We start from the raw sequence: 57,671 nt of genomic DNA on the forward strand, positions 1-57,671 counted from the left end.
GCAGGGCAACGCTCTGCCAGAAGCAGGCAAATGGGTTGATCTGCAACCTCTGGGAACAGAAGGACAAAAATCTACGCTCCAGGAAGGTGATGCCAATTATGGTATTAAGCCTTACAAAAGAATTCAACCCTCTATACCATTTGGGATCGGTGCACGTTTTAGATTAAATGAAGTACTTGATCTTTCAGCAGAAATTGGATTTAGATATTTGTTTACGGATTATATTGATGACGTAAGTCAAAGCTATGTAGACCTTGGAGTATTTCAAGGCAATCGATTGGCGCAGTCAATGTCATATAGAACCGGAGAAATATTGCCGGGCGATCATTCTTATGTTGCCAGAGATGGTCAATCCTATAGTGTGGTATCCGGATATGGAGAAGAATATACAGATGCTAACGGAAATACAAACCTGCGAGGAAGTAAAGACGACAAAGATATCTTTATGGTGACAACGATAAAAATGACCTATATACTGGGTAAATCTTTTCATAGGGCTAAATTCAGATGATGATTTTTTCCAAGCGATTGTCTTTAGTTATCGGAATAATCTTAGCAAGTGCCATCTCGGCATTTGCACAGCGCTCGGAAGTTGGTTTTGGCATCGGTACATTTAATTATACCGGTGACCTTGTCAGAACCTATAATTTTAAATATTCGAAACCGGCTGCTACAGTTTTTTATCGTTCCAACCTGAGCAGTGTTGTGAGCTTTCGGGCTGCTATAACCGCAGGAAAAATTGGTGCTTCAGAAAAACCAATCGATGCCTTTGCTTCCAAAAGAGATGCTTCATTTGATTTATTCCTGATGGAAGCATCCACCGTGATGGAATATCATTTCTTAAACTGGCGTGAGACAAAACGCTTCGTAAGATTCACACCTTATTTATTCGGAGGCTTGGGTTTGTTTGGAATATCCGGTAATGCAGAAAAGACAGCAGAATATAGTAACGTTCAGGCCGTTATTCCTTTTGGCGTGGGTGTTAAATATGTATATACTCCCAAGTGGTATTTCGGATTAGAGCTTGGTATCAGGAAAACTTTTTTTGATTATTTGGACAATGTTTCAGCCGGAGATCAGCGATATAAAAACTTTAAGTATGGCAATCCGAACGATAACGATGTTTATTATTTCCTAGGGATTAGCATTACCCGCACATTTTACGACATTCCATGCCCTAAAAATCCATACAAATAGCGGCACATCTCTGCAAGCCCTTTTAACCCAAAACCCTTTTTACTACTTTTGGCCCCCTGTGGCTTCCCTAAAAGAACATATCGACTTTAGTAATTTGCCTAAACACATTGCCGTTATCATGGACGGTAACGGTCGGTGGGCAAAAAAGAAAGGCGCAATGCGCATTTTTGGTCATCGTAATGCAGTTCAGGCTGTGAAAGATGTGACTGAAGGTTGTGGCGAACTTGGAATCAAGTATCTGACTTTATACGCTTTTTCCACTGAAAATTGGAATAGGCCTAAAGCCGAAATTGATGGATTGATGGAGTTGCTTGTGAGCACATTGAAGCAAGAGATAGGTACTTTGATGGAAAATCAAGTAAAACTTGCAACAATTGGTGAGACTTCAAACTTGCCGCCTGATTGCCAGAAGAATCTTGCTTGGGCAATTGATCAAACCAAGAATAACAGTGGTATGATCTTGAACCTCGCGCTTAGTTATAGTGGTCGTTGGGAGATCCTGAAAGCTGTTAATAAAATGGCCGAGGATGTTAAAGCAGGAAAAATAAATCCCGGTGAAATAAATGAGTCGGTGTTTGAAAACTATTTGCAGACTTCAGGCATCCCAGATCCAGAGTTGTTGATTCGCACAAGTGGTGAGTTACGCATTAGTAACTTTTTATTGTGGCAGATCGCTTATACAGAATTATACATCACACCCACACTTTGGCCCGACTTCCGAAAGGAGCATCTATATGAAGCAATCTGGTCATATCAGCAACGCGAACGAAGATTTGGAAAAACAAGCGAACAATTGAACCCTGTAAGTTGATGAAGAAAGTTTTATTTCTGGTTATCCTGATTGGTATTACGGCAGATGCCTGGGCTCAATTCAGAAAGCGCAATACCACTACGGGTGCAACAGAAAATAATTTGAACTATGCGAGTCCGGTAGAGTATACCATCGCAGGCATTGAGGTCACAGGTCTGAATGTGCTGGATAAAAATGCTATGGTGTCGCTTACCGGTTTGAAAGTTGGTGACAAAATAAAGATCCCCGGAGACGCAATTACTAACTCAATACGCAGTCTTTGGAAGCATGGACTTGTAGGCGATGTTACAATTCAGGTTGCCAGAATTGAAGGCAATGATGTATACCTAAATATAGTATTAGCAGAGCGTCCCCGTCTGACAGGATTTTATTTCACAGGTATTAATAAATCTCAGGAGAGTGGGCTAAAAGAAGATCTTACTCTGATCCGCGGCAAAATTGTAAATGATGCTATGATCCGGAATACGGAACTTGCTGTTAAGAAGTACTTTGTGAAAAAAGGATTTCTTAGCACGGAAGTAAAAGTTATACAGGAAAAAGATACGCTTAACCGTGATGGTATAAGACTAAAAATTGCAGTCAATCCCAAATCAAAAGTTAAGATCAACAAGATTTCATTTGAAGGAAATAACAGCATTAGTGATGCAAAGTTGAAAAAGAAAATGAAGGGTACACATGAACGCCCTCGCTTCTCTTTACACCGTGCTCTTATAAGTGAAGTTATCGCACTGAAGCCTAAAGAATTTGTTGACTCGAGCTACAAGACGAGTTGGAAGGAAGTTAAAGAGTTTATCAATGACAATGTAAAACTCAATCTCTTTACCAGTTCTAAATTTATTCAAACAGATTACGAAGACGATAAGAAAAAGATAATTGAGTACTTTAACTCAAAGGGATATCGCGATGCTGAAATTGTAACGGATACGGTATACGCACATGATGGGAGGACTATCAATATAGATTTTCAAATTTATGAAGGTCCCAAGTATTACTTCCGTAACATCATTTGGACAGGGAACTATATATACTCTGACAAGCAGCTGAATGCCGTATTGGGTATAAGCAAAGGTGATGTATATAACAGCGAACTTTACAATAAGAAACTTCAGTTCAATCCCAAAGGATTAGACATCAGCGGACTTTATATGGATGACGGTTATCTGTTCTTCCGTATTAACCCTGTAGAGGTGGCCGTTGCCGGAGATTCCATCGATGTTGAGATGAGAATTTTTGAAGGCGAACAAGCTACGATCAATGAAGTAACCATAGCAGGAAATGATCGCACCAGCGATCACGTTATACGCAGAGAATTAAGTACGATTCCAGGCCAGAAGTTCAGACGTTCTGATATTATCCGGACACAACAAAAACTTGGACAACTTGGCTATTTTGCTCCTGATAAAATTGGACAGAACCTTGTGCCGAATCCTGCAAATGGTACCGTGGATATTGAGTGGACAGTGGAGGAGCAATCAAACGATCAGGTTGAGCTTTCCGGAGGTTGGGGTGGTTACTATGGATTCGTAGGTACACTTGGATTAACATTCAACAACTTCTCTCTTCGTAACATTCCTCACTTTGATAATTGGAGACCACTTCCGGTTGGAGATGGACAAAGACTCTCACTGCGAGCTCAGGCAAACGGCAGGTCATTCCAAAGCTATAGCTTCTCATTCACAGAGCCGTGGTTAGGTGGACGTAAGCCTCATTCACTTTCCGTTAGTTTCAATAGCTCATTCCAGCGATATCCGTATGGAAGCAGTTCTACCAACGATAACGATTCGCGCCTCCAGGTACATAGCGTATCGGTTGGATTGGGTCGACTGTTAGAATGGCCAGACAATTATTTTACACTTACAAACTCTGTGTCATACCTGCGCTATATTCTTAACAATTGGAATTCAGGCTTAGGATATACCGACGGAGTTTCAAACAGCTTTACATTCAATACAACACTTGCGCGTAACAGTATTGACAATCCGATGTATCCTGCACAAGGATCAAGTATTTCATTAAGCGTTACGTTAACGCCTCCATTCTCACTATGGAGAAATATAGACTACTCTACAGCAGATGCTGCAGAGCGCTATAAATGGATTGAGTATCACAAGTGGATGTTTGATGCCAAATACTATTTGCCTCTTGACAACAAGAAAAAACTTGTGTTGGAAGCGAAAGCTCACTTTGGATTCATTGGACAATACACGGATAAGGCCGGTATAGGTCCGTTTGAAAGATTCTACCTGGGTGGTGATGGATTGGCCGGTGGCTTTAATTCATTCCTGTTAGGCCAGGAGGTAATCGGTTTGAGAGGCTATGAGAACAACGTACTCACACCGCCTTACTATAACGCAAACCAGAACAGTGCTTCAGGCGTACTCGCAGGTGGTATCGCATATGATAAGTTAGGATTGGAATTGCGTTATCCGGTAACAACAGGTAATGCTGCAACCATCTACGGATTTATCTTCGCAGAAGGAGGTAACAACTGGAACAATTACGATGATTTTAATCCGTTTAATTTATATAAGTCAGCAGGCTTTGGTGCTCGTATATTCATGCCGGCATTCGGATTGATTGGGTTGAATTGGGGATATGGATTTGATCCGGTACCGTTGAATGGCAGGGGTCCTGTGAGTGGCTCACAATTCCATTTTACTATCGGCCAGCAAATCAGATAACTATGCGGGTTTATTTAATTACAATAATTTTTCTCATTTTCGGCCCGACTTTTGTCAAAGCACAGAGATTCGGGTACATTGACACGGATTATATCCTGAATAAAATGCCTGAATATAAAAAGGCGCAGGACGAAATCGGTCAATTGTCGGAAGCTTGGGAGAAGGAAATACAGGACATGTCAAAAAAAATAGAGTCCATGTATAGTGCCCTTCAAGCTGAACAAGTTCTTCTGACTGAAGAAATGCGAAAGGACAGAACAACAGCCATCCAAAAGAAGGAAGCTGAGATGAAAGAATACCAGAAGAAGGTATTTGGATTTGGAGGATTGTTCTTTCTTAAGAAGCAGGAATTGATTAAACCGATCCAGGATAAGGTTTGGGATGCTGTTGATAAAGCGGCAAAACAGAATAATCTGGCGATCGTCTTTGACAAGGCAGGTGAGCTCGTAATGATCTATACAGATCCTCGATATGACTATACTGACTTTGTGTTGGATGAGTTGGGACTTGGAGACCCTAATGATAAGATTAAAAACTAAATTGAATACCGTAATGAGAAAATTCGTTTTACTTGTGGTGCTAGGATTGGGAGCAATTGCATCCTATGCACAAACCGCTGCTGCGCCTAAGATTGGTTATGCGGATGTTGATTATATCTTCAGCCAAATGCCTGACGCCAAACAAATTGACGCGGATCTGAAATCTTTACAAACACAACTGAAAAATCAAATCGATTCTAAGGTTCAGGAGTTTCAGAAAAAACTGGCAGACTATAATGCAGCTATTCAGGCTAACACAATGCCAGATGCTGTACGTGCAAATACCGAACGTGAATTGCAACAGTTACAACAGAACATAGAAAAGCTTCAGCAAGATGCTCAGACTAACCTGCAAACTAAGCAGACTCAATTAATGGATCCTGTTTACAAGAAGGTAGGAAAGGCAATTGAAGATACTGCTAAAGAGAACGGATTTACATTTGTTCTTAATCAGCAGATCGGTGGATTGGATGTAATTCTTTATGGAGATGAGAAGATGGATATTTCGGATCTTGTGCTGAAGAAAATGGGAGTAACTCCTAAGCCAGCAGCAGCAACTACTCCGGCTCAACCAAAGAAATAATTCTTACTATATTATAGTGTATAGAAACAAAAAAACCGCCTCGTCTGAGGCGGTTTTTCTTTTTTGGGTTGATTGGAAATTATACTCTTCCGTTTTTAACTTTTGTTTTAAATTTTTCTAACTGCATTCTGATAGCATCTGTCGCCATGTCGGTAGCGGCTTCAAAAGAACGAGCTTTTTCGATAGCAAAAAGCATACTCCCCGGAACTCGTAATTTAATTTCTACTGTTTTGTTTTCAATCCCTTCATTGTTTAGTCGAAGAAATACTTCGCCATCCACTAAGCGATTATAAAAAGTGTCCAGCTTGTCAAGCTTCTTTTGAATGAAGTTGATGAGCTTGCTGTCAGCATCAAAGTGAATGGAATGAACTTGTACCTTCATAATGTTAAATTTAAAAAGTTGAAGAATAAAACAGTTGCTGGTATTACAATGACCAGCGCATTGTCAGATGTAGTTATTTTATCATAGCGTTCATTTACTTTCATTATGTATATCAGGCCTTAGGGTGCGCCTGGTCGAAAACCTTTTTTAATTTTTCAATTGAGTTGTGGGTATATACTTGCGTGGCCGAAAGACTGCTATGTCCAAGTAAGTCTTTTACAGCATTTATCTCTGCACCTTTGTTTAACAAATGCGTAGCATAGGTGTGTCGTAAAACGTGTGGGCTTTTTTTCTCTGCGGAGGAATTTTTAATGAGGTGATCTTTTACAATTCTGTAAACCATCATAGGATAACATGGCTCACCTTTATCTGTAACAAGTAGCAATCCGTGGTCTTGTTTTGTCACTTCTCTGTTTCTCACGATACTATACTCTTCAAGTATAGAAACGAGATTGACTGCAAATGGGATTACTCTTTCCTTATTTCTTTTTCCAAGAACTTTGATGGTTCTGTTCCCTAGATTAACATCATTCTCTTTTAAGGTCAATAGCTCAGAAAGACGTATACCTGTTCCGTAGAATAATTCCAGGATTAACTTTTCTCGGTGGCCAGCAAAAGTGTGTTCGAATGATTGATTATCCAGGACTTTTACCATGTCGCTTTCTTTTACAAAGCTTGGTAATTTCTTACTGGCCTTCAGGATTTTGATCTTGAGCATCGGATCCTTTGCAATAACTTCTTCGCGTTGTAAAAATTTATAGAACGTTCGAAGGCAGGCGATTTTTCGATTGATGGATGAAGACCCTATATTTTGCTCAACGAGCTGTATGATCCAGGAGCGAATGACTTGATAGTCGGCTGCGTCAATCTTGGTATCAGGGAAAGTTATGGTAAGAAAAGTACCGAACTGTTTTAGATCTGTTTCGTAAGCCAATACAGTATTGGAGCTCACTCGCTTTTCGTATTGGAGATATTTGAGAAAGGAATCCACCATGCTATCAGCACCAGTACAGCTTGAATAGAAGGCTGTAATGATAGCAATGTAAAAAAATAATCCCCTTTAGGAAATACCTTAAGGGGATATGTGGATAAAATGATAATATATTGTGGACAAGTTGTAGCTTATCCACAATTAAATATTTTTAATTCAACAAAACGCTTTTAAGCGTTAGGATCCTGAAGTCTCTGTTGCTCGCGATAAGCAGCACGAATGATTTGATTTCTACGTCTCACAGATGGCTTTTCGAAAGAAGTACGGGAACGTAATTCCTTTAGAACACCTGTTTTTTCAAACTTCTTCTTGAAACGCTTCAGCGCCTTGTCAATTGATTCGTTTTCTTTTACGTTAACGATAAGCATATTTCTTATTTAGGGCTGCAAAGATAGCAGAATGTCAGTGAATTATCCAAGACTACTTTAAAATGGTGCGAGAAATAACAAGTTTTTGTATCTCAGACGTACCTTCTCCAATGGTGCAAAGTTTTGCATCACGATAAAATTTCTCCACCGGGAAGTCTTTTGTGTAGCCATAACCACCAAAAATTTGTACTGCATCATTGGCAACTTCAACAGCCACTTCTGATGCAAAAAGCTTCGCCATAGCCGACTCCCTCGTAACATTCTCTCCTTTATTTTTTAAATCTCCAGCTCTGAATGTCAGTAGTTTAGCGGCTTCTATTTTGGTAGCCATATCAGCAAGTTTGAAGGAAATGCCCTGAAAGCTTGAGATTGGCTGGTTGAATTGATGGCGTTCCTGTGAATACTTCAATGCAGCGTCAAATGCTCCCAGCGCAATGCCAAGGCTAAGTGCAGCAATGGAAATTCTACCACCATCCAGCACTTTTAACGCCTGAACAAACCCGTCCCCCTCCTTTCCAATAATCTGCGATTTATGAACGCGACAATCACTGAAAATTAATTCAGCCGTTTCAGAAGCTCGCATTCCGAGCTTATTTTCCTTTTTGCCTGCAGTAAATCCTGGTGTTCCTTTATCAATCAAAAAAGCCGTCATTCCGTGAGAATCTCCTACCTCACCGGTCCGGACGATCACCACAACAGCATCTCCGGACTTACCATGAGTAATGAAATTTTTGGCACCATTGATAATGTAGTGGTCACCGTCCTTGATGGCAACCGTTCTCATGTTACCTGCATCGGAACCTGTATTGGGTTCAGTAAGGCCCCAGGCGCCTATAAATTCGCCTGAAGATAACTTAGGTAAATATTTTTTCTTCTGTTCTAACGATCCAAAAAGCAAAATGTGGTTAGTGCAAAGTGAGTTGTGTGCGGCCATCGATAAACCAATTGAGCCATCTAATCTTGAAAGCTCAACAATAGCAGTAATGTATTCCAAGTATCCAAAACCAGCTCCTCCAAATTCTTCTGGCACTAATACCCCCATTAGTCCCAGTCTCCCCATCTTCTTAAACAATTGCACGGGAAATTCCTGACTCTCGTCCCAAGTCATTATGTTAGGTCTGATTTCTTTATTCCCAAAGTCGCGGACCATTTGAGAAATCATCCTTTGATTTTCAGTTTCATCAAAACTTATCGATTTAAGTTTGTCGGTTATAACTTCCATAGGATATAGAGAATGTTGTATTGAAAACGTTAAAGTTATGTTTTCTCCGAATAATAACAAACGAATGTTAGGTTGTAATATAAATATGCTTAATATTTTAGGCTTTGTTTATAGCAAACACTCCCTAAAATGTGGTCAAAAGTTTTAATTTCGCAGGTTCAAAAACCCATTATCCATGAAAATAGCTGTAGTTGGCACAGGTTACGTTGGTCTCGTAACCGGAACCTGTTTTGCTGAAACCGGAAACACTGTGACCTGCGTAGACATCGATCAAGAAAAGGTCAAGAAACTTCAAAACGGAAAAATCACCATTTACGAACCCGGTCTCGAGCAACTTTTCGAACGGAACATTAAACAGGAGAGGCTTTTCTTCACAACAAATCTTGCAGAAGGAATCAAGGATGCTAAAATTATTTTCTTAGCGCTTCCCACACCTCCAGGAGAAGATGGTTCTGCCGATTTAAAGTACATTCTTAAGGTGGCATCTGATCTTGGTCCGATCCTGTCGGATTATACCGTGATCATTGACAAGAGTACGGTGCCGGTAGGAACGGCAGATAAAGTAAGAGACAGAATTGCTGCGAACGCCAAGGTTGAATTCGATGTGGTTTCTAATCCCGAATTCTTAAGAGAAGGTGTCGCGGTGGAGGACTTTATGAAACCGGATCGCGTTGTTATAGGTACAAATTCACCACGGGCGAGAAAAATTATGGAGGCCCTATATGCACCATATGTTCGCCAGGGTAATCCTATCATTTTTATGGATGAGCGTTCAGCTGAGCTTACCAAGTATGCCGCGAATTCATTTCTGGCAACCAAGATTACCTTCATGAATGAGATTGCTAACCTATGTGAACTCGTAGGTGCGGATGTTGACTCAGTACGCAGAGGTGTAGGTACAGATAGTCGAATTGGAAAAAGATTTTTATTCCCAGGTATAGGCTACGGAGGAAGTTGCTTCCCCAAAGACGTTCAGGCATTGGCAAAATCGGCTTCCGATGTGAAGTATGATTTCAGAATCCTGAATGCCGTGATGGATGTGAACGAAGATCAAAAAACAAGATTGATTGAAAGAATTAAGACTCATTTCAAGGGCAATCTAAAAGGAAAGACTATAGCTTTCTGGGGACTTTCTTTCAAACCTCATACAGATGATATTCGTGAGGCTCCATCTCTTTACAATATCGAAGCATTATTAAGTGAAGGCGTAACAATTCGTGCTCACGATCCTGAAGCTATCGAAAATGTGAAGCGGATTGTAGGCGATAAAATTGGATACTTTGATACTCCTTATGATGCAGCAGAAGGTGCGGACGCCATCTTCATTGCAACAGAATGGCCAGAGTTCCGCACACCTGATTTTGAAAAGCTTTCAGGCCTTCTGAAAAGTAAAGTAATTTTTGACGGTAGAAATCTTTATGACCTTTCGAATATGAAAGAACTTGGATATACATACTTCAGCATTGGAAGAGAGGTGATCAATGGCTAAGGAAAGAGTTTTAATCACAGGAGGAGCTGGATTTCTCGGCTCCCATTTATGCGATCGCTTCCTTAAAGAAGGATATAGTGTTATAGCAATGGACAACCTTATCACAGGTGACCTGCGTAATATCGAGCATCTTTTTAAACATGCTGATTTCGAATTCTACCATCATGATGTTTCTTCTTTTGTACATGTTCCAGGTGATCTGAAGTATATACTTCATTTTGCATCTCCGGCAAGTCCAATTGATTATCTGAAGATTCCCATTCAAACATTGAAAGTTGGATCGTTGGGTACACACAACTTGCTTGGTTTAGCACGTGTTAAGAAAGCGAGAATCCTTGTTGCTTCAACTTCTGAAATTTATGGTGATCCACTTATTCACCCTCAAGTGGAAGAATACTATGGTAACGTAAACCCTATAGGCCCTCGCGGTGTATATGATGAAGCCAAGCGTTTTCAGGAAGCTATTACCATGGCATACCATACTTACCATGGACTTGAAACACGAATCATAAGGATATTCAATACATACGGACCTAGAATGCGCCTGAATGATGGACGTGTATTACCTGCTTTCATCGGTCAGGCTTTACGCGGCGAAGACCTCACTGTATTTGGTGATGGTTCTCAGACACGCTCGTTCTGCTATGTAGACGATCAGGTTGAAGGTATATTCCGATTGCTAATGTCAGACTATCACTTACCTGTGAACATTGGGAATCCGGATGAGATCACGATTGGTGATTTCGCGGAAGAGATTGTAAAACTGACGGGCACGAAGCAGAAAGTAGTTTATAAACCACTTCCTCAAGATGATCCGAAACAGCGACAACCCAACACAACCAAGGCTAAAGAAATTCTTGGTTGGGAAGCAAAGGTATCTCGCTCCGAAGGATTGAAAATTACGTATGAGTACTTTAAGTCATTGCCACAAGAAGTACTATATCAACGTGATCATAAAAATTTCGAAAAATTCATCCGCTAAAATCTTTCCAGATGTCAGTGAGAAAAATACTTATAACAGGAGGAGCCGGTTTTATCGGCTCGCATGTAGTCAGATTATTTGCAAATAAATATCCGACTTACACAATCGTTAATCTGGACAAGCTCACCTACGCAGGTAATCTTGAAAATCTGAAAGACGTTGAGAAAAAATCAAACTATCATTTTGAGCGTGGAGATATACTCGACATAGAGTTCTTGAATAGTGTATTCAAGAAACATGAGATAGATGGAGTTATACACCTTGCTGCAGAATCGCATGTAGATCGTTCCCTTCATAATCCCGCAGAGTTTGCGAATACAAACATCATCGGAACGCTGAACTTGCTGTGTGCAGCTCAAGCCGCGTGGAATGGTCAATTCGAAAACAAACGCTTCTATCATATCTCTACAGATGAAGTATATGGTTCGGCTGAGCATGGTGGATTCTTCACAGAGGAAACTCCAATCGATCCACGGTCACCGTACTCAGCATCAAAAGCCAGTAGCGATCACTTCGTGAGTGCTTATAACAACAGCTTTGGTCTGCCTACGTTAATCAGCCGTTGCTCGAATAATTACGGTCCTTTTCATTTTCCTGAAAAGCTGATTCCTTTGATGATCAATAACATCATCAACAGCAAGCCGCTGCCGGTGTATGGTAAAGGTGAAAACATTCGTGATTGGTTGTTTGTAGAAGATCACGCACGTGCTATAGATGCTATTTTCCATAAGGGAAAAGTTGGAGAAGTATATAATATAGGTGGTAATAATGAGTGGAAAAACATCGACCTGGTAAACTTGCTTTGCCACATCATGGATAAAAAACTCAATCGCCGTGAAGGTACTTCTGCTGGTCTCATAACACATGTAAAAGACAGACCTGGGCATGATCTGCGATACGCTATAGATGCATCTAAACTGATTAGTGAAACAGGATGGCGTCCGGAAGTAACGTTCGAGATTGGATTAGAGAAGACCGTTGACTGGTATTTGGCAAACACTACGTGGTTGAATAATGTAACATCTGGTGAGTATCTCAAGTACTACACCAACATGTATCAGGAGAGATAATTAATGTATGACTGTTCATATTGTTATGTGCTGATACGATGCACATAGCAATATGAATCTATCAACTATAAAAACACTCAACAATGAAAGGTATTATTTTAGCAGGAGGTTCAGGTACGCGCTTGTATCCGTTAACCATTGCTGTCAGTAAGCAACTCATGCCATTATACGATAAGCCGATGATCTATTATCCGTTATCAGTTTTGATGATGGCTGGGATTCGGGAAATTTTGATCATCGCTACTCCGCATGATATGCCGATGTTTCAGAAATTATTAGGCGATGGTAAGAACCTGGGATGTTCATTCAGTTATGAAATTCAACCACGCCCCGAAGGTTTAGCACAAGCATTTATCATCGGTGAAAAATTTGTTGGCAACGACAAAGTCGCCCTTATTCTCGGCGATAATATATTCTACGGATCAGGCATGCAAAAACTATTGCAATCCAACAGTAATCCTGACGGAGGAGTTGTATTTGCATATCACGTTACAGATCCAGAGCGCTATGGTGTAGTAGAATTTGACGCTAATAAGAAAGCAATTTCCATCGAGGAGAAACCAGCGAATCCTAAATCGAATTATGCTGTTCCGGGATTATATTTCTACGATAATGAGGTTGTAAAAATCTCCAAAGAACTGAAGCCAAGTCCGCGTGGCGAACTTGAGATCACCGATGTGAACAACGTTTACCTCAAGCGAGGGAAACTTACGGTAGCACCGATGAGTCGTGGTACGGCCTGGCTGGATACAGGTACTTTTGATTCGCTCATGCAGGCTTCTAATTTTGTTCAGACCATTGAGCAACGTCAGGGACTAAAAATTGGATGTATAGAAGAAGTGGCATACCGCCAAGGCTTCATTACAAAAGATCAATTGCTGACCATCGCAAAACCATTGGAAAAAAGCGGTTACGGTACATATCTAAAAAATCTGCCAGAGTATATCTGATATACTTATGTTTTCAGAAGAATTTTCCAAAGTTATATCGCACTACAATGATGGTGCGACAAATAAACTTTGGAGTGAGATTGAAAAGCAATACTCTTCAACCAAGAGATATTACCATAATCAAACTCACCTCGAAAATCTTTTGAAAGAGCTTTTGCCCGTGAAAGAGTTAATTACAAACTGGGATTGCATAGTCTTCTCGATTGCCTATCACGATATTGTTTACAATACGTTGAGAAAGGACAACGAGGAAAAAAGTGCGTCACTCGCTGAGAAGAGACTTTCTGAAATAAATTTTCCGGCAGAAGGTATAAGAATTTGTGTTGAACAAATTCTTGCCACGAAGAGTCATACGGTCAGCAAGAATCCTGACACTAATCTTTTCACGGATGCAGATCTCTCGATTCTTGGATCGGACTGGAGTATATATATCGAGTATGCCAATAATATCCGAAAAGAATATTCCTTTTATCCGGACTTGGTTTACAGGCCAGGGAGAAAAAAAGTATTAGAACATTTTTTGTCGATGGACAGAATTTTTAAAACCGATGAATTCTCCGGTCGATATGAAAATAAGGCAAGAGAGAATATTTTTAGAGAACGCGAAGGCCTTGGGTGATTACAGGATTTGACATTGAAGCAAAAAAGCTATACTTTTGCCGAAGTTTCTTAGTATTCTTTTTGAGGGGACCACAGTCCCCTCTTTGTTTATAGAGTTTTTTTAATGGATATAGTAGCAGAGATAAGACGCATCGCTGAATCAGAATTGACTGACCAAAGCCAGTTTATAGTTGATGTTATTGTTTCCTCCAAACAAGGGCCTCGTAAGATATTGGTACTTCTGGATAGTGACAACGGCATCAAAATAGATGAATGCGCAGATCTGAGCAGGGCCCTTTCCAATGTGCTTGATGAAGTAACTTGGCTCGAAGACAGTTACTTGTTGGAAGTATCAACACCTGGTCTGGACCATCCGTTGAAATTAAAACGACAGTATCATAAGAATATAGGACGCAGGCTGAAAGTGAAAGTCCTTGAGAAAATAGAAGAAGGGAAACTGGTAGCTGTAGCGGATGAGATGATTACACTGGAACAAGAAATTGGCACCGGTAAGAAGAAAGAAATAAAGACAATTGGAATCCCTTTTACAGACATAGAAAAAGCTTTTGTGTTAGTAAGTTTTAAATAAGACGAAACCATGGATGCACATGAATTAATTCAGTCGTTTGCTGAATTTGCAAAACAGAAGAACATTGACCGGCCAACGATGATCCGGATCCTGGAAGATGTGTTCAAGAACATGATCCGTAAAAAGTATGAGTCGGATGAGAACTTCGATGTTATCATCAACGCAGACAAAGGCGATCTTGAAATATATCGCTTTCGCGAGATCGTAGACGATGACTCGGAAGACATCTGGGATTTCGACAAAGTAAGTTTGTCGGAGGCACGTAAAATCCAACCGGATTTCGAAGTAGGAGAAGAAGTATCTGAGCAGATCTATATTGAAGATTTCGGACGCAGAGCTGTAACAACAGCGCGCCAGACATTAATTCAAAAAGTGAAAGATCTGGAGAAGGATATTCTCTTTCAGAAGTATAAAGATCTTGTTGGTGAAATAATAGCTGGTGAAGTATACCAGGTGTTAAGCAAAGAAGTTTTGCTGACAGATGGTGAAGGCAATGAAATTGCTGTACCACGGAACGAACAAATCCAGAAGGATCGTTATCGCAAAGGCGAAAATGTTCGCGCGATTGTTCATAAAGTGGAAATGGTAAATGGCAATCCGAAAATTATTTTGTCACGTACCTCTCCGGTATTCCTCGAAAGATTATTTGAACAAGAAGTTCCGGAAGTATATGATGGTCTTATCACTATTAAAAAAGTGGTACGTGAACCAGGTGAGCGTGCAAAGGTTGCTGTTGAATCATATGATGATCGCATCGATCCTGTGGGAGCATGCGTGGGTATGAAGGGTTCGCGCATACACGCTATCGTGCGTGAACTGCAGAACGAAAATATTGACGTGATCAATTACACAGAGAACCTGGAACTATATATCCAGCGTGCACTGAGTCCTGCGAAAATATCATCTATCAAAGTAGATAAAGATAATGGACGTGCATCGGTATATCTGAAACCAGATCAGGTGTCACTTGCTATCGGAAAAGGTGGATTGAATATTAAACTTGCAAGCCGCTTAGTGGGTTATGAAATAGATGTATTCCGCGAATTGGCTGAAGGTCAGGTAGAGGAAGATGTTGACCTGAGCGAATTCTCAGATGAGATTGAGAGCTGGGTAATTGACGAGTTAAATCGCATTGGTCTTGATACAGCAAAGAGTGTTCTGGCGCTTTCCAAAGATGAATTGGTAAGACGTACTGACCTCGAGGAAGAAACTGTAGAAGGTGTTTTGAACATCCTGAAAAAGGAGTTCGAATAAGTCGTTTTGTAATTTGGGTTTATAACGAATCCTTAATAAGTGAGCGATGAACTGTGAACAATAAGTTAAATTGCGCGACTACGCGCTTTTGAATTTTAAAGTCCTTAAAAAACAGGCATATTTGAATATGGCAGAAGAAAAGTTGATTAGGTTGAGTCAGGCTGCAAGAAAGCTCAATGTGGGGCATAACACCATTTTGGACTTTTTGGGGAAGAAAGGTTTTGAGGTTGAAAATAACCCCAACGCTAAACTCACGCCTGAGCAATTCAACCTTTTGTCCAAAGAATTTGCCTCTTCTGCTACTGATAAACTGGAAGCATCCGGTCTTCATATCGGAGCCAAACACGTTGATAATCTTGTATTGGAAAGTGAAAAAGAACTTGCCAAAAAACGTGTTGAGGAGGAAGAGCGAATTATGATTAAGAACCTCGGATCAAAAGAGGTTAAGGCGAAAGATGAGCCAAAGCCAGCGGATAAAGTTGAGCGCGAAAAGCCGAAGCTGGAAGGCATAAAAGTTATTGGTAAAATCGATCTGGAGAAAAAACCTGTTGCTAAAGAAGAAGTGGTTGAGGAACCACCCGTTGTAGAGAAACCAGTCGTTGAGAAACCAGTACCTGTAATTGAGAAGATAGAAGTTCCAGAGGTGAAGGAAGTTATTCCAGAACCTAAAGAACAGAAAGAGATCAAGGAGATTCCAGAAGTAAAAGAAGTTCCGAAGGAAGTAATAAAAGAAACTCCCCCTCCTGTAAAAGAGCCGGTAGTTGTAGTGCCTCCTAAAGTTGTTGAGCAAAAGCCTCCTGTGGTAGCTGAGAAAGCTGAGCCTGAAATGGAATTGATCAAGGCTAAAGCTGATCGACTGAAAGGATTAAAAGTTGTCGATAAAATCGAACTGCCGGTTGATAAGAAAAAAGATTCACCGGTTGCTTCATCCGATACAAAAGATGATCGCAAAGGGAAGCGTCCGCGTAAGCGTATACCGACAGCCGATGATCAACAACGAGGTCCTGGTCAGCAGCAGCAAGGTGGCGGTCAGCAGGGCGGAGGCCAACAAGGTCAGGGCGGCCAACGTCCTAACCCACAACAGCGCCCTAATCAGCAGCACGGACAACAACGCAGAGGACCACACGCCCCAAGAGTTCAAAAAGAAGAACCTACTGAGAAGGAAATCCAAGATCAGATTCGCGCTACCCTTGCCAAGTTGAGCGGTGGTGGTAAGAAGACGAGTGGATCAAAATATAGAAGAGAAAAACGTCAGGCGAACTCAGACGCGCAGGAGCAGCAAATGCTTCAGGAACAGGAGGCATCGAAAACGCTTCGTGTTACCGAATTCATTTCTGCCAATGACCTGGCATCGCTTATGGATGTCTCTGTAAACGATGTGATCTCAACCTGCCTGAGTCTGGGTATGTTCGTATCAATCAATCAGCGCCTTGATGCAGAAGCAATCACGGTAATTACGGACGAATTCGGATACGCTGTTCAGTTTACTTCTGCAGAGGAGGAATTGGAAGTTGAAGAAGAGCAAGGCAATGATGTGAACTTGCAACACCGTGCCCCTATCGTAACGATCATGGGTCACGTTGATCACGGAAAAACATCGCTCCTCGATTATATCCGTAACACGAAAGTTACAGCATCAGAGGCTGGTGGTATTACACAGCACATCGGTGCTTACGATGTAACAACGAAGAGCGGTAACAAAATAGCATTTTTGGATACACCAGGTCACGAAGCCTTTACAGCGATGCGTGCCCGTGGTGCCAAACTTACGGATATAGCAATTATAGTTGTAGCAGCTGATGATGACGTAATGCCTCAAACCAGAGAAGCGATTAATCACGCTCAGGTAGCAGGTGTTCCGATTGTAATCGCGATCAATAAAATTGATAAGCCATCAGCAAACCCTGATAAAATTCGTGAAGCTCTTTCAAAGAATAATATTCTTGTAGAAGAGTGGGGTGGTAAATATCAAAGCCAGGAAATTTCAGCAAAGACCGGAAAAGGTATAGATGACTTGCTTGAAAAAGTATTGTTGGAAGCTGAGATCCTGAATTTGAAAGCAAACCCGGATAAGAATGCAAGCGGTTCAGTTATTGAAGCGTCATTGGATAAGGGACGTGGTTATGTCGCTACCATAATGGTACAAACAGGAACACTGAAGGTAGGAGATATAGTACTGGCTGGAGCACACTATGGTCGTGTGAAAGCTATGTTTGATGATACCGGGAAGAAAGTAAATGAAGCAGGCCCTTCTACACCAGTAGTATTACTTGGTTTGGATGGAGCGCCTCAGGCTGGTGAGAAAGTAACGGTGATGGAAACCGACCGTGAAGCACGTGAGCTTGCCGGTAAGAGAAGTCAGTTGTTACGTGAACAAAGTATACGCACCAAGAAACATATCACACTGGATGAGATCGGAAGACGTCTTGCGATCGGAAGCTTTAAGCAATTGAACGTAATTGTAAAAGGTGACGTGGATGGATCTGTTGAAGCGTTGTCTGATTCATTGCTGAAACTCTCTACACCGGAAATTCAAGTCGCGATTATACACCGTGGCGTTGGTCAGATTTCTGAGTCCGATGTATTATTAGCATCAGCATCAGACGCTATTATCCTCGGCTTCCAGGTGCGACCTTCGAATGCTGCGAAACGTGTAGCAGAGAACGAAGAGATTGAAATCCGTTTATACTCTATCATCTATGATGCAATCAATGATGTAAGGGCTGCGATGGAAGGTATGTTGGCGCCAGAAACAGAAGAAGTAATTGTAGGAAATGCAGAAGTTCGTGAAGTCTTCAAGATTTCGAAGATCGGAACAATCGCAGGATGTATGATTACAGATGGATCTGTGAAACGCTCGAATCCAATTCGTTTAATCCGCGATGGTATAGTTGTATATGCAGGTAAACTTGGTTCACTCAAGCGTCATAAAGACGATGCAAGTGAAGTAAGATCAGGATTTGACTGCGGTATAGGTATAGATGGTTTCAACGACATGCAAGTAGGCGATGTTATTGAAAGCTACGAGCAACGTGAAGTAAAGCGAACGCTTTAATACAGATATAGTTCAAGGAAAGCCTGATCATTTATGATCAGGCTTTTTAATTTTAAATTAAACGTAGAACGGATTTAGCCACCGTTTCTGGTAGTATGTATATCATGGAATTTATTCAGCAATATTGGATTTATGGATTGGGTTTTTTTGCGCAGTCGTTATTTGGTGCTCGTTTGCTGGTTCAGTTATTCTATTCTGAAAAACAAGGCAAAGTAGTATCGCCAACTATTTTCTGGCAACTTAGTCTCCTCGCATCATTCCTCTTTTTGATCTATGGAATAATCCGTAATGATATAGTTATTATAATAGGTCAGACATTGTCCTATTTTATTTATGTCAGGAATCTTCAACTTAAAAATGACTGGACGAAAATTCCACTCGTACTGCGAATCGTTTTGTTGTTACTGCCAATGGTTACATTGACATGGATCATTTTCGGTGCAGATCAAAAGATGTCTCAAATCTTCTCGAAAAATGATTTTACAAATCCGATTATTTTTATGGGAGCCATCGGGCAGTTAATGCTGAACCTGCGATTTATACACCAATGGTATTACTCAGAAAAACATAAAACTTCTATACTGCCGCTTGGCTTTTGGATTATCAGCACCGGAGCATCTATTCTTATACTTATTTACGCAACGTATCGTGTTGATCCGGTTCTACTTGTTGCTCAAAGCATGGGGATAGTAGTATATATACGAAATATAGTCATTCACTTTAAAGGAAAGACCAGCGCACTCTAAACGTTAAACAACTGCGATTTTGTTATCTACACTTCTTACACAAGAGGCACAGCAATTCATTCATCAGCATGCAAACGATGATGAACGAGAGCTCGTGTTAAAGTATAAAGAAATCCATGGTGTTCCTTCAGCGCAAATTGCTGATCAGATTTCAGGAAGAAGAAAAGCAAAGGATAAGCTACCGGTTTTTTACACAACGCCAAATATCATTTACCCCCCTGGCGCTAATCTTGAGCAAAGCTCTTCGGAGATAACAGCAATATATAAAACTGAGATTGTTAAAGAAGAGGCAGTAGCACTCGGTATTTTGGTTGATCTTACAGGAGGCTTCGGCATCGATACATATTTCCTGAGTCGCATTTTTAATCGTGTGGAGTATATAGAGCCTAATGCCGCTCTTCTGGCAATAGCCAGGCACAATCACACACAGCTTCAGGCAACCAACATTCAGTATCATAGTAAAACTTCTGAAGAGTATATAAAAGAACTGAAACATACCGATCTGATTTTCATCGATCCATCCCGCAGGATTAAAGGACAAAAAGTTTTTAAGTTAAGCGATTGCGAACCGGATGTAACAGTATTGTATGATGAGATTTTTAGAAAGACAGATCATCTGTTAATTAAGACGTCTCCTTTGCTGGACATCCAACAGGGGTTGAGAGAACTCAAGACGGTTAAGAAAGTATATATAGTTTCAGTCGCGAATGAGTGCAAGGAGCTTTTGTTTTTATGCTCCCGTAGTTATACAGGTGAACCAGAGATCGAAGCAGTTAACATTCTCACGAATAGAACTGATAAGTTTTCTTTCACGTTTGCCCAGGAACGTGCAGTAGAGGTTGTGTATAATTCTCCGATGGAATATATCTATGAACCGAATGCTTCGCTGCTGAAAGCCGGTGCTTTTAAAGTCGTTGCGCTGCGGCACAATCTTTTCAAGATCCATCCAAGTACTCATTTATATACTGACTCTCACTATATTCAGGATTTTCCCGGAAGAATTTTTAAAGTGGAGGCTCTTATTAAGAGTGATCGAAAAATAATTCAATCCTATTTCCCAGACGGAAAGGCAAATGTGATTACGCGCAACTACCCGTTGAGCACAGAAGAATTAAAGAAGAAAACCGGATTAAAAGATGGAGGTTTAAAATTTTTGATTGGCTTTTCCGGAAAGAATGAAAAATTTCTGGCTGTAGCCGAACGCGCTATATCTTAGATCGATTTAAAAATCAGCACACATGCCTCAAACTTTCTTAATACTTTTGCGAATAACTACGATATGACGATTACCAATAAAATCATTCTTAAAAAAGGTAAAGAGTATTCCATTGAGCGTTTCCATCCTTGGATATTTTCGGGAGCTATTCAAAAAATGGAAGGCAGTGTTACGGATGGATGTTGGGTAGAGGTGCTGAACTTCAAAAATAAAACACTAGGCTTCGGTCATTACCAAAATGGAAGCATCGCTGTACGAATGGTAAGTTTCGGTGAGCAGGTACCAGCAGAAAATTTTTGGGAAACAAAGCTGTCGAGTGCTTTGAAGATGAGAAATAATTCGGGTCTTCCTGCGGTGGAGACAAACGCATTCAGGCTTATACACGGCGAGGGAGATGGTCTCCCCGGGTTAATCATTGACTACTATAATGGAGCCGCAGTACTGCAGGCACATGATGTGGGGATGCACAATGATCGTCAAAAAATAGCACAGGCATTGGTTGCTGTTTTAGGTGATACACTCAAGACAGTATATTATAAAAGTCACGGTACATTACCTGGTAAATTAAGAGACGCACAACAGGATGAATATCTTTATGGATCAAGTATAGCAGCACACGCAGTAACAGAGAATGGAAATAAATTTTTGATTGATTGGGAAGAAGGACAAAAGACCGGATTCTTTCTTGACCAACGAGAGAACAGAAAATTACTCGGTGATTTTTCCAAAGGGAAAAAAGTATTAAACACTTTCTGTTATACCGGTGGCTTCTCTGTATATGCTTTACATGCTGGTGCAGAACTTGTTCATTCTGTTGATGCTTCCGAGAAGGCTATAGCACTTACCCGGAAGAACCTCGAACTGAATGGCTATGATCCAAATACACATGCATGCTTTGCAGAAGACACATTTGATTTCTTGAAGGACAAGCAGAATGAATATGATGTTATTGTTCTCGATCCTCCAGCGTTCGCCAAGCATCGTGATGCACGTCATCAGGCAGTGAAGGGATACCAACGCCTCAATACGGAAGCGATGAAAAAGATAAAACCAGGTGGTATTATCTTTACATTCTCCTGTTCGCAGGTAGTAGATCGTCAGTTATTTTATGATACCATTGTATCTGCTGCTATACAGGCATCGCGCCAGATTAAAGTACTGCACCATCTCTCGCAACCTGCAGATCACCCCGTGTCCATTTTTCATCCGGAAGGAGAATACCTCAAAGGCTTGGTGCTATATGTAGAATAGCGATTGCTGTTAGCTATAGTGCCACTCTTTTATAGTGCGATGCGAGACGAGTTGCCAATTCTTATTTCGTAGTGCGAATACACGTATATAGCGTATACCATACCTGTATACTTTGTCCTTTTCGCTACGTGAAATAATCAGACGTCCGGTAACAATGGCTAAATCCTGATGTAACTCCACCAGTGTAGAGTCATGCTCACGGGATGTAAATTTCTTCGCAGGATTCTCTACATCTTTTATCCAACTCTCTTTTCCTTCAACGTAACCTGTGCCATGCGTAAAGACAAAATCATCTGCATAAAATTGTCTTAATATAGCAACGTCTTTTTTCACAACTGCATAATCATATAGCCAGGTGTTTTGTTTGGGTCAGCCGAAGATAAAAATCATCTCTTAATAATCATGCTGGCATTTCTTTTTTGTCCGTGTTCGGGAGTTGGGGACCAATGAAAAAGTGGCATCTCCTCTACAGGAAAGAGTGCTATAGCTTACCCTTCGCATATCCAGATAACCTGTTTACATCAGCCTGAATTCATTGGTAAAAACGCCTGATACCGCCTTTGTAATATCCGAATCCAGTAGTAAAAAAGGTTGGTATGTTTGTCGTAATTAGGATAACTTTGGACCCTTAAAAAAATCAAATTATGTACTCAATCTTGTTACAAGCCCAGCAACAAAGTAATCCTTATTTCCAGTTTATTTTCTTTGGAGCTATTATCGTGGTTTTCTATTTCTTCATGATACGTCCTCAGCAAAAGAAGGCAAAGGATCAAAAGAAATTTACAGAAGAAATTAAACGTGGTGACGCTGTTGTTACAATCGGTGGTGCACATGGCACGATTGCTGAATTGGAAGGCGATACATTTATTATGGAAGTAGAAAAAGGGGGACGCATCCGTTTCAATAAGTCTGCCATCTCGATGGAAGCAACGAAAGCTGCGAACAACAAGAAGTAATCTGCTGATGTTGGCACGTGTTTATGTAACTTGAAACACGTAAACACCGAAACGTATACCAGCATACATGAGCGTTATAAATTCGATATTCAACTTGTTACGTTTCAATAGAAAAAACTGGAAGGCCGTAGTGCTGTGTTTATTTGCAGCCACGGTCTTTTGGTTTTTTAATGCGTTGAATAAGAATTATACCACGAACATTTCTTTCCCGCTCAAGTTCGATTACGATCAGGAAAATTATGTTGCTATTCATCCGCTTCCACAGGTAGTGCGTGTTAATGTTACAGGTATAGGATGGGATTTATTCAGACGAAGTCTCGGATTGAAAGTTCCGGCACTAGTAGTCCCGTTGGAGCGCCCAGTCGAAATTAGAAAGATCGTTGGCAGCACACTCCCTGCATTGTTTGCAAATCAAATCGAGCGACTCGAAATCAATTTTGTCTTAACGGATACACTTCACATTGCTATCGAGCCCAAAGGGAAACGATGGGTTACGCTTGCTGTGGATACGCCATCTATACTCTTTCGGAATGGCTATGTGATGACCAGTACACCTTCAATCTCCCCGGATAGCATTTATATTGAAGGTCCCTGGAACTTAGTGAAGGGTATATCTGAGCCGGTATATCTTAAAATCTCTCAACGCAATATTGATGAGAGTTTTCACAACGATGTGGAAGTTCAATTTGTGAACAATGAACTTATCAAAAGAAATCCTCCTACAGTATCTGTAGACTTTGAAGTAGATAGACTTCGACCGGTAACGGATTCTGTTCGATTGGTATTGGTAAACTTACCGAAGGGTGCACGACCATCACTCGCGGTACGTAAATTTCCATGCACCTTCGCAATACCGCAACGGTATATGGATGACTACATTCCTGATTCTATAAAAGCAGTAGTAGATCTGAAAAATTTCTCAAGAGGTTTTAAACGGGTACAACCTGTTTTACAGGGGTTGCCTCCTTACTCTAAGGTGATAAAGGTAGATTCTGTATTTGTTAAATTTTAATCTGTGGCTAATCCTCTTCAAATTGGTATAACAGGAGGAATCGGATCGGGCAAAACACTCGTGTCTAAAATTTTCGCGTGCCTGGGTATTCCTGTATATGATGCAGACAGCCACGCGAAAGAACTAATGACCACCGATGGAATTCTCGTATCACAGATAAAGAAAGAATTCGGTGATTTGTCATACCTAAGCGATGGAGCCCTCAACCGAAAATACCTGAGCGAGGTAGTTTTCAACAACCAGGAAAAATTGGATATACTGAATAAACTTGTACATCCCCGTGTTGCAGAAAATTATACTCAATGGGTGAAACGTAATAGTGATCAGGTGTATATTTTAAAGGAAGCAGCGCTATTATTTGAAACAGGCTCTTATCAGGCACTGAATAAAATAATAGTTGTTCATGCTCCGGAAGAAGTACGCATTAAGCGCGTTATGCATCGTGATGGCAGAGCAGAGCAACAGGTGAAAGAGATCATACGAAAGCAGATGTCCGAAGAGGAAAAATTGAAACGGGCTGATTTCATACTATATAACGATGAGTCTTCCCTTATTATCCCACAAGTGCTTACGCTGCACAACCAACTTCGGACGCAAGCCTCCTGATCGGTGGCTCCTTCTCTTTTCTGAACCAGATCAATACTGTGGGGGTTATTTAAAAGCTATAGATTTTTAATATATATAATGTCCAGACTTAGCATCGTATTATTCATTCCGTTTTTAGTGTTCGGTATATCCTGTAAGTCGAAGAAAGAAAATTCGCCTGCAGCAGGACGTCCCCGAGTACAGGGCCCTGTAGTGGCTGATGCATTTCGTGTAGCTAAAAGTTCCATCAGTGAAAATATAGAAGTGCCTGGTTCACTTTTACCTTATGAAGAAACGCAGCTTCGCGCAGAAGTAGGCGGCCGCATTGTAGCATTGAATATAAATGAAGGAGCCGTAGCACAGAAAGGTGCCTTGTTGGTAAAATTATTCGACAAGGACTTACAAGCGCAATTGAAGAAACTTCAGGTTCAGCTTCAGATCAAAGAGAAAACAGAAGAACGCAACCGTGAGCTTGTGAAGATCAACGGGATCAGTCAGCAGGATTATGAACTGGCCGCACTCGATGTTGAAAATCTTAAAGCAGATATACTATCAACGCAGATTGCTATTTCAAAAACAGAGATTCGTGCACCCTATACTGGTAAGGTTGGATTAAGAAGTGTGAGCCTGGGTGCATATATAGCACCGACAGATGTTATTACTACCATTCGCCAGGTAGATCAGCTTAAGCTTGAATTTTCCGTGCCTGAGAAATATGCAAAGGAATTACAAAAAGGATATAGTGTAAGTTTTAGAGTAGATGGTGGCGGTCAACCTCACAAGGCCACTATATTAGCTACGGAAAGTAGTGTAGATCAAAACACCAGGACACTAAAAATACGGGCCGTAGTAAATGAACGTCATCCGGAACTTGTGCCCGGTATATTTGCTAAAGTAAATTTACAGCTCGGTCAGAATAGTGAGGCATTGCTGGTTCCGACACAAGCTGTCATTCCTACGGCGCGCGACAAACAGGTTATACTGCTAAGAAAAGATAGCGTTGTATTCACAACAGTGGAAACCGGTATCCGAGATTCAGCCTATATACAAATTACAGCAGGGCTGAAGCCGGGTGATACAGTAATTACTTCGGGGTTGATGGCAATACGTCCCAACTCCAAAGTAAAGGTAAAGAAGGTAAGCACCCTATAAGCAAACAGTATGAATATATCTGAACTAAGCCTGAGGAGACCGGTAATGGCGTTTGTGATGAACATCATACTGGTGCTGTTTGGTATAATTGGCTTTAACTTTTTGGGTATACGCGATTACCCAGCCATTGATCCTCCAGTAGTAAATGTGCGTACAACATATTCAGGAGCGAACGCAGATATTATTGAATCACAGATCACCGAGCCTCTTGAAAAATCAATCAATGGTATAGCGGGTATAAAAAATATTATATCCTCATCGAGTGTAGGGAACAGTAATATAAATATTGAATTTGAGTTAGGCGTTGATCTTGAAGCTGCCACGAATGACGTGCGCGATAAAGTTTCTCAGGCAACTCGATCTTTACCTCAGGACCTTACGAGTCCACCAGTAGTATCAAAAGCAGATGCGAACTCGGATGCTATCATTTCGATGACGGTGCAAAGCACTACTAAAAATTCATTGCAGCTAACCGAGTATTGTAACAATGTTTTAGTGGAGCGCCTGCAAACTATACCCGGTGTTAGCAGTATACAGATATGGGGAGAGAAACGCTATGCGATGCGCATCTGGCTTGATCCCGGAAAACTAAGCGCCTATAGCTTAACACCGCTTGATGTTCAAAATGCTCTGAACAAAGAAAACGTTGAATTGCCCTCTGGTAAAATTGCAGGCGATGCAACGGAGCTGACCGTTAGAACTTTTGGTAAATTATATACTGAAGAAGATTTTGAAAATGTAATCGTCAAATCTGTTCCACAGGGTGATATCCGGTTGAAAGATATCGGACAAGCATTGTTGGGCCCTGAGAACGAAGAGTCCGTATTACGGGAAAGTAATATACCGATGGTTGGTATGGCGATTGTTCCATTACCCGGAGCGAACTATGTTGAGATTGCGGATGAGTTCTATAAGCGCCTTGAGCAAATAAAGAAGGAAGTTCCGGAGGATATCAAACTGGATATAGCAATGGATCAAACTATATTCATCAAACGATCTATATCCGAAGTAGAAGAAACACTGATCATTTCATTCTTGCTGGTGGTGTTGATCATCTATTTGTTCTTCCGCGATTTCGTCATTGCCATTCGTCCGTTGATAGATATACCGGTTTCTCTGATTGCGACTTTCTTCGTCATGTACCTCTGTGGATTTTCGATCAATGTACTCACGATGCTCGGCATTGTACTCGCCACGGGTCTCGTGGTGGATGATGGTATAGTGGTGACGGAGAATATATATAAGAAGCTGGAGCAGGGTATGAATAAATACCAGGCAGCCAGAGAAGGATCGAAGGAAATTTTCTTTGCCGTTATCTCAACTTCTATTACACTGGCAGTAGTATTTCTTCCTATACTTTTTCTTCAGGGATTTGTCGGTCGTCTCTTCCGCGAGTTCGGTATCGTGGTAGCGAGTGCAGTGCTTATTTCATGCTTCGTCTCTTTAACACTAACACCAGTATTGAGCGTAAAGCTTACTCGTACTAAACATGAACACTCGTGGTTCTACCGCGTTACGGAACCCTTATTCGCCAGTTTAGAGAATGGCTATAGACGTCTGCTCGAAGCCTTCATGCGTGTTCGTTGGGTATCGTTTATTATTATACTCTTGTGTTTTGGCTCGGCTTATTTCATTGGCACCAACATGCAATCTGAACTTGCACCGATGGAAGATCGTAATCAATTCCGCCTACAGTTGTCAGCTGTGGAAGGAACATCGTACGACTATATGGATCAATACGTACAAAACCTCGTGGGGTTTGTACAGGATTCTATCCCGGAATATAAAACAGCACTTTCTGTAACGGCTCCAGGCTTTACAGGTGGTGGTGCTGTTAACACGGGTTTTGTTCGGGTAACATTGTCAGATCCACAAGATAGAGATCGCTCACAACAAGAGATAGTGGATATGGTGAATCGTAACCTCTCCGGCTTTCCGCAAGGAAAAGCCTTCGCAATACAAGAGCAGACTATATCTGTGAATCGAAGGGGCGGGCTACCTGTACAATTCGTAATTCAGAATAACAACCTGGAAAAACTTCGGGAAGTAATTCCAACATTTTTAGAAGAAGCCAATAGTAGCCCTGTGTTGCAGGGTATAGATATAGACTTGAAATTTAATAAGCCTGAATTAAGAGTAGAGATTAACCGGTTAAAAGCTGCACAACTGGGCATCAGCGTACAAGATATAGCACAAACATTGCAGTTGGCGTATAGTAATCTTCGCTTCGGATATTTTACAAAGGAAGGTAAACAATATCAGGTGATGGGGCAGGTTACACGCATCGATCGTGACGATCCGGATGATTTGAAAAATTTATATGTCCGCACAGGTTCGGGTGAGCTAATTTCGTTGGATAACGTTGTCTCTGTACAAGAGTCTACAACTCCTCCTTCACTATATCACTTCAATAGGTATAAATCTGCCACTATATCTGCCGGTCTTGCTCCTGGCAAAACTGTAGGCGATGGTATAAAAGTAATGGAAGAGATCTCGGCTAAGCTGCTGGACGAGAGTTTCACTACTTCGCTAACCGGTACCTCACGCGATTATGCTGAGAGCTCAAGCAATACTTCTTTCGCATTCTTGTTAGCGCTGTTATTGATATACCTTATTCTAGCGGCCCAGTTTGAAAGCTTTGTGGATCCGCTTACTATTATGTTTACGGTGCCTTTGGCGATTAGCGGTGCATTTATATCACTCTATATATTTGGTCAGACGGTAAATATATTTTCACAAATCGGTATGATCATGCTCATCGGTCTGGTTACCAAGAACGGTATACTTATCGTTGAATTTGCAAACCAGAAACGCGAGGAAGGACTGTCTAAAATAGAAGCAGTGCTGGAAGCTTCGCGCCTTCGTCTTCGTCCGATCCTGATGACGAGTCTGGCTATGGCTTTGGGCTCTTTACCATTGGCGCTTTCATTGGGGGCTGCCTCTACAAGCCGTAAGCCATTGGGTATTGTAATTGTCGGCGGAATTATGTTCTCACTTATATTAACGTTATTCGTAATCCCGGCAATGTATTCATTCCTTTCACGAAAGAGAAAACATATAGAATTTGGTAATGAGGCTTCATCAACTCCTCAGCCACAAAAAGAATTGGTATATGAAGATTAGACTTTCCGTATTACGGGCGACCTTTTTTGTTTTTCTTTTTATCAAAACGGCAAGTGCACAGGAACAGGTTTCGCTCGAAAAGGTAATCGCGTTAGCCCTTGAAAAGAATTACGATATACGTCTCGCCACCAATGCATCCGAAGCTTATGCAACAGATAGAGGGTACGCCTGGGCTGCGTTTGTGCCGCAGGTAAATGCAACAGGATCTATTGTGCGGAATAGCAACAATCAGGAACTACGCTTTCAAGATGAAACCCGTAACAATAGTGGTAAGGCTATCTCCAATAACACCAATGGTTCGGTACAACTTAACTGGACGTTGTTTGATGGAACAAAGATGTTCGCGACAGCGGAGCGACTCCGGTATATAGATGCACAAGGTGAATTGTTGGTGAAGGAGCAAATGGTAACGACCATAGCTTCAGTCATTACAAATTACTATGATATAGTGCGGCAAAAGCAGCAGCTTAAAGCTACACAGGAGCAGATGGCTGTGAGTGAAGAACGTGTAAAGCTTGCTGAGCGTAAACTTCAGGTTGGTACAGGTGGTAAACCGGAATTGCTTCAGGCTCGTGTTGATTTTAACGCGCAGCGTACGCTTACAATTCAACAGGAGGCTTTGATTGTTCAATTAAAAGAACAACTGAATGCGCTTGTAGATTCTCAATTGCCACCGGTATATGAAGTGACAGATACAATTATTATTAACCTGGATTTAAAACGGGAGGACCTGGCTGCTAATCTGGAGGGCAACAATTATAGTCTACAGGCGTCATCAATGAATCGGGATATAGCAAAGTTGTCAGTACGTGAGAGAAGGGCTGAACTATACCCGGTGTTGAGTTTTAATGCAGCCTATAATTATTCAAAGACAGATAACATAAAACTTATTAATCCATTCTCAGCTTTATATAGCCAAAGCGATGGCTATAATTATGGACTCACATTATCGGTTCCGATCTTGAATGGATTTAATACCAGACGACTCATTACGCAGGCGAATATAAATTACAGCCGTCAGCAATTGTTTTATGATCAGCTTAAGATAAATGTCAACGTTGAATTGAAGAATGCATATGTAGATTACGACAATGCAAAGAAAATACTACTAATAGAAGAGGAAACAATTTTGCTGGCGAAGGAAAATGTATTTATAGCACTCGAAGGTTTCAAGCGCGGTATAACAACCTTCATTGAGTTGCGTACTGCACAGCAAAGTTTAGCAGATGCCTATAACCGATTGATCAATGCGCGTTACCTCGCAAAGGTAGCAGAGACACAATTGCTTCGGTTAAATGGTGGCCTGTTGAAGTAACAATCTCCACGAAAGTGATTATAGCAAGCTCTGGATTTATTTCAGAGCTTTTTTATTTACAGCGGATGTAATGCGACTATATTTTATCAAATTGCTTTGAAGATATATACCCATGATTGAACAGATTAAGGAGGCTTCCGATTTTATTCAAAGCAAAGGAGTAACTCAGCCTGAAGTGGGTGTTGTGTTAGGCACCGGCTTGGGTAATCTTTTTGTCGAGGAGATCCAGAATCCTATTGTGATAGAGTATCACCACATTCCGCACTTTCCGGTTTCAACGGTGGAGTCGCATAAAGGTAAGCTTATCTATGGAACGATAGCCGGTAAATATATACTTGCCATGCAGGGCCGCTTTCATTATTATGAAGGGTATAGCATGAAGCAGATTACTTTTCCTATTCGGGTAATGAAGAAGCTCGGTATAAAGAATCTCCTGTTGTCAAACGCTGCCGGTAATATGAACCTTGATTGGAAAAAAGGAGAGTTGATGTTACTGGATGATCATATCAATTTTCAACCTGATAATCCATTACGAGGATTGAATGATAGTACGTTGGGGCCTCGCTTTCCGGATATGAGCCAACCTTACTCAAAGCGATTGAATGATCTTCTGACAACTATTGCAAATGAAAAGGGCATTACGCTTCATACAGGAGTATATGTAAGTGTTACAGGACCGAACCTCGAGACGCGTGCAGAGTATAGATTTCTTCGGAATATAGGAGCTGATGCTGTAGGCATGAGCACGGTGCCGGAGGTTATTGTAGCCAACCACATGAGTATACCGTGCTGCGCTATTTCCGTTTTAACAGATGATTGTGACCCTGATAACCTGAATCCGGTTAACATTGAACAGATCATTGCTATTGCAGGCCAGGCGGAGCCAGCCCTCACAGAAGTATATAAAGAATTGATCTCGCGTATGTGATATAACAAAAAAATCCCGGAGGGTTACTCCGGGATTTTTGTATTATATTTTTTGTAAAGTATTATGCCGTTGCTGCAGATGATTCTTCAAATTTTTGAGACATTCTTAACGTAACAGTTTTCTTGGCTTTGTATCCACAATAGCCACACTGGAAATGCTTCAACAGTTCGCCTTCTTCTATAGTGGAAGGAGTTTTCAGAATTTCTTCACGAACAACTTTAAAAGTCTGGTAGTTACATTCAGGGCATTGCAAAGCGTGCAAGTGACCAGAGTATCTTTCGATTTTAACGTAGCCGGTTTCTTCGTCTTTCCATACATCATAGTCAATGGAGAAAACATTTTCTTCAGCTTGCATACCTTCATCGAGGTAAGCATCTTCTTCGTCTTCGCTCAACAGCTTCATAGCCTTGCCGGTTTTTGGAGAAACCCGCGGCTTGTAACGAAGTACTTTCAAGCGTTTTTCTATAAAGAAAGGATAATAGAATTTTAACAGGTTCTGAATGATCAGTGCTACGATCAATCCCATTGCAAACGTGGTGAACACACGCACGAAAATCCAGATTGGATTAAGTTCTACAATGTTGGCATTTGCGTAAAAGCAACAACCGATTACCAAAATAACAGAAGCGATCCATAGGGTCTTGATCTCGCTGCGGTTAATGTAATCATATTTGGTTTTGGCATCGTTCATTGTTGCAAGTCGCACAACATGATACAGAGCAATCAGAATGGCAATTGCCCAGGCAGCAAACGCTATGTTCTTTGCCATCGAATTCCAAGCGTCATACTGATGTGGATCTACTATCTCTTCCATGGTTACAGGTTGGTTATTAATATTCCTATTAGCAAATATAGAGTCCTGATTTTATTAAACCTAACACGTGCGTGCAGTGCACTTGAAAACATATACAATTTAGTACTGTTTTAATCAAATTGTCAACGGTAATCTGCCAAAGTAAGAGGTTTAATTACAGGTGATTCACAAAAACTTTAACGAGGTTAACCGTTTCAGTAAATTTTTCGAACATACCCATGTGAGCAACATCATTCAGTACGTGAAGCACTGGTTTCTTACAAAGTGCTGCTTGCTCTTCTACACTGGCGGCTGGTATGCTCTGATCTTTTTTACCGGCAATTAATAAAACCGGTTTATCAAATTGTTGTAAAACTTCTACACGTGCAGGACGATCTCGCATAGCCTGTGTATAACCTGTTACAGTATCCTCACTGGACTGAATAGCGATTTCACGAATACGTGCAATGGCCGGATGCTCCGGATTAGCAAAAAGTTGTTGAATGAAGTTAGAGGTAAAAGCTAACGCTCCATTCTTTTTTACAAAGTCTATAGTTTTGGTACGCGACTCTTTTTTTTCTGTAGAATCACTATATGCAGTCGAATGAAAAAGACCTATACCTGCAAATAGATTTAAATTTTTTGCCGCCATTGCAAGCGTTACATAACCGCCAAGTGAATGTCCGATAACAACAGGGTTCTGAATTTTCTGTTCCTCAATCCACAAAAGCAACTGAGTGGCTACATCGTCAATTGAAAATGGAGAACTTAACGATTCACTTTTACCAAAACCAGGAAGGTCTGGTGTGTATACTTTGAAATTTTCAGAGATTGTGGCAGCGAACTCATTCCACACAGCACTGTTCATGGGAAAACCATGGATCAGAATAACGGGTTGGCCTGTGCCTTGAACATTAAAAAATATCTTCGACATTATTATCTCGGTACTAATTCCAACATCTCTACAACAGCTCGCTCGATTCCTTCTACATCAAAACTACATTCGTGGTGAAGTTCATGCTGCTCACCATGTTCTACAATTCTATCCGGAATTCCTAACCTTCTCACTTCTGCTCGAAGATTATTGTCGGCCATAAATTCAAGTATAGCACTTCCAAAACCTCCTTGCAGACAACTATCTTCAACGGTTAATATTTTTTTGTATTGACTGAATATCTCAAGCAACATTTTTTCATCCAATGGTTTTGCAAAACGCATATCATAATGCCCTATCAAAATGTTATGCCGGGCAAGGCGCTCGCAAACTTCTACTGCGTAATTACCAATGTGTCCAAGCGTTAAAATTGCTAACTCGTTCCCTGCTCTCAATTTTCGTCCGGTTCCAATCGCGATTTCCTCCATAGATGTTTTCCACTCAGGCATAACACCCTGGCCCCTTGGATAACGAATGGTGAAAGCCTGCTCGGCTCTTGGTAACTGAGCAGTATACATGAGGTTGCGTAGTTCTGCTTCATTCATCGGAGCAGCAATAATCATATTCGGAAGACAACGGAAGTAAGCAATGTCATATGCACCGTGGTGGGTAGGTCCGTCAGCACCAGCAAAGCCTGCACGGTCAAGGCAGAAATTGACAGGCAAATTCTGTATGCACACATCATGCACAACCTGATCGTATGCGCGTTGCATGAATGAACTATATATATTACAGAAAGGCACTAGCCCCTGCGTTGCAAGGCCTGCTGAAAAAGTGACAGCATGCTGTTCCGCTATACCAACATCAAACGCACGGTCAGGCATTTCCTTCATCATGATGTTCATTGATGAACCCGATGGCATTGCCGGAGTTATACCTACAATTTTGTCATTGGTTCTTGCAAGCTCTACCAATGTATGGCCAAATACATCCTGGTATTTTGGAGCCTGTGGCTTCTCATATATCTTTTTAAAGATCTCGCCTGTGATCTTGTCAAATGTTCCAGGTGCATGCCAGGTAGTAGCATTTCCTTTTTCTGCAGGGCCATATCCTTTTCCTTTCACAGTGACACAGTGAAGAATTTTAGGACCCTTTATGTGCTTAAGATCATTGAGGATTGTTACAAGATGATTTACATCGTGACCATCTACCGGACCAAAATAGCGAAGGTTGAGAGACTCAAATAAATTACTCTGACTTAACAACGTTGACTTTATACCGGTCTCAACTTTAGAAACAATTTCCTGCGCGCTCTTTCCGAAGTTCGACAGCTTGCCCAGTAAGTTCCAGACTTCGTCTTTTAATTTATTATAGGTTTTGGATGTAGTAATATCCGTTAGATAATCTTTCAGTGCACCAACATTCGGATCGATCGACATACAGTTGTCGTTCAGAATAATCAGAACATTAGAGTCAGAAACACCAGCGTGATTCAAACCTTCAAAAGCCATTCCTCCTGTTAATGCACCATCACCAATTACTGCGATGTGTTGCTTCTCGTCTTCTTTTAAATACTTGGAAGCAACAGCCATACCCAACGCAGCAGAAACAGAGGTCGAAGAATGTCCTACACCGAAAGCATCGTATTCACTTTCTTTTCTTTTCGGAAAACCAGAGAGGCCGTTGTAAACACGGTTCGTATAAAAAGTATCTCTTCGGCCTGTCAGAATTTTATGGCCGTAAGCCTGGTGGCCTACATCCCATACGAGTTGGTCGTACGGAGTTTTAAAAACATAATGCAATGCCACGGTAAGCTCTACCACACCGAGACTTGCCCCGAAATGTCCGCCATAAACGGAAACATTATCGATGATGAAATGGCGGAGCTCCTCACAAAGCTGAACCAATTGGGCCTGATCGAGCTTTTTGAGATCATCAGGTGAATTTATTTCTCCTAAAAGTTTTCCCGGGGTTATCAGCATGGGTTTTTTTGCATTAATGCCTCTATAAACAATAATTGAAGGTAAGAGTTTTACACTATCACTCCTAACTTGCGATTAAACGGACTAATTGACCTGAAAAAGAAGTTTTCGCTAAAAAAATAAGCCACAAAATTAGTATTTCTTTTCAATCGGGCTTTTTGCCGGATTATAAATAAATTTGTCCTCTCACTCGATTTATGACACAGGAAAATTTTGAGGTAAAACTCCCGCTGTTTGAAGGTCCGTTCGATCTTCTGTTGTTCTTCATTGAACGCGATGAACTGGATATCTATGATATTCCGATCTCAAAAATCACAAACGACTTCCTGGAGTATATTCAGCAGATGGAGCAACTTAATATAGAGGTAGCGAGTGAATTTATACTGGTGGCGGCAACCCTCATGCGCATCAAATCAAAAATGTTGTTACCGCGTCCGCAGTTGGATGAGCAGGGGAATGAAATTGACCCTCGCGAAGAACTTGTACGCCACTTGCTTGAATACAAGAAGTATAAATCTGTTGTTGATACCTTCCACAAAATGGAAGAGACCGAGCTTACCAAAGAGAAACGTGGTAACCTGATGAAGGAGCTGCGCACTCTGGCAGAGAGTACAAACGTAGAGGCCGAGCTTCAGGACATCACGATATTCAAACTGATGCAGGTGTTTGATAAGGTATTGAAACGTTATCAGGCGGATAAAAACAAACCGGTACACCAGGTAATTCAGTATCCCTATACGGTTGAAGGACAAAAGAAATATATAACAGATGCGCTGGAAAATAAAACCAAATTATCCTTTACGGAGATGTTGGAAACATTCCCGACACGTATCGGACTGATCTTTAATTTCCTGGCTATTCTTGAAATGCTGGCGCTGCAAATCCTTACCATTCAGGTAGGCGAAGGCTTTAATAATTTTTGGATCACGAAATACAACGCTACCGCAGAAACAAAAGAAGTAAATACTACTTTAAGCGAGTAGTATATATTCTAAAATGTGAAAGTATATATTTTATAAGCCAAAGAGTTTAAAAGCTCTTGACAGGTCTACATTTCCACCGGATAGAATTACGCCCACTTTCTTATTTCTGAAAGTATCTTTTGCTTTTAATACTGCTGCAAATGGAACTGCACCGGATGGCTCAACAATGACTTTCAGATTTTCCCAGAGGATTCGCATCGCATTAATAATTTCCTGATCACTTACCGTGATCACTCCCTTCACATGATCGCGAATGATCGGGAATGTTTTATCCCCCACCGTAGTAAGCAATCCATCAGCAATCGAGTTGGATTGAGAAGGCTCTATAATTCCGCTTTTCAGTGAGCGATAGGCATCATCGGCACCCTCGGGTTCTCCTGCAAAGACAGATGTAGCCGGGGAAAAATACTTTGTGGATAATGCTGTGCCGCTTAACAGACCACCACCACCAACAGGAGGTATAATTACTTCTAACGAAGGTATATCTTCAAAAAATTCCTTCGCAACAGTTGCCTGGCCGGTAATAACCTCATAGTCGTTAAAGGGGTGGATAACACTTGCACCCGTTTTTTTAACCACTTCCTGTAGTGTGGTTTCACGAGACTCCAGTGTTGGTTCGCATTCAAAAATCTCTCCACCAAAACTTATAACACCACGCTTCTTGATTTCAGGTGCTGTATGCGGCATCACTATATATGATTTTATACCCATGATTTTTGCAGAGCGTGCTATCGCCTGTGCATGGTTGCCGGAAGAGTGTGTCGCCACTCCTTTTGCTCTGGCTTCATTGGAGAGAACGAGTACAGCATTCATGGCGCCTCGTGCTTTAAAGGCGCCAGCTTTTTGAAGGTTCTCGCATTTAAAGAATACGTTTGCCCCAACCAGTGCATTGATAGCCTCAGAGGTCATTACCGGAGTGTGATCGATATATACTTTGATCCGCTCGTGTGCAGCTTCGATTGCTTCCTTTGTTATCATCCCGCGTTGCTTATGTTAGTTATAAAAAGTGATCCCGACTTTTGCCGGGATCATACGATACTATAGATTTTCCAAAACGTAATCCATCATCATCGTGTAGAGATGAAGTTTGGTTTTGCCACCCTGTATACCATGATGCTTATCAGGATAATAGAATGAATGAAATTGTTTGCCCGCATTGACCAATGCATCTTGCAACACTACCGAATTTTGGAAATGAACGTTATCATCGCCTGTGCCATGGATTAATAGAAAGTTACCTTGTAATTTATCGGCATAGGTAGAAGGTGAGTTATCATCATAACCACTTGCATTCAGTTGAGGTGTTTGCAGGTATCGCTCGGTATATACCGTGTCGTAAAATCTCCAGTTCGTAACGGGCGCCACGGCTATACCCATCTTAAATATACCCGCACCTTTCGTCATAGCAAGAGATGACATATAGCCACCATAGCTCCATCCCCAGATACCAAGCCGGCTATCGTCAACATATTCAAGTGTGGAAAAAAATTTTGCTCCGGCTATAAGATCTTCCAACTCATACTTACCAAGTTGTTTATAGGTGAGCTTTTTGAAATTCTCTCCGCGTGCACCTGTTCCACGCGAATCAATCACGGCTACTATATATCCTTTTTGTACCAGCATTTGATGAAAGAAGAAATGACTTCCTCCCCATGCATTGCTTACGTTTTGTGAGCCCGGCCCACTATACTGGTATACCAGCACCGGGTATTGTTTTGAGGCATCAAAGTTCTTAGGCTTCAACATATAACCATCGAGTTGCGTGCCCTCTACTGTTTTGAAAGAGAAAAATTCTTTAGCAGAAAAACCATACTCGTCCAATACCTTGGCCAACGCATCATTGTTCTCCAATACTTTCAGTAGTGCGTTGCCTTTCGTTTTATAAAGGCTCACTACAGTTGGATGTGCAGACGTGGTAAAGTAATCAATATAGAATTGATAGTCTGTGCTCATATTTATAGTATGGCCACCGGCACTTTCTGAAAGCTTCGTTTTCTTGTTACTATTGAGCGAGATGGAATAGAAATGTCTTTCAAGAGGTGATACTTCCGTGGAAGTATAGTATAGCGTTTTGGTCTTTTCATCAAGCCCCAGAATTTGACTTACTTCAAATTTGCCGCTGGTGATTTGTTTTACGAGTTTTCCATCGATCGAGTATAAGTATAGATGTTTAAACCCATCCCGTTCAGTGGTATAGATAAATTGCTTGCCATCGTTCAGGTAAATCAGGTCATCCGTAAATTCCAGGTCAATGAAGGTTTCGCTTTTTTCGCTGAGTACAACTGTGGATGCTCCGGTGGACGCGTTTACGTGAAGAATATCAAGATTGTTCTGAAGCCTGTTCAGTTTCCGGATCGATAATACATTTGCATCAGCAGTCCATTTTACACGTGGTATATATATATCTTTCTCCGTGCCTATATCTGCTTTAACTTTTTGTTTGGAGGCGAGATCATAGAACCAGATTTCAACCGTAGAGTTTGCTTCCCCTGCCTTCGGATATTTGAAGCGATAATCGGTTGGATATAGCGTCTTCCCCCAGCGCTGAAGATTATACTCGCGCACAGCCGATTCATCAAAACGATAGTATGCTAATTTCTTCCCGTCAGGCGACCAATAAAAACCATCCACAAAGCTGAATTCTTCTTCGTATACCCAGTCCGTTGTGCCGTTGATAATGTGATTGAATTTGCCATCCGTAGAAACCTGCACTTCCTGCATATCTGCCAGCGTAACATAGAAAAGATTATTCTCACGGACAAAAGCAACCTTGCTTCCATCTCCGGAGAATGCTGCATAAGATTGCTTGTCCTTCGATGACAACGCCTTCACGGATTTGGTGGCGATATCATAAACAAAATAATCCGCAGTAAACGATCTGCGGTAAATACTTTGAAAGTTTGTAGAGAGCAACAGTTTCTTTTCGTCTCCACTGAACAGGTAATCCTGAATTTCTATTTTAGGATTTAGCGTTGATCCATCCACGAGCGTTTCAACCGGCTTGCCACTAGTAATGTTGTATTTTACGACCTTGTTATTCTCTAATGTTGAGTAAAACTTTCCATCTTTCATCCAGTTTATACCGCGAACTGTTTTTTGAGAGAAGGTATTTTTAGTGGTAAAATCTTCAACGGTAATTTGTTTCTGGGCATATCCTGTAATGCTAAAAGCAAAAAAGACAGCGATTAAGAGTTTATTCATGATGAGTATAGGTTATCAGTCCAAATTTTTAAGAATATTGTTGAATTATCAAATTGAATTATAAGAATGGAACAGTTTGATGTTGTTATTATCGGTGCCGGGCCTATTGGCCTCGCGTGCGGCATTGAAGCAAAGAAGAGCGGATTGAGTTATGTGATTCTTGAAAAGGGCTGTCTCGTTAACTCGCTTTTTAACTATCCGCTGAACATGACTTTTTTCTCGACTTCGGAGCGGCTTGAGATTGGTGAGGTTCCATTTATATCGCATCAGCCAAAACCAAATCGATTTGAGGCGTTGGAATATTACAGAAGGGTTAGCACAAGCTGGCATCTGAACCTCAAGTTATATGAAAAAGTAACAACGATAACTTCCGATTCAAACAATCACGTTGTTACAACGATGAAGGGACAGTATCAATCCAAAGCTGTTATACTTGCCTTGGGTTTTTATGATCTGCCTTACTTGTTGCACGTACCTGGTGAAGACCTTCCCAAAGTAAAGCATTACTATGACGAGCCGCATCCATACTTCGGACAAAAGGTTGTTGTCGTTGGTGCTGCCAATTCAGCTGTAGATGTAGCACTTGAAACGTGGCGCAAAGGTGCTGAGGTAACCATGGTGATTCGCGAAGATGGAATCCGCGAAAGCGTAAAGTACTGGGTGAAGCCTGATATAGAAAACCGGATTCAGGAAGGGTCTATCAAAGTATACTTTCATTCTGAAGTAAAAAAAATTACGAAGGATGCTGTGGAGATAAAAACACCGGAAGGTGATGTCGTAATTCCAAATGATTTTGTATTGGCAATGACAGGCTATCAACCTCCGTTTGAATTTATGAAAGCGAGTGGTATAACATTTCATGAAGACCCGTTTCATACTCCGGTATATAATGAAGAAACGATGGAGACCAGTGTGCCCGGTATATATCTGGCAGGAGTAGTATGCGGTGGCTTGAAGACGAACAAGTGGTTTATTGAGAACTCACGCGTACATGCTTCTATGATCTTGCAGGACCTTACTAAAAAAATAAAATAGAAGAGTGCTCTCCCGGAGGAAAACACTCTCACCTGATTAACCAACCAACTACAGGTATACTATGTAAAGAGCAGGTATAGGAATCTGCTTTTTATTTAACATCGATCATGTTAGCCACAGTGGCCTTGACAAGCTCTCTCAGAAAACTGGAATATATTTCAGAACGCTTCGTTTAGATAGCGAGTGTTGATACATGCCGAAGCGGCATAAGAAATGGGGTCTTAGAGTTTTCATAGAGCAGGGTAATGCAAGCTATGCCTATAGAGCGCTCAAGTCAACTCCACAATAATGTGGGACAACATTAAATTTCGCCACGCAAAGATTTTGAGATAACTTCGGCTTTGCCGTGAACGTGAAGCTTGCGGTATATATTTTTAATGTGAAAACGGACCGTTTCAATGCTGATGTCCATTCGATCAGCAATCAATTTATAGCTTAGCCCATCCACCAGACCAATTACAATTTCTTTTTCTTTCGCAGATAGAGGTGATTGCGGCTCTTTCTTTTTGGCGTTGCTCAGGGCGAAGTGCTCTATAACCTTTCTCGCAATTTGAGGCGACATTGGCGAGCCGCCTTTCGAAAGCAGTTCTATACCTTCCTTTATTTCTTCGAGTGGTGTGTTCTTTAATAAGTAACCTGTTGCCCCGGCACACAGGGAATCGAAGATTCTTTTGGGATCATTATATACCGAGAACACGATGACATCTATATCGCTATTTTTTTCTTTGATAAGTTTTATACCATCAATACCCGACATACCGGGTAAGCCGAGATCCATGATCAGCACATTTGGCATCGTACCGGCATCTACATTTTTTAGAAAGTCTTCAACGGAGCCGTATGCAATTTCGCATGAAAAATTCTCCTGACGGTTCAGAAAGGTTTGAACGCCTTTACGGATTTGCTCATCATCTTCAATAATTCCTACAAGGATCATACTGCAAAATAACGAAGAGGAATGATATTCGTTAGCCCTGTTTTAATCACATAAAGATGGGGGACACTTTAAGTGAGATGTTTATATCAGGGAACGAGTACTTTCAACTTAGTCGATGACACCTTAACACGGGCAGGAAGTTTTCCGAGTAATTCGCCATCAGCTTCAATGAGACAAGTTTTTTCAGATTCAAAATCAATGGCATCGGCTTGTTTGTAAAATACTTCTGGATGCTGAATGTGTTTACCACTTTTCATAGGGATGGAATGTCGTATAAAATCCAATACGGAAACATCGCCACAAATAAAGGCGTCAAAAATTCCATCATTTGTTTTGGCATCGGGCGCCACACATAATCCATGGCCATAATACTGGCCATTGCCAACAGCAAACGTGCGTAACTTGCCTTGCCAGTTCCAGGTAGAATTTCGGGCCGTTACAACAACCGGCCTATAGGTAAAGAATGTGATGAGTATAGATATATAGTACGCTATAGCCGAACCAAAAGTACGATCACTTTTCAGTACCCGCTTTACAACTTCAGGCCCCATCCCTATATCTGCTACATTGATAAAGTAGCGATGATCTTTCTCTCCTGAATCAGAAATATAGTCAACCTCGCCAACGTCAAGCAATTGAGGCTCAAATTTCTTGAGCAACAGCATTAATTGACGGGGATCGGATTTTATATCTATACTTCGCGCAAAATCATTTCCGGTCCCTAGCGGGAAAACCGCGATCACCGGAAGGTCTGTATAATTTTCTCTTCCTTTCAGTACACCATTGATAACCTGGTGTAGTGTACCATCGCCACCTGCAGCGATGATGACATCATACTTTTTATCGACAGCTTTGGAGGCAAGCGAGACTGCATCATTGCGGGAAAGCGTTTCGTATATTTCTGTTTTATATACAAGACGTAGCATAGGAAGTATTTTCCGATAGAAGTACAACCGCTCCATCGAAATGCCGTTCAGTATAACAGCAACACGTATAGCTTTTAAAGGGGCGCTCACTTGCAGTTCTTCTTGATCAATGCTTTTGCTTCTGTTGACCCTAGTTCTTCTGCACGTTTAAAATCGAGGCACGCATCGTACTTGTTGTTCATGGTAACTTTCACGACACCGCGCTGTAAATAAGTTTCCGGATCACTCGGGTATAGTTCAATAGACGAAGAGTAATCCTCGATCGCTCCAGCATAATCTTCTTTTTCTGTTTTACTGAGTGCGCGATTATCGTAATATACCGGATTGGTATCATCCAGTTCAATCGCTTTGGTATAGTCTGCTATAGCACCATCGTGGTCTTCCATGCTATATTTTACGACACCACGTAAATTATAGGTTTCCGGTTCGGTAGCATTCAGTTCAATCGCTTTGGAGTAATCTTCCAGCGCACCTTTAAAATCCTGTTTGGCATTTTTAGCAAGCGCACGGTTTTCAAATTTAAGAGCATCCTTTGGGTCGAGTTTGATGGCCTGGTCATAATCAGCAACAGCCTGATCGAGATTACCCGTATTATAGTATGCAACTCCCCTATAATTATAGAGGGCAGGATCATTTTTGTCGAACTCAATCGCTTTTGAATAATCATCTATAGCACTGATGAATTCACCCAGCTCTGCCTTTACTACACCACGGTTGAAATACTTATCAGAATCAACCGGACCAAGTTCAAGTGCTTTTGAAAAATCGAAGTATGCTCCCTGCAGGTCTTCCGTATTATACTTTGCTAATCCGCGGTTGCTATAGGCATCTGCAAATTTACTGTTGAATTTAATGGCCTTATCGAAATCAGGAATAGCACCTTCATCATCACCCAACGCCATCTTGGCTTCACCACGATTATTAAGAGCATCGGCAAAAGTAGAATCGATTTCAAGTGCAGCGTTGTAATCTCCTATAGCACCATAAAAATCCTCCAGCTCCAACCGCGCCTGACCGCGAAGATTCAGCGCTATTTTATTTTTAGGATTACTATCAATGATCTTGGTGAGGTCTGCCTTTGCACCTTTAAAATCATTCGCGGCAATTTTTTTCCGTGCACTTTCCAATGCAGCGTCTTGTGCCTGTGCAATGCCGGTGATAAGTACTAAAAGTATGAATGCGATTTTTCTCATGCCTGGTTTTAAAATAACGGCCAATTTAAACATAAAAATGAAGCGGTATGCACTGGTTTTCTATTGCTGATTCCGACCTTCTATCCCGTTTTATAAAACGGTTCGGTTCTTTCCATTATTTTCACATCAAAAGTTTTTTATGAAGAAGTATTTTATAGCGGCCTTGCTTGCCGGAAATATAGCGTTTGCCTGTGCTCAGGAAAAACCATTGGATGATAAAATGGATTTTGAAGACTACGATCCGCCATCAACGCTCGTTGTTCCGGAGCATCGTTTAACGCGTGCTAAATTTCCATTCATTGATGTTCACAATCACCAGTTCAATATGCCAACTCAGGATTTGAACGCGTTGTTGAAAGAAATGGATAAGCTTAATATGGCTGTGATGGTAAACCTGAGTGGTCGTGGTCGTGGGAGTACAGAACATCTTGAAAAATCGCTGGAGAATGTAAAGAAGACAAACACGAAAAGATTTATTGTTTTCACCAATATGGATTTTGCTGCGATCGATGATCCCGAATGGCAAGGGCGTATGGTCAGGCAGTTGGAAGAAGATGTAAAGAAAGGTGCAAACGGGTTGAAGATTTATAAAAGCCTGGGCATGTTTACACAAGACAGCAAAGGTAATCGTGTACATATAGATGATCCGCGTATAGATCCTATCTGGGCAAAGTGTGGTGAGCTGGGTATACCCGTGCTGATTCATGCTGCTGATCCCAAACAATTCTGGCAGCCCATTGATAAGAATAATGAACGCTGGCTTGAGTTGAAACTTCATCCCGGCAGAAGGCATGACACGGATCCGGTTTCATGGGAGACTATCATTGCAGAGCAGCATAATATTTTTAAGAAGCACCCAAAGACTAAATTCATCAATGCTCACTTGGGATGGTATGGAAGTGATTTGAAAAAGCTTGGTGAACTTTTGGATCTATACCCGAATATGTATACTGAGATCGGTGCTGTTATCGCTGAACTTGGTCGACAACCCCGTGCGGCAAAAGCATTTTTAACAAAGTATCAGGATCGCGTTCTCTTCGGTAAAGACTCATGGGTGCCTGAAGAATATGAAACGTATTTCCGTGTGCTTGAAACAGCAGATGAATATTTCCCCTATCACAAACGCTACCATGCTTTCTGGCGCATGTATGGACTGGATTTACCGGATGATGTATTGAAGAAGATATACTATAAAAACGCACTCAAGGTGATTCCGAATATCGATGCGAGTCAGTTTCCGAAGTAAGTATATATTGGTTTGTGCTTCGGATGTTTGTAACCGGTATTCTATACTATCATTAAATTCATTTGAAAATTTGGGATAGTATAGAACACCTGATTGCTATAGTATGATTTGAATTATATTTTAATTCTGGCTGGACTCGTTACTCTTTGAAGAAGCACTTCCTCCAAAACGGAATCCGATGCCTGTGCCTAACTGAAACGTTCTGTATTCAAAATATACATCCGGGCTTGCCGCTATTGTTACGCCTGCCTGAAAAGTAAAAAAGACGTGATTGTTAGCAAGGTTTACACGGCCGATAACAGCGGGCTCAACAAATACTTTTGGTGATGCATTAACATCGGAGATTGTAACACCCGTTATTTCATCTTTAAATTCATAGAAATCAACAACGGAAAAACGAGGAACGAATGATACACCCATTACTTTCTTATTAATACCAAAAGCTGGTTGAACAAACCAGCGTTCATATTTACCGGTAGTCCATGAATCAGTAGAGCCAGAGCCGAAGATATCATACTCATCATAGCTGGATGCATCTCCACGTCCATAGCCTGCGAAAATTTCATAACACCAGATGCCATCATTTTCATAGTAGCCCAAGCCTCCTTCAAAAAAACTATGACGGTGGTAGTTGTCTGTATCATCCGGATCGATCTTGCCGCGATCAGAGAATGAATAATTTCCCATCAGGCCAATGTGATTTGTTACAGAGACTGCGCCTTGCAGATCGAGTCCGTTGCCCACTTGCATGGACCCTTGAAATTCTCCTCCTTTGGTAAACATCGGAGAGTTGCGCAGATTTGGAACATAAATCGGAGCACATGACGAAACCAGAATGATGAAAAATACTGGAAGTAAAAATTTTTGCATGTTGTGATAGATTGATTACTCTAATTTAAAAAACTTATAATCATGAACATAGATTCTTCAAAAGCAGAATTAGTAAACACTTTAATCAGAAACCGCAGATCAGTTTTTCAACAGCAATATAGTGGCGAAAGAGTTGACGATGCGATTGTAAACCAAATGCTTGAGAATGCACGGTGGGCTCCAACACATAAATTTACCGAGCCATGGCATTTTGTTGTATTCACAGGTGAGGGGTTAAAACGACTTGGCGAGCAGCAGGCAGCAGTATATAAAAGCGTAACAGAGGCAAGTGGTACATTTAAAGAAGAACGCTATCAAAACCTGCTCACGAAAACAGTTTTATCATCGCACATTATTGCTGTAGGTATGAAGCGCGATGAAAAAAAATCATTGCCTGAACTTGAAGAAATAGGAGCTGTGTTTTGTGCTGTGCAAAATATGTACCTCACGGCAGCAGCGTACGGTATAGGGTGTTACCTGAGCAGTGGTGGTATAACTTATTTTGAGGCAGCAAAAGAATTATTTGGTTTGGAAAAAGATGATAAGCTGCTCGGCTTTTTGCACATCGGCATACCAAAAGGTCCTGTGCCTGACAGCAAAAGAAAACCTATTGAAGAGAAGGTAACATGGGTAAAATAAAAACTGTATTTATATGGATATAGCTTCGCAACTCATGGTATAAATTGATTGGCATGAAAGTGGCTAACCATAGTATTGATAAATATATATTGAACAATACGGATCGTAATGCCCTTTTCTGTCATCTTATCGACTTGTAAGGTTACTTTTATAACGTGAAACAGGTATTAAGAAGCTTATTGGGTAAATTGCGATAAATTAAATTGTATGAAATATTCTATACTGTTACTCATTGTGTTTTCGAGTGTGCTTGTAAAGGCACAGGTTGGTAAGCAGTTTCCTGCCATGGAAGCCGAAACCGTGGAAGATAAAAAAGTAAAATTACCAGATGATGTTAAAGGCAAATACACATTGCTGGGTCTTGCATACTCAAAAAAATCGGAAGACGAATTGAATTCCTGGTTTCAACCTGTGTTTGAAAAGTTTATACAAAAAACAACAGGTGTGCTGGCCGGCTTTTCGTATGACGTAAATGTTTATTTCGTACCGATGTTCACAGGTGTCAACGCTGCGGCTACTGGCACAGCAAAACGGAAGGCGATTAAGAACATTGATCCACAACTACTGCCCTACATCTTGTTTTACAGAGGCGAATTGAAACCATACAAAGAGGCTCTCGATTTTGAAAAGAAAGACATCCCTTACTTTTTCGTACTGGATGCTACAGGAAAAATTGTTTATGCTACCTCGGGCAAATACACGGCCGACAAAATGGATAAAGTTGAAGAAGTGATGGAGTAGGCAATGTGATGAAGTAATATACTTTGACTTGATTTCAGGAAAGTCCCTCTCCGTTTCGGAGAGGGACTTTTTTTATGCGTACCTTCGCTGTACAATTTGTTTGCATGGATTTCTTCAGCTTGTTAGCCCTTGCTCTTGCTCCCGGTGTTGCCATTGGACTATATATTTACCTGAAGGATAAACACGAACGGGAGCCGTTGCTATTGCTTGTTATAAGTTTCCTGTATGGAGCATTGAGCGCCATCCTTACGCTGGCTATAAGTTACCCGATCAATATTCTTATTCTCACCAAAGAACATGACGTTGTTCACCAGTTCGTTAACGCCTTTTTTAAAATTGCTCTGATCGAAGAGTTCAGCAAATTTATTTTTGTTCGCTTTATACTTTTCTATAATAAAAACTTCAACGAGCCTTTTGATGGTATTGTATATGCAGTAATGGTAAGCATGGGTTTTGCAACACTGGAGAACGTACTATATACATTTCAGTCCGGGTTTATGACAGGTGTGTTGAGATTGTTTACAGCCGTGCCGGCACATGCTACATTTGGCGTTATGATGGGTTTCTTTTTAGGGAAAGCCAAATTCACACACCGGCAAGGATTACTGATGAGCATTGTTGCACTCGCAGTCGCTACACTCTTTCATGGTATGTACGATTACTTCTGGTTTATATCCTATCTACCCGGCATTTGGCTTGCCGCCATTGCATCACTGCTCATAGGATTTGTTTTGTCGCGTAAAGCCATCCGGCTACATCAGCAGGCATCGCCCTTTATAGCACAAAATCATTCGCATATAAAAGAAGACAAGCCGGAGCCTCCGGAAGTATAGCTATTGTATTTTTTTCAATGTGGCAGTCTTTTTAAAGTATCCTTTCTGGATCAGGCTGATCAACTTTTTAGATGAAGGATCGATCTGGTATAAGGTTTCATTTTTCAACACCGTTGAGTCAACTTGTATTTCTTTGGACAAGTGCTGCAGCATATCATGAAATACACTGTCTTCAGCCTGCAACATATAGCAGGTGATATCGCCATTCTTTTCTTGTTGAATAACGCGCAGTAACCACTCAGGTCTGTCATTGATGTTGATGAAGTAAAATCCTTCGTGGTATTTCAAAAGTAAACTGTCGCTTAGAATACTTCCACCGTGCGGATCGCTGGATGCAAAATATCGGTTGGATTGCACAACCAGTGTATCGCGTATAGCACGATTATCATCCGGAAGGATATACCGGCCTTGCAAAGAAGAAGGTATACTATGAAGTTTTTTTATACCCTTTGGTTGCGGTTCTTTATAGGTAACTTCTTTGCAACTGATCAGTAGTATAAGAATGAAATAAACGAGAACTCTCTTCATGGAAATGAAGGTACAAAGAACATTGAAAAAGCAAAAAAATTACTGAACGCGTAATCCTTCTTCAATATCTTTCAACAAATTATCAGGGTCTATCATTGGCAAAGTATTTTGTTCACTTGCCATTTGTGCACGCAACGCATGTAGGCCGGTAGCTCCTGGTAACTCTTCCAACTCAAGCTCTTCCACTTCACCAACGATCATACCCTTCGCTTTCAGGTAGTGGAAGTATCGCTTATACTCATCCTCTACCTTTGCCTGGTTATATACAATGGCAAGTTTACCCGGTTGAGTAAGTCGCTCTCCTGTATTTTTTATATGCGCTTTATCAATTCGTTTCTTAACGATCTCATACCGGATATCATAGGCGCCATCCACATCAAACTGTTTTTCATCAGGGCGGAAGCGGATAGAAATCGGCTGGTCGTGTACCAATATCAATTGAGTTATTTCGAGCTTCGTCTTCATGTTCGATTTCAACGCTTCAATTTTGCGATTAACCTCGATCATCACCAGCAACTGCCACAAGCGGAAGTTCTTCAGATTAAAAGTGTCGAACGTTTTATTTTTTACCAGAGAAGTTCCCAGGTATATAGTAAACTCAACGCCATCGGTTTTATACTTCTCGAAATAATGGGGAAACATTTTTTGTGCATCATTCTCCGCATCGTCCAGGTAATTGCTGATGGTTCTGTTAATGAGTTCAAGACTTTCCTCAAATGCCTTTCTGCGTTTGTACACCACCCCAAACGTTGGGTCGAGGTTAGACTTATACTTATCGATGAGCCGCTGAAGTTCTTCTTCATTACTAAAATGATCGATCATTGGATTGATCTCCGATTTCAAAAAGTCGAGCACATTGCTTTCATCACCGGAGGCAAGGCCACGATTAATTTTCTGGAGTTGCTCATCCGTTTTAAAGATAGCTTCTTCCAGCAAGGGAAGTTTTGTAACAGCGTAAATTTTATGAAGAAGTTCTTTAGCAAGCTTCAGGTTTTGTTGAAGGTCGCGTTGAATGGCCATGTTACGTTCGATCGAGGAATTGCGCACATCTGCCAAACCATACAACGGGTATACATCTTTGAAAGCAATCTCTTCAAGAGTCGCCTTATCATCTGTTCTTCTTTTGTTTAACAGATTCAACCCTGCTTCAAAAAACCTCCATTGAACCGTAGGATGTATAGCGGTACATTCTTCCTGGATCAACGCCCGTACTTCTGTAGACATTTCTTCCTTTACGCGTTTTACGGAAGCGGTAAACATCGGAAGTACATTTTCAACTTTATGCGCGCTTACCGGATTCAACTTACCCGGTGTTGGTGTAGCGAGCTCAAGCATACCTATAATTTCTTCGCCATCAATCAGTGGGGCGAGTAATATATTCTGAATGCCATTCTTCAAAAGCGATTCTTCCACTACAGATTTAAAGGGATACTCGGAGAGATTCTCTATGGTAACGTATCGTCTTTCGAGCCAGCTTCGCTCATATATAGATCCTGTAAAATCCTGACAAGGAGAATTGTCGTTGCTGCAAGCTGTTACACTATTCCAGCGTTCGGCTTCGGGGTTATTTATTACGATGTCATTATTAGGATCCAGGTATGCAATGCCTAAACGAATGTCGGGTATACCAAAAAGCGAACGGAGCTTATGTTGGATCCGTACAAAACTCTCGCTGCGGATCACGGCATTGCGCTCAAGTAAATCATACTTGATAGACGAGAGCATTTCTTGCTCTGTAACATCTACGAGACGCATGATCAGCAATCCATGAAACTCAAAATTTTCAGGGTTGATATACTGCAGCCACAAATCGTGATCGTAAATTTTCTCCATCAGAAATTTTACAATGTTTTTCTCGATGGGTTTATATTCAACCTTTGCGATTACGTCACAGAACTGGTGACTGATTTCTATTTTATATACTTTGTCTAATCCGTTATTCGGATCTTTCAACGTTACAAGCACAGGCCGAGGACTTTCCGCGAACATTCCTAGATTCTGGAATTTCTCAAGGATCATCAAACAAGCCCGTACAGTTTTGCCGAGTTTAATTTTGCCTCCCGGTACATTCGCCTGTGCATGTTCTTCAAAAGATTCAAAGAATATAGTTTTGTCAAATGCAGGTGTGCTATATAAAGATTTAAACTTAAAAGGTTGGAGTGCAACGATCAGATCATTGTTGTTGGTAGCGGAAGGAATAGCGGCCGTCATCAGAAAATCGATGAACGGTTTGTGTCGTGCAAATACCGCTTCATCCTCTATAGGTTGCTTCAGCTCGGGTGCTTGCTCAATATATGCTTTAATGGTGGGTGCAAAAGCAGAAAAGTGACCTTCCTGGATACGCTGTTCCCAATGTTCTATCAGCAGCCGAAAGCTTAATAGAGTTTTAAAGGGAAATATAGTGGTGGTAGAATTGTCCATGCAAATGAGTTATTGGTAGTAAATACGAGGGATCACAACCAAGGTTCCTTAAAATTAGACGGAAGTGTTGAATTTTTAGTGTAAAACCTTAACTTATTAGTATGAATCACAACACACAATCCAGGTGTAATCCTGCTGCTATTTTTAAAGTGATTACAACCCGGCCGATGATTGAAGTGTCTATTACATAAATGCAACAAAAAATGAAGTGCCGGGTATTCCTCTGTGCGTTCGTCTGGATTATTTGTGCTGGGTGCAGTCTCAGTGAAAGCGCCCTGCAAGATGGGCTATATGTTTTTTCGGATGTTTCTGATTTTAGTAAAAGTCAATATGGCTGGGAAGCAGATTTTACCGACTATCCGGCCACGCAAGAAGATTCTATGAAATTCAATCTGCGATCTGACTATACGAATTTGCCAGCCAATCTGGGTTCAAAGAAAGCCATGATGTTGTCGGGTAATAATTTAAGTGATGATCTCTTTATGTTTATGAAAAAGAAAGTCACAGGTCTTACTCCGAACACAGCCTATAACATTGTATTTGAAATCAAGTTTGCTACCAACGCTCCTTCGGGAAGCTCCACAGCTGGGGGATCTCCTGGTGAAAGTGTATTTCTGAAAGCCGGAGCTTCGAATGTCGAACCGCAGAAAGTTATACTGGAAAGTAATTATACTCTGAACGTTGACAAAGGCAAACAACTGGATCGTGGAGAAAACATGATTGTGTTGGGTAACATTGCCGGCGGTGCAAACATACAAGACTATACATTGATCACACGCACCAATGCTGATAGCTATGTTCCCTTTGTTGCTACGAGTAATAATGCGGGTGAGCTATGGTTAATTGTAGGAACAGATTCCGGTTATACTGGGACAACGACCATTTATTATACCAACGTGAGCGTTGTGTTCAGCGCAACCTATTAATCCCATCATCGAATTGCAGTTTACGTAACTATATATTTAGGCACTATAGCTACCGAACAAAAGTAAGCTTGTAAATTTCTTCTGTTAAATTTTAGCTTCGCGTGAAGAAGTCGAAGAAAGTGTTTTAATTTTCACACTTCATCTTTCAATCACGTTTATGAAGCATTCAAAGATTGCCATTATTGGCGGAGGAAATTTAGGAGCAGCTATCGCAGAAGGACTTATCAAAAGTGAGTTTGTTGTTCCGCAGCAGATCACCGTTACACGTAGAAATCTCGCAGCACTTTTGCCTCTCGAAACAGCAGGCGTAACGATCACCAGCGATAATGAAAAAGCAATTAAAGATAGTGATGTAATTATCGTAGCACTTAAACCTTATAACGTTAAGGAGGTTCTGGAAGGACTGAAGAAGAATTTCGATCCATCGCGACATATAATCATTAGTGTAGTAACCGGAGTCTTTCTGAAAGACCTAGCGGCCATAGTAAATCATGGAGTGCCGATCTTCCGCGCCATGCCCAATACGGCGATCGCTATACAAGAGTCTGTAACATGCCTTTGTTACGAAGGTGCCAGTGATATACAGATAAAGTATGTTACCGATCTTTTCGATCAGCTGGGAATTACCATTGCCATTGATGAAAAACTTATGGACGCAGCAACCGTGCTGGGTGCATGTGGTATAGCGTATGCATTGCGTTTCATTCGTGCCTCTACGCAAGGTGGTATAGAAATCGGCTTCGATGCTAAAACAGCAAATCTCATTGCAGCACAAACGGTAAAGGGCGCAGCAGAATTATTATTGAAATTAGGACGCCATCCAGAAGCAGAGATTGATAAAGTAACAACACCGAAGGGATGTACCATCGTTGGATTAAATGAAATGGAGCATCAGGGATTCAGCTCATCGCTGATCAAAGGCATTGGCGCATCGTATGACAAGATTGTAAAGTAGGAGTACAGCAGGATATAGTTTAGTTAGAAGCGTATCCTGACTTCATCTTTATACTTCACCGGTACACGGAAGGGTATACCATGATAGGTTAATTTGAGAGAACCCTCGTAGCGAACTTCAAACTTCTTTCCGCCCAATACACCGAGCAACGTATCAAAGAATCCAAGTTCTTTCATGGCGAGTTGTACTTCCAGCGGCACTGTAAATTCTCCTTTTGCAGGGATCACGGTTCTAAGCTTCTGATCGATCTTGCCTGCTTTTTTCCCATTCACATATATATCTACATCTATTTTTCTGAGCCTTCCTTGTTTGTTGTTCGGGTTGAAAAAAATAGCGTTCGCTTTTAACCGAGGGTCTGTATTGGCATCGACCACAACGTCTTTGATCTGCCGGAGTTGAACTTCTTCGTAATCGGTTTTACATCCATATAGCAGGGCGACAAATAAAAATGTAAACGCCAGCCGAACTATTGGGTGGATAAACATGTTGTGCTTCATGATAGGAAAATGATATAAATTTCCGCACAGAGAAATTACGGTGCGATTAAGTAAAATGTTATCTGCTACAAGTATTATGCCTGAGCATACACCTCTAACAGATAACGAATAAGTTTAGCCAATAGCGTTTAGTGCGGCGTCATAATTGGGTTCCTGACCGATCGTAGGAACAACTTCGGTATACTTTATTTTACCCTCCTGGTCGATAACGACAACACAACGCGCGAGTAAGCCGTTGAGCCCGCCATCAACCATTTCAACACCATAACTCTTTGAGAAGCCCTTGTTTTTGAAATCAGAAAGACTCACCACCTGGTCGATTCCTTCTGCAGCACAAAAACGTTTGAAGGCAAAAGGAAGATCTTTGGAGATGCTGAGAATAACGGTATTATTTTTTTCTGCTGCACGCTTGTTAAAGGTGCGTACAGAGGTGGCGCATACACCGGTATCAATGCTGGGAAATATATTCAGTACTATATTTTTACCTGCATAATCCTTCAGGGAATATTCTTTAAGATCAATTCCCGCCAAAGTGAAATCCGGAGCTGTAGAACCGATTGCAGGTAAGTTTCCGTTGGTTGTAACAACGGCTTCACCAAGTTTTGTTTGTGCCATGAATAAATTATTAAAATGTTAGAATGTAGATAACAAAGCTTTAAAGCCAGTGTTCAAAATTAATTATGTTCTTGTTATGGCATAATTTTATTTTGAATAATAGCATCGTATAGATGTAGAGTGACACGAATTGCTGATATTTAGAAGCAATTATTATTGTAATTAATTAACCCCGCTCGCATGAGCAAGAAGAAAAAAGAAACAAAATCAAAAAAACCAAAAGGTAAAGAGCTGAAAAATCTTTTCCTGGGATCTATACTTGAAATACTGGATGAAGCGTCCGGAAAAGGATATAGTATCAAACAGATTATTAAAAAATTAGGTCTGAAGAAACGCGAAGACATCAAACAGGCAACACATCTCGTTTATGAGTTAGCCGATGATGAACGCATCAAGGAACTTAGTAACGGAAGTTATACCACCAATCGCCAGAAAGAAGAACTGACTGGTATTGTAGATCATGTCAGTTCACGCTTTGCATACGTTCGTATAGGCGAAGGTAAAGATGATATATATGTAAAGTCGCGGGACATGGGTTCCGCAGTGGATGGCGATACTGTTAAGATCGAGATTCTGCCGACACGCCATGGTGATCATCCGGAAGGAAAAATCACGCAGGTAATCAGACGTAATCGTACGCGTTATGTAGGCAAGCTCGAGCTCTCCAAGAACTTTGCGTTTGTGGTTCCTGACCACCGTAAAATGCATCAGGACTTTTTTATATACCCTGAGAACATCAATGGAGCACGCAACGGTGACAAGGTAATTATAGAAGTTACTTCATGGTCGGAGAACGATCGTAAACCGGAAGCAAAAGTTGTAGATGTACTCGGTAAAGCCGGTGAGAATAATGCTGAGATCCATTCGATCATGGCAGAGTTCGGTCTTCCTTTTAAATTTTCGGAGCAGGTTGAAAAAGAATCCGAATCTATTGATGAAGGTATTACGAAGAAAGAGATCAAGAAGCGTTGGGACTTCCGGGAGATAACAACATTTACAATCGACCCGCTTGACGCGAAAGATTTTGATGATGCATTATCATTCCGAAAACTTGACAGCGGTGATTATGAGATTGGTGTACACATCGCAGATGTTACGCACTATGTAGATCTCAAATCAGAGTTGGAGAAAGAAGCGTATGATCGCGCGACATCAGTTTACCTGGTTGATCGTACCATTCCGATGTTGCCCGAGCGATTATCAAATGGATTGTGCTCGCTTCGTCCGAATGAAGATAAGCTCACATTCTCTGCGGTCTTTGAAATGGACGATAAAGGAAAGATCAAAAAAGAATGGTTTGGAAGAACGATTATTCATTCCGACAGACGATTTACCTATGAAGAAGCGCAGGAAGTACTTGAAACTGGTAAAGGCGATTATGCCGAGGAGTTAATTATACTCAACACGCTGGCGAAGAAACTTCGTAAAGAACGATTCAACAAGGGTGCCGTTAACTTTGAAACCACGGAAGTAAAATTCAAACTTGATGAGCAAGGAAAGCCACTCGCTGTTATAGCAAAGGTAAGAAAGGATGCACATAAACTGATTGAAGAATTCATGCTTCTTGCAAACAAGCAAGTAGCAACTTTTGTATATAACTATAAAAAGGGTAAAGAGAAGAATACTTTTGTTTATCGTATTCACGATTTTCCGGATCCTGATAAAGTAAAAGACTTCTCTGTGTTCGCGAAACAGTTCGGACATAAAATGAATGTGGAGGAACAATCCATCAGTCGTTCGCTTAACAAACTGATGGAAGAGATCGAAGGTAAACCTGAGCAAAATATACTCGAGCAACTCGCGATCCGTACGATGGCGAAAGCAAAGTATTCAACCGAAATCAAAGGACACTTCGGCTTGGCGTTCGAACATTATGCACACTTTACATCTCCGATCCGGAGATATCCGGACATGATGGTGCATCGACTATTGCAACATTATCTGGATGATGGCAAGCCGGTAAGTAAAGAAGAATTCGAACAGAAAAGTCTTCACTCATCCGAACGAGAAAAGCGTGCTGCTGACGCAGAGCGTGCTTCCATCAAGTATAAGCAAGTTGAGTTCATGGCTTCTGCTGAAAATAAAGTATATGAAGGCTTGATCTCCGGTGTTACCGAATGGGGCTTGTATGTGGAGATCGTTGAGACGAAGTGTGAAGGCATGATTCGATTGGCTGACCTTACCGATGACTTTTATGAATTCGATGAGCGAAGCTATCGCATTGTAGGACGTAAGCGAAAGAAGATCTATACGTTAGGCGACCGTGTAAAAGTTCGTGTAAAGAAAACGGATATAGACAAGCGATTGATCGACCTTATCTTTGCTGAGCCAGCTGTAAAAAAATCTTTCGAAGATTAAATCAAAATTGCACCTTCGCGGTTTATTATATAGTGCAAGGATTTCTATGCAGCAACTGAAGTCATATCAATCATTACTCGAGAAAGAATTTTCGAAACAGAAGTATGGTAAGCAACCGGTGTCCTTATATGAGCCGATCCGCTACCTGATGAGTTTGGGAGGCAAGCGTCTGCGGCCCATGCTTACCTTACTTTCATATTCCTTGTATAAAAGCGATGTAAAAAGCGTGGTGCCGTTCGCGGCAGCCGTGGAGGCATTTCACAACTTCACCCTGATGCACGACGACATTATGGATAAAGCTCCGCTGCGCAGAGGAAAACAAACAGTACATGAGAAGTGGAATGTAAACACCGCTATACTTTCAGGAGATGTTATGCTCGTGAAGGTATACGACATGTTTCTGAATATAGAACCCGCCAAGCTGAAGCTCGTGCTAAAAGCTTTCAATCAATGTGCTGCAGAAGTATGTGAAGGGCAGCAGTGGGATATGGAATTCGAAACGACAGACGTTGTAAGCGAAGCACAGTATATAAATATGATCCGCCTGAAGACCGCAGTATTGTTGGGATTCAGTCTTGAGCTCGGTGCTATACTTGCCGATGCTTCTGAAGATGACCGGAAAGCACTACGCGAATTCGGAACTAATATAGGTATAGGATTTCAATTGAAAGATGATTTGCTCGATGCTTATGCTGACCCTGAAAAATTTGGCAAGCAGGTAGGAGGCGATATCATTGCAAACAAAAAAACTTTCCTGCTCATCAAGGCTCGTGAAAAAGCACAAGGAAAAATTAAACGTGAATTGGCGGAGTGGCTTGCAGTTAAAAAATTCAACAAGAAACAAAAAGTAGACGCCGTAAAGTCAATCTACAATACACTCGGTGTTCAAACTTTAGCTGAAAAAAAGGTAGATCAGTTTTTCAGAAAAGGTTTTGATAATCTTGAGCGACTCAGCATCCATGCTGATGCAAGAGCGCTTTTAAAGAACTATGCTGAAGCGCTGATTGGGCGCCAGTCGTGATTCCCTTTCAAATCGCTACCAACAAGAAGCTATTCGGTCAGTATGATGGCTTCTCATTCTTTGTCTTCATTTTTTATTGGAAGGGCTGCAAACAAAAGGATGAAATTATCAATCATGAGCTTATTCATTTTTACCAGCAGCTTGAGATGCTCTTTATTTTTCATTGGCTGCTGTACTTACTTTTCTATGGTATAGCGCGCCTGAAGGGCAAAGATCACATGACCGCTTACTATACTATTCCATTCGAGAAAGAGGCCTATGCATTTGAAAAAGATATGCAGTACACCATGCACCGGAAATTTTTTGCCTGGTTAAGATTTGTCTAATAATTCCATAGTGTGCGAAGAACACATCGTGTGAATTTATACGGGAGGTTTTATAGATTCAAATCATCCCTGTATATTTCTCCTGTACTTCTTGCATTATGAAACCAATTGTTCGCATCCAACTGTCTCTGATGATGTTTCTTCAGTTTTTTGTCTGGGGAGCATGGTACGGACAGATGAGTAAATATCTTACCAACCAACTTCATGCTACCGGAGACCAGGTTGGAAATGCATATGCAGCTTTTTCTATAGCGATGATCGCAGCACCTTTTTTCATAGGACTGTTGGCGGATCGTTACTTCGCTGCACAAAAAGTGTTGGGTATACTGAACCTGTTAGGAGCTGCTTTACTGTTTATACTTGTTAACACGAACAATCCGGATTCCTTTTTCTGGATCATGTTATTATACTGCTTCACTTTTACACCAACCATCGCGCTGACGACTTCCATTGCCATGCAGCAGATGACGAATCCTGAGAAACAATTTCCCGCTATACGCGTCTTTGGAACACTGGCGTGGATTGTAGTGGTTAACATTGTTGGATTCATGGCGGTTGGTGACCAGGTTGCTATATTTCAGATCTCCATGATCGCTGCAGCATTGCTCGGTGTACTTGCATTTTTTTTGCCGCATACTCCTCCTTCGGCAACGGGCACTGTGAGCTTTGCACAGATAATAGGTAAAGATGCATTTGTATTGTTCAAAGACAGATCTTTTACCAT

The 57,671-nt window shown here is 41.2% G+C and carries 53 protein-coding genes and 1 pseudogene (2 of these 54 cut by a window edge); 36 read left to right on the forward strand and 18 right to left on the reverse strand.

The window, feature by feature from the left end; genetic code table 11:
• The 6 genes in view from B5Y40_RS15935 to B5Y40_RS15960 are tightly spaced (at most 58 nt apart) and all read left to right on the forward strand, a layout consistent with a single transcriptional unit that may run on beyond the window.
• Positions 1–511: the 3' end of a DUF6089 family protein gene (locus B5Y40_RS15935; protein WP_079687782.1), read on the forward strand. The gene continues 560 nt to the left of window position 1, outside the view; only the last 511 of its 1,071 coding nucleotides appear in the window; the start codon falls outside the window, past its left edge; it ends in the stop codon at positions 509–511.
• Entirely contained in the window at positions 508–1,197 is a 690-nt protein-coding gene (gene porG, locus B5Y40_RS15940) for a type IX secretion system protein PorG (protein ID WP_079687783.1), read from the forward strand. The genes B5Y40_RS15935 and porG overlap by 4 nt, the downstream gene beginning before the upstream one ends.
• Before the next feature lie 58 nt (positions 1,198–1,255).
• A complete protein-coding gene (locus B5Y40_RS15945) occupies positions 1,256–2,008 on the forward strand; it encodes an isoprenyl transferase (protein ID WP_079687784.1) in 753 nt (250 codons plus the stop codon).
• Positions 2,008–4,689, forward strand: a complete 2,682-nt coding sequence (locus B5Y40_RS15950; protein ID WP_079687785.1) for a BamA/OMP85 family outer membrane protein — start codon at positions 2,008–2,010, stop codon at positions 4,687–4,689. Before B5Y40_RS15945 ends, B5Y40_RS15950 begins: the two co-directional genes overlap by 1 nt.
• A 2-nt stretch (positions 4,690–4,691) precedes the next feature.
• Positions 4,692–5,228, forward strand: coding sequence for an OmpH/Skp family outer membrane protein (locus tag B5Y40_RS15955; protein WP_079687786.1), 537 nt, complete (start codon positions 4,692–4,694; stop codon positions 5,226–5,228).
• A 13-nt stretch (positions 5,229–5,241) separates the two neighbouring features.
• The gene (locus B5Y40_RS15960) at positions 5,242–5,811 is read left to right on the forward strand and encodes an OmpH/Skp family outer membrane protein (RefSeq protein ID WP_079688459.1); all 570 of its coding nucleotides are present in this window, start codon (positions 5,242–5,244) and stop codon (positions 5,809–5,811) included.
• A 79-nt stretch (positions 5,812–5,890) separates the two neighbouring features.
• Here the strand turns inward: B5Y40_RS15960 and hpf are convergent, their stop codons facing one another.
• From hpf to B5Y40_RS15980, 4 genes are all read right to left on the reverse strand, one after another.
• The gene (gene hpf, locus B5Y40_RS15965) at positions 5,891–6,193 is read right to left on the reverse strand and encodes a ribosome hibernation-promoting factor, HPF/YfiA family (protein WP_079687787.1); all 303 of its coding nucleotides are present in this window, start codon (positions 6,191–6,193) and stop codon (positions 5,891–5,893) included.
• Between the two features lie 112 nt (positions 6,194–6,305).
• Positions 6,306–7,187 carry a tyrosine-type recombinase/integrase gene (locus tag B5Y40_RS15970; RefSeq protein ID WP_079687788.1) on the reverse strand — a complete coding sequence of 294 codons (882 nt, stop codon included), beginning with the start codon at positions 7,185–7,187 and terminating at the stop codon, positions 6,306–6,308.
• Between the two features lie 167 nt (positions 7,188–7,354).
• On the reverse strand, positions 7,355–7,552 hold the full coding sequence (gene rpsU, locus B5Y40_RS15975) for a 30S ribosomal protein S21 (RefSeq protein ID WP_079687789.1): 198 nt from the start codon (positions 7,550–7,552) through the stop codon (positions 7,355–7,357).
• A 52-nt stretch (positions 7,553–7,604) separates the two neighbouring features.
• Positions 7,605–8,774 (reverse strand): acyl-CoA dehydrogenase, encoded by a 1,170-nt coding sequence (locus B5Y40_RS15980; RefSeq protein ID WP_079687790.1) that lies wholly within the window; start codon positions 8,772–8,774, stop codon positions 7,605–7,607.
• A gap of 175 nt (positions 8,775–8,949) precedes the next feature.
• On the opposite strand from B5Y40_RS15980, the gene B5Y40_RS15985 reads away from it, so the two are divergent.
• From B5Y40_RS15985 to B5Y40_RS16035, 11 genes are all read left to right on the forward strand, one after another.
• A complete protein-coding gene (locus B5Y40_RS15985; RefSeq protein ID WP_079687791.1) occupies positions 8,950–10,263 on the forward strand; it encodes a UDP-glucose dehydrogenase family protein in 1,314 nt (437 codons plus the stop codon).
• A complete protein-coding gene (locus B5Y40_RS15990) occupies positions 10,256–11,245 on the forward strand; it encodes a UDP-glucuronic acid decarboxylase family protein (protein WP_079687792.1) in 990 nt (329 codons plus the stop codon). Before B5Y40_RS15985 ends, B5Y40_RS15990 begins: the two co-directional genes overlap by 8 nt.
• Before the next feature lie 11 nt (positions 11,246–11,256).
• Complete coding sequence (gene rfbB, locus B5Y40_RS15995) at positions 11,257–12,315, forward strand: dTDP-glucose 4,6-dehydratase (protein WP_185145732.1); 1,059 nt, start codon at positions 11,257–11,259, stop codon at positions 12,313–12,315.
• 83 nt (positions 12,316–12,398) lie between these two features.
• Positions 12,399–13,265 (forward strand): glucose-1-phosphate thymidylyltransferase RfbA, encoded by an 867-nt coding sequence (gene rfbA, locus B5Y40_RS16000; protein ID WP_079687793.1) that lies wholly within the window; start codon positions 12,399–12,401, stop codon positions 13,263–13,265.
• Positions 13,266–13,272: 7 nt separating this feature from the next.
• Positions 13,273–13,884, forward strand: coding sequence for an HD domain-containing protein (locus B5Y40_RS16005; protein WP_079687794.1), 612 nt, complete (start codon positions 13,273–13,275; stop codon positions 13,882–13,884).
• 105 nt (positions 13,885–13,989) lie between these two features.
• Complete coding sequence (locus B5Y40_RS16010) at positions 13,990–14,454, forward strand: ribosome maturation factor RimP (protein WP_079687795.1); 465 nt, start codon at positions 13,990–13,992, stop codon at positions 14,452–14,454.
• 9 nt (positions 14,455–14,463) lie between these two features.
• Positions 14,464–15,708, forward strand: coding sequence for a transcription termination factor NusA (gene nusA / locus B5Y40_RS16015; RefSeq protein WP_079687796.1), 1,245 nt, complete (start codon positions 14,464–14,466; stop codon positions 15,706–15,708).
• Positions 15,709–15,835: 127 nt separating this feature from the next.
• A complete protein-coding gene (gene infB, locus B5Y40_RS16020) occupies positions 15,836–18,763 on the forward strand; it encodes a translation initiation factor IF-2 (RefSeq protein WP_079687797.1) in 2,928 nt (975 codons plus the stop codon).
• Positions 18,764–18,867: 104 nt separating this feature from the next.
• On the forward strand, positions 18,868–19,509 hold the full coding sequence (locus B5Y40_RS16025) for a lipid-A-disaccharide synthase N-terminal domain-containing protein (RefSeq protein WP_159453717.1): 642 nt from the start codon (positions 18,868–18,870) through the stop codon (positions 19,507–19,509).
• A gap of 19 nt (positions 19,510–19,528) precedes the next feature.
• Positions 19,529–20,725, forward strand: a complete 1,197-nt coding sequence (locus tag B5Y40_RS16030) for a THUMP-like domain-containing protein (RefSeq protein WP_079687799.1) — start codon at positions 19,529–19,531, stop codon at positions 20,723–20,725.
• A gap of 63 nt (positions 20,726–20,788) precedes the next feature.
• Positions 20,789–21,976 carry a class I SAM-dependent rRNA methyltransferase gene (locus B5Y40_RS16035; protein ID WP_079687800.1) on the forward strand — a complete coding sequence of 396 codons (1,188 nt, stop codon included), beginning with the start codon at positions 20,789–20,791 and terminating at the stop codon, positions 21,974–21,976.
• 9 nt (positions 21,977–21,985) lie between these two features.
• On the opposite strand, the pseudogene B5Y40_RS16040 reads toward B5Y40_RS16035, so the two are convergent.
• A pseudogene (locus tag B5Y40_RS16040) lies at positions 21,986–22,312 on the reverse strand (nuclear transport factor 2 family protein); the annotation flags it as partial.
• Positions 22,313–22,620: 308 nt separating this feature from the next.
• Between B5Y40_RS16040 and yajC the strand changes: the two are divergent.
• The 7 genes from yajC to B5Y40_RS16075 all read left to right on the forward strand — a co-directional run bounded on the left by yajC (position 22,621) and on the right by B5Y40_RS16075 (position 31,047).
• Positions 22,621–22,932 (forward strand): preprotein translocase subunit YajC, encoded by a 312-nt coding sequence (gene yajC, locus B5Y40_RS16045; RefSeq protein ID WP_079687802.1) that lies wholly within the window; start codon positions 22,621–22,623, stop codon positions 22,930–22,932.
• Positions 22,933–22,999: 67 nt separating this feature from the next.
• Positions 23,000–23,944, forward strand: a complete 945-nt coding sequence (locus tag B5Y40_RS16050) for a YbbR-like domain-containing protein (protein WP_079687803.1) — start codon at positions 23,000–23,002, stop codon at positions 23,942–23,944.
• A gap of 3 nt (positions 23,945–23,947) precedes the next feature.
• Positions 23,948–24,550, forward strand: a complete 603-nt coding sequence (gene coaE, locus B5Y40_RS16055) for a dephospho-CoA kinase (protein ID WP_079687804.1) — start codon at positions 23,948–23,950, stop codon at positions 24,548–24,550.
• Between the two features lie 78 nt (positions 24,551–24,628).
• Entirely contained in the window at positions 24,629–25,681 is a 1,053-nt protein-coding gene (locus B5Y40_RS16060) for an efflux RND transporter periplasmic adaptor subunit (RefSeq protein ID WP_079687805.1), read from the forward strand.
• Between the two features lie 9 nt (positions 25,682–25,690).
• Complete coding sequence (locus B5Y40_RS16065; protein ID WP_079687806.1) at positions 25,691–28,804, forward strand: efflux RND transporter permease subunit; 3,114 nt, start codon at positions 25,691–25,693, stop codon at positions 28,802–28,804.
• Positions 28,794–30,119 carry a TolC family protein gene (locus tag B5Y40_RS16070; protein ID WP_159453718.1) on the forward strand — a complete coding sequence of 442 codons (1,326 nt, stop codon included), beginning with the start codon at positions 28,794–28,796 and terminating at the stop codon, positions 30,117–30,119. Before B5Y40_RS16065 ends, B5Y40_RS16070 begins: the two co-directional genes overlap by 11 nt.
• A 112-nt stretch (positions 30,120–30,231) precedes the next feature.
• Positions 30,232–31,047, forward strand: coding sequence for a purine-nucleoside phosphorylase (locus B5Y40_RS16075; protein ID WP_079687808.1), 816 nt, complete (start codon positions 30,232–30,234; stop codon positions 31,045–31,047).
• Positions 31,048–31,108: 61 nt separating this feature from the next.
• Here the strand turns inward: B5Y40_RS16075 and B5Y40_RS16080 are convergent, their stop codons facing one another.
• From B5Y40_RS16080 to dxs, 3 genes are all read right to left on the reverse strand, one after another.
• Entirely contained in the window at positions 31,109–31,861 is a 753-nt protein-coding gene (locus B5Y40_RS16080) for a hypothetical protein (RefSeq protein WP_079687809.1), read from the reverse strand.
• Positions 31,862–32,015: 154 nt separating this feature from the next.
• Positions 32,016–32,774 (reverse strand): alpha/beta fold hydrolase, encoded by a 759-nt coding sequence (locus B5Y40_RS16085; protein ID WP_079687810.1) that lies wholly within the window; start codon positions 32,772–32,774, stop codon positions 32,016–32,018.
• Between the two features lie 2 nt (positions 32,775–32,776).
• Positions 32,777–34,696 carry a 1-deoxy-D-xylulose-5-phosphate synthase gene (gene dxs, locus B5Y40_RS16090; RefSeq protein WP_079687811.1) on the reverse strand — a complete coding sequence of 640 codons (1,920 nt, stop codon included), beginning with the start codon at positions 34,694–34,696 and terminating at the stop codon, positions 32,777–32,779.
• 197 nt (positions 34,697–34,893) lie between these two features.
• On the opposite strand from dxs, the gene B5Y40_RS16095 reads away from it, so the two are divergent.
• Complete coding sequence (locus tag B5Y40_RS16095; protein WP_079687812.1) at positions 34,894–35,679, forward strand: segregation and condensation protein A; 786 nt, start codon at positions 34,894–34,896, stop codon at positions 35,677–35,679.
• A gap of 30 nt (positions 35,680–35,709) precedes the next feature.
• On the opposite strand, the gene B5Y40_RS16100 is transcribed toward B5Y40_RS16095, so the two are convergent.
• Together B5Y40_RS16100 and B5Y40_RS16105 are read right to left on the reverse strand one after the other, a co-directional pair.
• Positions 35,710–36,657: a pyridoxal-phosphate dependent enzyme gene (locus B5Y40_RS16100; protein WP_079687813.1), complete on the reverse strand. Its 948-nt coding sequence runs from the start codon at positions 36,655–36,657 to the stop codon at positions 35,710–35,712.
• 60 nt (positions 36,658–36,717) lie between these two features.
• Positions 36,718–38,880 carry a S9 family peptidase gene (locus tag B5Y40_RS16105; protein ID WP_079687814.1) on the reverse strand — a complete coding sequence of 721 codons (2,163 nt, stop codon included), beginning with the start codon at positions 38,878–38,880 and terminating at the stop codon, positions 36,718–36,720.
• Between the two features lie 66 nt (positions 38,881–38,946).
• Between B5Y40_RS16105 and B5Y40_RS16110 the strand changes: the two genes are divergently transcribed.
• Positions 38,947–39,915, forward strand: a complete 969-nt coding sequence (locus B5Y40_RS16110; protein WP_079687815.1) for a YpdA family putative bacillithiol disulfide reductase — start codon at positions 38,947–38,949, stop codon at positions 39,913–39,915.
• Positions 39,916–40,216: 301 nt separating this feature from the next.
• On the opposite strand, the gene B5Y40_RS16115 is transcribed toward B5Y40_RS16110, so the two are convergent.
• From B5Y40_RS16115 to B5Y40_RS16125, 3 genes are all read right to left on the reverse strand, one after another.
• Positions 40,217–40,852: a response regulator gene (locus B5Y40_RS16115; RefSeq protein ID WP_079687816.1), complete on the reverse strand. Its 636-nt coding sequence runs from the start codon at positions 40,850–40,852 to the stop codon at positions 40,217–40,219.
• Between the two features lie 86 nt (positions 40,853–40,938).
• Positions 40,939–41,868 (reverse strand): diacylglycerol/lipid kinase family protein, encoded by a 930-nt coding sequence (locus B5Y40_RS16120; RefSeq protein ID WP_079687817.1) that lies wholly within the window; start codon positions 41,866–41,868, stop codon positions 40,939–40,941.
• Positions 41,865–42,971 (reverse strand): tetratricopeptide repeat protein, encoded by a 1,107-nt coding sequence (locus tag B5Y40_RS16125; protein WP_159453719.1) that lies wholly within the window; start codon positions 42,969–42,971, stop codon positions 41,865–41,867. Before B5Y40_RS16125 ends, B5Y40_RS16120 begins: the two co-directional genes overlap by 4 nt.
• Positions 42,972–43,110: 139 nt before the next feature.
• Between B5Y40_RS16125 and B5Y40_RS16130 the strand changes: the two genes are divergently transcribed.
• A complete protein-coding gene (locus B5Y40_RS16130; RefSeq protein WP_079687819.1) occupies positions 43,111–44,217 on the forward strand; it encodes an amidohydrolase family protein in 1,107 nt (368 codons plus the stop codon).
• A gap of 120 nt (positions 44,218–44,337) precedes the next feature.
• On the opposite strand, the gene B5Y40_RS16135 is transcribed toward B5Y40_RS16130, so the two are convergent.
• The gene (locus tag B5Y40_RS16135) at positions 44,338–45,087 is read right to left on the reverse strand and encodes a hypothetical protein (protein WP_079687820.1); all 750 of its coding nucleotides are present in this window, start codon (positions 45,085–45,087) and stop codon (positions 44,338–44,340) included.
• Positions 45,088–45,129: 42 nt separating this feature from the next.
• Between B5Y40_RS16135 and B5Y40_RS16140 the strand changes: the two genes are divergently transcribed.
• From B5Y40_RS16140 to B5Y40_RS16150, 3 genes are all read left to right on the forward strand, one after another.
• Positions 45,130–45,726: a nitroreductase family protein gene (locus tag B5Y40_RS16140; protein ID WP_079687821.1), complete on the forward strand. Its 597-nt coding sequence runs from the start codon at positions 45,130–45,132 to the stop codon at positions 45,724–45,726.
• Between the two features lie 207 nt (positions 45,727–45,933).
• A complete protein-coding gene (locus tag B5Y40_RS16145) occupies positions 45,934–46,467 on the forward strand; it encodes a hypothetical protein (protein WP_079687822.1) in 534 nt (177 codons plus the stop codon).
• A gap of 104 nt (positions 46,468–46,571) precedes the next feature.
• Positions 46,572–47,300 (forward strand): PrsW family glutamic-type intramembrane protease, encoded by a 729-nt coding sequence (locus B5Y40_RS16150; protein WP_079687823.1) that lies wholly within the window; start codon positions 46,572–46,574, stop codon positions 47,298–47,300.
• Here the strand turns inward: B5Y40_RS16150 and B5Y40_RS16155 are convergent, their stop codons facing one another.
• Entirely contained in the window at positions 47,301–47,828 is a 528-nt protein-coding gene (locus B5Y40_RS16155) for a hypothetical protein (RefSeq protein WP_079687824.1), read from the reverse strand.
• A 39-nt stretch (positions 47,829–47,867) separates the two neighbouring features.
• Complete coding sequence (locus tag B5Y40_RS16160) at positions 47,868–50,249, reverse strand: GAF domain-containing protein (RefSeq protein ID WP_079687825.1); 2,382 nt, start codon at positions 50,247–50,249, stop codon at positions 47,868–47,870.
• Between the two features lie 203 nt (positions 50,250–50,452).
• Here B5Y40_RS16160 and B5Y40_RS16165 point away from each other — a divergent pair, with 203 nt between their 5' ends.
• Both B5Y40_RS16165 and proC read left to right on the forward strand, forming a co-directional pair.
• On the forward strand, positions 50,453–51,175 hold the full coding sequence (locus B5Y40_RS16165; RefSeq protein WP_143785789.1) for a hypothetical protein: 723 nt from the start codon (positions 50,453–50,455) through the stop codon (positions 51,173–51,175).
• A gap of 157 nt (positions 51,176–51,332) precedes the next feature.
• Positions 51,333–52,130, forward strand: a complete 798-nt coding sequence (gene proC, locus B5Y40_RS16170) for a pyrroline-5-carboxylate reductase (RefSeq protein WP_079687827.1) — start codon at positions 51,333–51,335, stop codon at positions 52,128–52,130.
• 23 nt (positions 52,131–52,153) lie between these two features.
• On the opposite strand, the gene B5Y40_RS16175 is transcribed toward proC, so the two are convergent.
• Both B5Y40_RS16175 and tpx read right to left on the reverse strand, forming a co-directional pair.
• A complete protein-coding gene (locus tag B5Y40_RS16175) occupies positions 52,154–52,627 on the reverse strand; it encodes an LEA/WHy family protein (RefSeq protein ID WP_079687828.1) in 474 nt (157 codons plus the stop codon).
• Between the two features lie 114 nt (positions 52,628–52,741).
• On the reverse strand, positions 52,742–53,242 hold the full coding sequence (gene tpx / locus B5Y40_RS16180; protein ID WP_079687829.1) for a thiol peroxidase: 501 nt from the start codon (positions 53,240–53,242) through the stop codon (positions 52,742–52,744).
• Positions 53,243–53,422: 180 nt separating this feature from the next.
• Here tpx and rnr point away from each other — a divergent pair, with 180 nt between their 5' ends.
• The 4 genes from rnr to B5Y40_RS16200 all read left to right on the forward strand — a co-directional run.
• Positions 53,423–55,600: a ribonuclease R gene (gene rnr / locus B5Y40_RS16185; protein ID WP_079687830.1), complete on the forward strand. Its 2,178-nt coding sequence runs from the start codon at positions 53,423–53,425 to the stop codon at positions 55,598–55,600.
• A gap of 46 nt (positions 55,601–55,646) precedes the next feature.
• A complete protein-coding gene (locus tag B5Y40_RS16190) occupies positions 55,647–56,621 on the forward strand; it encodes a polyprenyl synthetase family protein (protein WP_079687831.1) in 975 nt (324 codons plus the stop codon).
• Entirely contained in the window at positions 56,618–56,947 is a 330-nt protein-coding gene (locus B5Y40_RS16195; RefSeq protein ID WP_079687832.1) for a hypothetical protein, read from the forward strand. The genes B5Y40_RS16190 and B5Y40_RS16195 overlap by 4 nt, the downstream gene beginning before the upstream one ends.
• Positions 56,948–57,045: 98 nt before the next feature.
• Positions 57,046–57,671, forward strand: the 5' portion of a protein-coding gene (locus B5Y40_RS16200; protein WP_079687833.1) for an MFS transporter. Its footprint extends 610 nt past the window's final position; only the first 626 of its 1,236 coding nucleotides appear in the window; the start codon lies at positions 57,046–57,048; its stop codon lies beyond the right edge, outside the window.

This window comes from Ohtaekwangia koreensis, from assembly GCF_900167975.1.
Taxonomy (GTDB): domain Bacteria; phylum Bacteroidota; class Bacteroidia; order Cytophagales; family Cyclobacteriaceae; genus Ohtaekwangia; species Ohtaekwangia koreensis.

Bases quoted from the DNA above. Each gene is read 5' to 3' on its own strand.
- porG (WP_079687783.1), top strand. From the start codon at position 508: ATGATGATTTTTTCCAAGCGATTGTCTTTAGTTATCGGAATAATCTTA.
- B5Y40_RS15950 (WP_079687785.1), top strand. From the start codon at position 2,008: ATGAAGAAAGTTTTATTTCTGGTTATCCTGATTGGTATTACGGCAGAT.
- B5Y40_RS15955 (WP_079687786.1), top strand. From the start codon at position 4,692: ATGCGGGTTTATTTAATTACAATAATTTTTCTCATTTTCGGCCCGACT.
- B5Y40_RS15960 (WP_079688459.1), top strand. From the start codon at position 5,242: ATGAGAAAATTCGTTTTACTTGTGGTGCTAGGATTGGGAGCAATTGCA.
- hpf (WP_079687787.1), bottom strand. From the start codon at position 6,193: ATGAAGGTACAAGTTCATTCCATTCACTTTGATGCTGACAGCAAGCTC.
- B5Y40_RS15970 (WP_079687788.1), bottom strand. From the start codon at position 7,187: ATGGTGGATTCCTTTCTCAAATATCTCCAATACGAAAAGCGAGTGAGC.
- rpsU (WP_079687789.1), bottom strand. From the start codon at position 7,552: ATGCTTATCGTTAACGTAAAAGAAAACGAATCAATTGACAAGGCGCTG.
- B5Y40_RS15980 (WP_079687790.1), bottom strand. From the start codon at position 8,774: ATGGAAGTTATAACCGACAAACTTAAATCGATAAGTTTTGATGAAACT.
- B5Y40_RS15985 (WP_079687791.1), top strand. From the start codon at position 8,950: ATGAAAATAGCTGTAGTTGGCACAGGTTACGTTGGTCTCGTAACCGGA.
- B5Y40_RS15990 (WP_079687792.1), top strand. From the start codon at position 10,256: ATGGCTAAGGAAAGAGTTTTAATCACAGGAGGAGCTGGATTTCTCGGC.
- rfbB (WP_185145732.1), top strand. From the start codon at position 11,257: ATGTCAGTGAGAAAAATACTTATAACAGGAGGAGCCGGTTTTATCGGC.
- rfbA (WP_079687793.1), top strand. From the start codon at position 12,399: ATGAAAGGTATTATTTTAGCAGGAGGTTCAGGTACGCGCTTGTATCCG.
- B5Y40_RS16005 (WP_079687794.1), top strand. From the start codon at position 13,273: ATGTTTTCAGAAGAATTTTCCAAAGTTATATCGCACTACAATGATGGT.
- B5Y40_RS16010 (WP_079687795.1), top strand. From the start codon at position 13,990: ATGGATATAGTAGCAGAGATAAGACGCATCGCTGAATCAGAATTGACT.
- nusA (WP_079687796.1), top strand. From the start codon at position 14,464: ATGGATGCACATGAATTAATTCAGTCGTTTGCTGAATTTGCAAAACAG.
- infB (WP_079687797.1), top strand. From the start codon at position 15,836: ATGGCAGAAGAAAAGTTGATTAGGTTGAGTCAGGCTGCAAGAAAGCTC.
- B5Y40_RS16025 (WP_159453717.1), top strand. From the start codon at position 18,868: ATGGAATTTATTCAGCAATATTGGATTTATGGATTGGGTTTTTTTGCG.
- B5Y40_RS16035 (WP_079687800.1), top strand. From the start codon at position 20,789: ATGACGATTACCAATAAAATCATTCTTAAAAAAGGTAAAGAGTATTCC.
- yajC (WP_079687802.1), top strand. From the start codon at position 22,621: ATGTACTCAATCTTGTTACAAGCCCAGCAACAAAGTAATCCTTATTTC.
- B5Y40_RS16050 (WP_079687803.1), top strand. From the start codon at position 23,000: ATGAGCGTTATAAATTCGATATTCAACTTGTTACGTTTCAATAGAAAA.
- B5Y40_RS16060 (WP_079687805.1), top strand. From the start codon at position 24,629: ATGTCCAGACTTAGCATCGTATTATTCATTCCGTTTTTAGTGTTCGGT.
- B5Y40_RS16065 (WP_079687806.1), top strand. From the start codon at position 25,691: ATGAATATATCTGAACTAAGCCTGAGGAGACCGGTAATGGCGTTTGTG.
- B5Y40_RS16070 (WP_159453718.1), top strand. From the start codon at position 28,794: ATGAAGATTAGACTTTCCGTATTACGGGCGACCTTTTTTGTTTTTCTT.
- B5Y40_RS16075 (WP_079687808.1), top strand. From the start codon at position 30,232: ATGATTGAACAGATTAAGGAGGCTTCCGATTTTATTCAAAGCAAAGGA.
- B5Y40_RS16080 (WP_079687809.1), bottom strand. From the start codon at position 31,861: ATGGAAGAGATAGTAGATCCACATCAGTATGACGCTTGGAATTCGATG.
- B5Y40_RS16085 (WP_079687810.1), bottom strand. From the start codon at position 32,774: ATGTCGAAGATATTTTTTAATGTTCAAGGCACAGGCCAACCCGTTATT.
- dxs (WP_079687811.1), bottom strand. From the start codon at position 34,696: ATGCTGATAACCCCGGGAAAACTTTTAGGAGAAATAAATTCACCTGAT.
- B5Y40_RS16095 (WP_079687812.1), top strand. From the start codon at position 34,894: ATGACACAGGAAAATTTTGAGGTAAAACTCCCGCTGTTTGAAGGTCCG.
- B5Y40_RS16100 (WP_079687813.1), bottom strand. From the start codon at position 36,657: ATGATAACAAAGGAAGCAATCGAAGCTGCACACGAGCGGATCAAAGTA.
- B5Y40_RS16105 (WP_079687814.1), bottom strand. From the start codon at position 38,880: ATGAATAAACTCTTAATCGCTGTCTTTTTTGCTTTTAGCATTACAGGA.
- B5Y40_RS16110 (WP_079687815.1), top strand. From the start codon at position 38,947: ATGGAACAGTTTGATGTTGTTATTATCGGTGCCGGGCCTATTGGCCTC.
- B5Y40_RS16115 (WP_079687816.1), bottom strand. From the start codon at position 40,852: ATGATCCTTGTAGGAATTATTGAAGATGATGAGCAAATCCGTAAAGGC.
- B5Y40_RS16125 (WP_159453719.1), bottom strand. From the start codon at position 42,971: ATGAGAAAAATCGCATTCATACTTTTAGTACTTATCACCGGCATTGCA.
- B5Y40_RS16130 (WP_079687819.1), top strand. From the start codon at position 43,111: ATGAAGAAGTATTTTATAGCGGCCTTGCTTGCCGGAAATATAGCGTTT.
- B5Y40_RS16135 (WP_079687820.1), bottom strand. From the start codon at position 45,087: ATGCAAAAATTTTTACTTCCAGTATTTTTCATCATTCTGGTTTCGTCA.
- B5Y40_RS16140 (WP_079687821.1), top strand. From the start codon at position 45,130: ATGAACATAGATTCTTCAAAAGCAGAATTAGTAAACACTTTAATCAGA.
- B5Y40_RS16145 (WP_079687822.1), top strand. From the start codon at position 45,934: ATGAAATATTCTATACTGTTACTCATTGTGTTTTCGAGTGTGCTTGTA.
- B5Y40_RS16150 (WP_079687823.1), top strand. From the start codon at position 46,572: ATGGATTTCTTCAGCTTGTTAGCCCTTGCTCTTGCTCCCGGTGTTGCC.
- B5Y40_RS16155 (WP_079687824.1), bottom strand. From the start codon at position 47,828: ATGAAGAGAGTTCTCGTTTATTTCATTCTTATACTACTGATCAGTTGC.
- B5Y40_RS16160 (WP_079687825.1), bottom strand. From the start codon at position 50,249: ATGGACAATTCTACCACCACTATATTTCCCTTTAAAACTCTATTAAGC.
- B5Y40_RS16165 (WP_143785789.1), top strand. From the start codon at position 50,453: ATGAAGTGCCGGGTATTCCTCTGTGCGTTCGTCTGGATTATTTGTGCT.
- proC (WP_079687827.1), top strand. From the start codon at position 51,333: ATGAAGCATTCAAAGATTGCCATTATTGGCGGAGGAAATTTAGGAGCA.
- B5Y40_RS16175 (WP_079687828.1), bottom strand. From the start codon at position 52,627: ATGAAGCACAACATGTTTATCCACCCAATAGTTCGGCTGGCGTTTACA.
- tpx (WP_079687829.1), bottom strand. From the start codon at position 53,242: ATGGCACAAACAAAACTTGGTGAAGCCGTTGTTACAACCAACGGAAAC.
- rnr (WP_079687830.1), top strand. From the start codon at position 53,423: ATGAGCAAGAAGAAAAAAGAAACAAAATCAAAAAAACCAAAAGGTAAA.
- B5Y40_RS16190 (WP_079687831.1), top strand. From the start codon at position 55,647: ATGCAGCAACTGAAGTCATATCAATCATTACTCGAGAAAGAATTTTCG.